General features: G+C 72.2%; 43 protein-coding genes and 3 tRNA genes (1 of these 46 running past the window's edge). 22 read left to right on the top strand and 24 right to left on the bottom strand.

Going from position 1 to position 46,098, the window contains the following annotated elements:
* Positions 1-231 precede the first annotated feature (231 nt).
* The gene (locus tag ABD241_RS06185; RefSeq protein WP_344059480.1) at positions 232-426 is read left to right on the top strand and encodes a hypothetical protein; all 195 of its coding nucleotides are present in this window, start codon (positions 232-234) and stop codon (positions 424-426) included.
* A 112-nt stretch (positions 427-538) separates the two neighbouring features.
* Here ABD241_RS06185 and ABD241_RS06180 read toward each other — a convergent pair.
* The 4 genes from ABD241_RS06180 to ABD241_RS06165 all read right to left on the bottom strand — a co-directional run bounded on the left by ABD241_RS06180 (position 539) and on the right by ABD241_RS06165 (position 2,072).
* Positions 539-613: transfer RNA gene (locus ABD241_RS06180), tRNA-Val, on the bottom strand.
* 44 nt (positions 614-657) lie between these two features.
* Positions 658-728, bottom strand: a tRNA-Cys gene (locus ABD241_RS06175).
* A gap of 28 nt (positions 729-756) precedes the next feature.
* Positions 757-829, bottom strand: a tRNA-Gly gene (locus tag ABD241_RS06170).
* Between the two features lie 103 nt (positions 830-932).
* Positions 933-2,072: a YihY/virulence factor BrkB family protein gene (locus ABD241_RS06165; protein WP_344059477.1), complete on the bottom strand. Its 1,140-nt coding sequence runs from the start codon at positions 2,070-2,072 to the stop codon at positions 933-935.
* A gap of 113 nt (positions 2,073-2,185) precedes the next feature.
* Here ABD241_RS06165 and ABD241_RS06160 point away from each other — a divergent pair, with 113 nt between their 5' ends.
* Positions 2,186-3,826 carry an acyl-CoA dehydrogenase family protein gene (locus ABD241_RS06160; protein WP_344059475.1) on the top strand — a complete coding sequence of 547 codons (1,641 nt, stop codon included), beginning with the start codon at positions 2,186-2,188 and terminating at the stop codon, positions 3,824-3,826.
* On the opposite strand, the gene ABD241_RS06155 is transcribed toward ABD241_RS06160, so the two are convergent.
* A complete protein-coding gene (locus ABD241_RS06155) occupies positions 3,819-4,805 on the bottom strand; it encodes a polyphosphate kinase 2 family protein (protein ID WP_344059473.1) in 987 nt (328 codons plus the stop codon). The two genes, ABD241_RS06160 and ABD241_RS06155, sit on opposite strands and share 8 nt — an antisense overlap.
* A 100-nt stretch (positions 4,806-4,905) precedes the next feature.
* On the opposite strand from ABD241_RS06155, the gene ABD241_RS06150 reads away from it, so the two are divergent.
* Positions 4,906-5,649 carry a dihydrofolate reductase family protein gene (locus tag ABD241_RS06150; RefSeq protein ID WP_344059471.1) on the top strand — a complete coding sequence of 248 codons (744 nt, stop codon included), beginning with the start codon at positions 4,906-4,908 and terminating at the stop codon, positions 5,647-5,649.
* A 50-nt stretch (positions 5,650-5,699) separates the two neighbouring features.
* On the opposite strand, the gene ABD241_RS06145 is transcribed toward ABD241_RS06150, so the two are convergent.
* Complete coding sequence (locus ABD241_RS06145; RefSeq protein ID WP_344059469.1) at positions 5,700-6,866, bottom strand: alpha/beta hydrolase family protein; 1,167 nt, start codon at positions 6,864-6,866, stop codon at positions 5,700-5,702.
* A gap of 98 nt (positions 6,867-6,964) precedes the next feature.
* Here ABD241_RS06145 and msrB point away from each other — a divergent pair, with 98 nt between their 5' ends.
* Both msrB and ABD241_RS06135 read left to right on the top strand, forming a co-directional pair.
* The gene (gene msrB, locus ABD241_RS06140) at positions 6,965-7,411 is read left to right on the top strand and encodes a peptide-methionine (R)-S-oxide reductase MsrB (RefSeq protein WP_344059467.1); all 447 of its coding nucleotides are present in this window, start codon (positions 6,965-6,967) and stop codon (positions 7,409-7,411) included.
* 89 nt (positions 7,412-7,500) lie between these two features.
* Complete coding sequence (locus ABD241_RS06135) at positions 7,501-7,896, top strand: DUF1707 SHOCT-like domain-containing protein (RefSeq protein ID WP_344059465.1); 396 nt, start codon at positions 7,501-7,503, stop codon at positions 7,894-7,896.
* A gap of 72 nt (positions 7,897-7,968) precedes the next feature.
* Here ABD241_RS06135 and hemQ read toward each other — a convergent pair whose 3' ends face one another.
* Entirely contained in the window at positions 7,969-8,670 is a 702-nt protein-coding gene (gene hemQ / locus ABD241_RS06130; RefSeq protein ID WP_344059463.1) for a hydrogen peroxide-dependent heme synthase, read from the bottom strand.
* 34 nt (positions 8,671-8,704) lie between these two features.
* Positions 8,705-10,084, bottom strand: a complete 1,380-nt coding sequence (hemG, locus tag ABD241_RS06125) for a protoporphyrinogen oxidase (protein WP_344059460.1) — start codon at positions 10,082-10,084, stop codon at positions 8,705-8,707.
* A gap of 250 nt (positions 10,085-10,334) precedes the next feature.
* Here hemG and ABD241_RS06120 point away from each other — a divergent pair, with 250 nt between their 5' ends.
* Entirely contained in the window at positions 10,335-11,507 is a 1,173-nt protein-coding gene (locus ABD241_RS06120) for a DUF4349 domain-containing protein (protein WP_344059458.1), read from the top strand.
* A gap of 41 nt (positions 11,508-11,548) precedes the next feature.
* Here ABD241_RS06120 and murJ read toward each other — a convergent pair whose 3' ends face one another.
* Together murJ and hemE are read right to left on the bottom strand one after the other, a co-directional pair.
* Entirely contained in the window at positions 11,549-13,237 is a 1,689-nt protein-coding gene (murJ, locus tag ABD241_RS06115) for a murein biosynthesis integral membrane protein MurJ (protein ID WP_344059544.1), read from the bottom strand.
* A 17-nt stretch (positions 13,238-13,254) separates the two neighbouring features.
* Positions 13,255-14,307 carry a uroporphyrinogen decarboxylase gene (gene hemE, locus ABD241_RS06110; protein WP_344059456.1) on the bottom strand — a complete coding sequence of 351 codons (1,053 nt, stop codon included), beginning with the start codon at positions 14,305-14,307 and terminating at the stop codon, positions 13,255-13,257.
* Between the two features lie 95 nt (positions 14,308-14,402).
* Between hemE and ABD241_RS06105 the strand changes: the two genes are divergently transcribed.
* From ABD241_RS06105 to ABD241_RS06090, 4 genes are all read left to right on the top strand, one after another.
* Entirely contained in the window at positions 14,403-14,987 is a 585-nt protein-coding gene (locus ABD241_RS06105) for a DUF3000 domain-containing protein (protein WP_344059454.1), read from the top strand.
* Entirely contained in the window at positions 14,984-16,294 is a 1,311-nt protein-coding gene (locus ABD241_RS06100) for an HRDC domain-containing protein (protein WP_344059452.1), read from the top strand. The genes ABD241_RS06105 and ABD241_RS06100 overlap by 4 nt, the downstream gene beginning before the upstream one ends.
* 169 nt (positions 16,295-16,463) lie before the next feature.
* Entirely contained in the window at positions 16,464-17,714 is a 1,251-nt protein-coding gene (locus tag ABD241_RS06095) for a thiolase family protein (RefSeq protein WP_344059450.1), read from the top strand.
* The gene (locus ABD241_RS06090) at positions 17,711-19,843 is read left to right on the top strand and encodes a 3-hydroxyacyl-CoA dehydrogenase NAD-binding domain-containing protein (RefSeq protein WP_344059448.1); all 2,133 of its coding nucleotides are present in this window, start codon (positions 17,711-17,713) and stop codon (positions 19,841-19,843) included. The genes ABD241_RS06095 and ABD241_RS06090 overlap by 4 nt, the downstream gene beginning before the upstream one ends.
* 84 nt (positions 19,844-19,927) lie before the next feature.
* Here the strand turns inward: ABD241_RS06090 and ABD241_RS06085 are convergent, their stop codons facing one another.
* Positions 19,928-20,590 (bottom strand): TetR/AcrR family transcriptional regulator, encoded by a 663-nt coding sequence (locus ABD241_RS06085; RefSeq protein WP_344059446.1) that lies wholly within the window; start codon positions 20,588-20,590, stop codon positions 19,928-19,930.
* 47 nt (positions 20,591-20,637) lie between these two features.
* On the opposite strand from ABD241_RS06085, the gene ABD241_RS06080 reads away from it, so the two are divergent.
* The 3 genes from ABD241_RS06080 (at position 20,638) to ABD241_RS06070 (ending at position 23,626) form a co-directional block, all read left to right on the top strand.
* On the top strand, positions 20,638-21,111 hold the full coding sequence (locus tag ABD241_RS06080) for a nuclear transport factor 2 family protein (RefSeq protein WP_344059444.1): 474 nt from the start codon (positions 20,638-20,640) through the stop codon (positions 21,109-21,111).
* Entirely contained in the window at positions 21,108-21,968 is an 861-nt protein-coding gene (locus ABD241_RS06075) for an SDR family oxidoreductase (RefSeq protein WP_344059442.1), read from the top strand. The genes ABD241_RS06080 and ABD241_RS06075 overlap by 4 nt, the downstream gene beginning before the upstream one ends.
* 128 nt (positions 21,969-22,096) lie before the next feature.
* Positions 22,097-23,626 carry a helix-turn-helix domain-containing protein gene (locus ABD241_RS06070; protein ID WP_344059440.1) on the top strand — a complete coding sequence of 510 codons (1,530 nt, stop codon included), beginning with the start codon at positions 22,097-22,099 and terminating at the stop codon, positions 23,624-23,626.
* A 45-nt stretch (positions 23,627-23,671) separates the two neighbouring features.
* Here ABD241_RS06070 and ABD241_RS06065 read toward each other — a convergent pair whose 3' ends face one another.
* Positions 23,672-24,154: a hypothetical protein gene (locus ABD241_RS06065; protein ID WP_344059438.1), complete on the bottom strand. Its 483-nt coding sequence runs from the start codon at positions 24,152-24,154 to the stop codon at positions 23,672-23,674.
* Between the two features lie 1,681 nt (positions 24,155-25,835).
* Between ABD241_RS06065 and ABD241_RS06060 the strand changes: the two genes are divergently transcribed.
* From ABD241_RS06060 to ABD241_RS06045, 4 genes are all read left to right on the top strand, one after another.
* Positions 25,836-27,101, top strand: a complete 1,266-nt coding sequence (locus ABD241_RS06060; protein ID WP_344059436.1) for a chaplin family protein — start codon at positions 25,836-25,838, stop codon at positions 27,099-27,101.
* Positions 27,102-27,511: 410 nt separating this feature from the next.
* A complete protein-coding gene (locus ABD241_RS06055) occupies positions 27,512-28,048 on the top strand; it encodes a GNAT family N-acetyltransferase (protein ID WP_344059434.1) in 537 nt (178 codons plus the stop codon).
* Positions 28,049-28,209: 161 nt separating this feature from the next.
* Positions 28,210-29,103 (top strand): SGNH/GDSL hydrolase family protein, encoded by an 894-nt coding sequence (locus ABD241_RS06050; protein ID WP_344059432.1) that lies wholly within the window; start codon positions 28,210-28,212, stop codon positions 29,101-29,103.
* A 285-nt stretch (positions 29,104-29,388) separates the two neighbouring features.
* Entirely contained in the window at positions 29,389-30,207 is an 819-nt protein-coding gene (locus ABD241_RS06045) for an NHL repeat-containing protein (protein ID WP_344059430.1), read from the top strand.
* Positions 30,208-30,290: 83 nt separating this feature from the next.
* On the opposite strand, the gene ABD241_RS06040 is transcribed toward ABD241_RS06045, so the two are convergent.
* From ABD241_RS06040 to ABD241_RS06030, 3 genes are read right to left on the bottom strand one after another with little or no spacing between them, the layout of a single operon-like run.
* Positions 30,291-31,259, bottom strand: a complete 969-nt coding sequence (locus tag ABD241_RS06040) for a hypothetical protein (protein ID WP_344059428.1) — start codon at positions 31,257-31,259, stop codon at positions 30,291-30,293.
* On the bottom strand, positions 31,256-32,020 hold the full coding sequence (locus tag ABD241_RS06035; RefSeq protein WP_344059426.1) for a cytochrome b N-terminal domain-containing protein: 765 nt from the start codon (positions 32,018-32,020) through the stop codon (positions 31,256-31,258). The genes ABD241_RS06040 and ABD241_RS06035 overlap by 4 nt, the downstream gene beginning before the upstream one ends.
* Positions 32,017-32,190, bottom strand: coding sequence for a hypothetical protein (locus tag ABD241_RS06030; RefSeq protein ID WP_344059424.1), 174 nt, complete (start codon positions 32,188-32,190; stop codon positions 32,017-32,019). The genes ABD241_RS06035 and ABD241_RS06030 overlap by 4 nt, the downstream gene beginning before the upstream one ends.
* Before the next feature lie 232 nt (positions 32,191-32,422).
* On the opposite strand from ABD241_RS06030, the gene ABD241_RS06025 reads away from it, so the two are divergent.
* Positions 32,423-33,253 carry a 3-hydroxybutyrate dehydrogenase gene (locus tag ABD241_RS06025; protein ID WP_344059422.1) on the top strand — a complete coding sequence of 277 codons (831 nt, stop codon included), beginning with the start codon at positions 32,423-32,425 and terminating at the stop codon, positions 33,251-33,253.
* A gap of 70 nt (positions 33,254-33,323) precedes the next feature.
* Complete coding sequence (locus ABD241_RS06020) at positions 33,324-35,246, top strand: helix-turn-helix domain-containing protein (protein ID WP_344059420.1); 1,923 nt, start codon at positions 33,324-33,326, stop codon at positions 35,244-35,246.
* Between the two features lie 25 nt (positions 35,247-35,271).
* Here the strand turns inward: ABD241_RS06020 and ABD241_RS06015 are convergent, their stop codons facing one another.
* Genes ABD241_RS06015 through ABD241_RS05990 form a run of 6 tightly spaced genes read right to left on the bottom strand, consistent with a single transcriptional unit; the run spans position 35,272 to position 40,959 of the window.
* Positions 35,272-36,201, bottom strand: coding sequence for an alpha/beta fold hydrolase (locus ABD241_RS06015; protein WP_344059418.1), 930 nt, complete (start codon positions 36,199-36,201; stop codon positions 35,272-35,274).
* A complete protein-coding gene (locus ABD241_RS06010; RefSeq protein WP_344059416.1) occupies positions 36,198-37,349 on the bottom strand; it encodes a branched-chain amino acid ABC transporter permease in 1,152 nt (383 codons plus the stop codon). The genes ABD241_RS06015 and ABD241_RS06010 overlap by 4 nt, the downstream gene beginning before the upstream one ends.
* A complete protein-coding gene (locus ABD241_RS06005) occupies positions 37,346-38,230 on the bottom strand; it encodes a branched-chain amino acid ABC transporter permease (protein ID WP_344059414.1) in 885 nt (294 codons plus the stop codon). The genes ABD241_RS06010 and ABD241_RS06005 overlap by 4 nt, the downstream gene beginning before the upstream one ends.
* On the bottom strand, positions 38,227-38,988 hold the full coding sequence (locus ABD241_RS06000; RefSeq protein ID WP_344059412.1) for an ABC transporter ATP-binding protein: 762 nt from the start codon (positions 38,986-38,988) through the stop codon (positions 38,227-38,229). Before ABD241_RS06000 ends, ABD241_RS06005 begins: the two co-directional genes overlap by 4 nt.
* Positions 38,985-39,719 carry an ABC transporter ATP-binding protein gene (locus ABD241_RS05995; protein WP_344059410.1) on the bottom strand — a complete coding sequence of 245 codons (735 nt, stop codon included), beginning with the start codon at positions 39,717-39,719 and terminating at the stop codon, positions 38,985-38,987. The genes ABD241_RS06000 and ABD241_RS05995 overlap by 4 nt, the downstream gene beginning before the upstream one ends.
* 16 nt (positions 39,720-39,735) lie before the next feature.
* Positions 39,736-40,959, bottom strand: a complete 1,224-nt coding sequence (locus ABD241_RS05990; RefSeq protein ID WP_344059408.1) for a substrate-binding domain-containing protein — start codon at positions 40,957-40,959, stop codon at positions 39,736-39,738.
* 242 nt (positions 40,960-41,201) lie between these two features.
* Between ABD241_RS05990 and ABD241_RS05985 the strand changes: the two genes are divergently transcribed.
* Positions 41,202-42,167, top strand: a complete 966-nt coding sequence (locus ABD241_RS05985) for an NAD-dependent epimerase/dehydratase family protein (RefSeq protein ID WP_344059406.1) — start codon at positions 41,202-41,204, stop codon at positions 42,165-42,167.
* Complete coding sequence (gene sigJ, locus ABD241_RS05980) at positions 42,164-43,135, top strand: RNA polymerase sigma factor SigJ (RefSeq protein ID WP_344059404.1); 972 nt, start codon at positions 42,164-42,166, stop codon at positions 43,133-43,135. The genes ABD241_RS05985 and sigJ overlap by 4 nt, the downstream gene beginning before the upstream one ends.
* 14 nt (positions 43,136-43,149) lie before the next feature.
* On the opposite strand, the gene ABD241_RS05975 is transcribed toward sigJ, so the two are convergent.
* From ABD241_RS05975 to ABD241_RS05965, 3 genes are all read right to left on the bottom strand, one after another.
* A complete protein-coding gene (locus ABD241_RS05975) occupies positions 43,150-43,467 on the bottom strand; it encodes a hypothetical protein (protein ID WP_344059402.1) in 318 nt (105 codons plus the stop codon).
* Between the two features lie 82 nt (positions 43,468-43,549).
* The gene (dxs, locus tag ABD241_RS05970; protein ID WP_344059400.1) at positions 43,550-45,415 is read right to left on the bottom strand and encodes a 1-deoxy-D-xylulose-5-phosphate synthase; all 1,866 of its coding nucleotides are present in this window, start codon (positions 45,413-45,415) and stop codon (positions 43,550-43,552) included.
* Between the two features lie 221 nt (positions 45,416-45,636).
* On the bottom strand, positions 45,637-46,020 hold the full coding sequence (locus ABD241_RS05965; RefSeq protein ID WP_344059398.1) for a hypothetical protein: 384 nt from the start codon (positions 46,018-46,020) through the stop codon (positions 45,637-45,639).
* A 31-nt stretch (positions 46,021-46,051) separates the two neighbouring features.
* Here ABD241_RS05965 and ABD241_RS05960 point away from each other — a divergent pair, with 31 nt between their 5' ends.
* Positions 46,052-46,098 carry the 5' portion of a VOC family protein gene (locus ABD241_RS05960; protein ID WP_344059396.1) on the top strand. Its footprint extends 727 nt past the window's final position, so only the first 47 of its 774 coding nucleotides appear in the window; its start codon is at positions 46,052-46,054; its stop codon lies beyond the right edge, outside the window.

Here is a 46,098-nt window from a genome sequence, read left to right as displayed (position 1 = left end):
CGAGGATCGGGTGCACGGTCCCGCTCATCAGCCCTGCCGCGTCCCCGATCTGTGCCCCGTAGAGCTCTGCGCCAGGCTCTGCGAGGAGGGCACGCAGCACGAGTTGCGTGGTCAGCGTCATTCGTGGCGCGGAGGTCATGCTTGAACTCTACCTAGCCCCTAGGTAGAGTTCAAGCATGCAGCGGGGGCTGCCTCGCTGCGGTGATGATCAGCAAGGAGGGTGAGACGCCCATGGATGAGACCACGCACCGGGAACCGGGCCAGGAGATGCGCCGCCCTGGACGATGGTGGTGCCGCCTGCACCTCTGGCACCGCTGGCGCACGCACCGCTACCCGAACAGCGCGGACTACGGGGCCCGCTACCAGGAGTGCCTCGACTGCGGCAAGCAGCGTGACGTGCCGGTCAGTGCAGGGATCATGCCCTGACCCGCGACCCGCGCACACGGTCCCCCCGGAGCCCGACGATGTGGCCCCGCGCAACACCGGGAGCGAAGCAGCCCCTGACCTGCGTTTCCGCTGGTCAGGGGCTGCTTCGTACTGGTGGGCGATACTGGGTTTGAACCAGTGACCTCTTCCGTGTCAAGGAAGCGCGCTACCGCTGCGCCAATCGCCCGTGGGTGTTGCTGGTGGTGCTGGGTCCTGCGTGGTGTCTCACCGAGGTGGAGACGGGATTTGAACCCGTGTACGCGGCTTTGCAGGCCGCTGCCTCGCCTCTCGGCCACTCCACCGTGGAAGGCAAGTGGATCTTTGCCTCCGAGCGGACGACCGGGCTCGAACCGGCGACCTCAACCTTGGCAAGGTTGCGCTCTACCAACTGAGCTACGTCCGCGGGAACACCAGCGGTGTAACTTCCCCGCTCGGTGCGTGGTAGACACTATCCGATCGCTCCACGAGATACAAAACCGGCTCCGGAGGCCCCGGCGGACCCCTTCTCAGGGCCGCTTCGCAGGCGGATTAGCGGCCTCCTCCGAGCTTGTCGGGCTCTCCCCGACGCCACGCCGGATGGCTGCGCCGAGGGGTCCGGGCTGCTTGCTGTGGAACTGCTGGTCGCGTCCGCGGTCGCCCGGGGCGGTGCCGTCCTGGACGCTCGCGGCCTCTTCCGGCTCGGCCGCGCCCGCCGCCCGTCCCAGCAGTGCGCCTGCGCCTTCCTTGGCCCAGTTCACGAGGCGCACGTCGGTGCCCTCGTGGAGGTCCACGGGCCACAGGATGCGTACGGCAGCATTCAGCCCCGCGCCGATCAGGATGGCGATGGCCAACGCGTAGAGCCACACGAGCAGGACGATGGGGGTGCTGAGCGGGCCGTAGATCGACGACCCGCCCATGGAGGCCTCGAGCGAGACGCGCACGACGTAGGAGGCGCCCATCCAGACCGCCATGGCGAGCAGGGCTCCGGGGAGGTTGCGACGCCACGGGCTCCGGTGCGGGGTGGACACGTGGTACATCGAGGCCAGCAGCACCACGCCGAAGGCGATGAGGGCCGGCCAGTAGAGCGCCCGGGTGACGGCGGCCGCGAGGTCGGGCAGCCACGAGGCGAGCAGCCCGGGACCCAGGAGCATCAGGGGTAGCACGACGACGGCCGAGACGATGCCGAAGGAGTAGAGCAGGAGGCTGAAGGCCCGCATGTGCACGATGCCGCGAGCGCCGTTCTGGCCGTACATGATCGACACCGTGTCGACGAACACGTTGAGGGCTCGCGACCCCGACCAGAGCGCGAGCAGGAAGCCGACGGAGATGATGTCGACGCGCCCGCCGCGCAGCACGTCGGTGACGGTCGGCAGGAGCAGCTCGTTGATGCTCGACTCGGAGAGGAAGCGGGAGGCGTACTGCTCGATGACGGTCACGATCCGCTGGGTGGTGTCGGGCCCGATCCAGCTGCCGACGAAGCCGAGCCCACCGAAGAGCCCGAGCACGAGCGGCGGGAGGCTGAGCAGCATGAAGAAGGCGCCCTCGGCTGCCAGCCCGGTCACGCGGTAACGCAGGCAGACCCGGATGGTCTCCCGGGTCAGCCTCCCGAGGCGGAGCCCCCACGGCACCCGCTCCAGCACTCCTCGCGTCCTCGTCCGCACGCTCATCGTGTCCGAGGCTAACCGGGTCGGGAGCGGTCGCGTCGCCGCGTGCCCACGGGTGACCGGCACGACACCCGGTGCGTCCCTCCCCGGCCGTGCCAGCGACCTACCCTCGGGACGTGAGCACACACGAGGTGACGAACCAGGTCCCACCCTTCCTCGGCAGCCACTTCCTCCTCGACGACGCGGTCCTGCGCGAGTCCGTCGAGCGTTGGGCGGGCCCGTCCACGGTGGCCGACCTGGCACCGCTCGGCGCCCTCGCCGGCACCGACGAGGCGCAGGAGCACGCCCGGCTCGCCGACACCCACCCGCCCGTCCTGCGGACGCACGACTCCCGTGGGAACCGCATCGACGAGGTCGAGTTCCACCCTTCGTGGCACTGGCTCATGACGCAGTCCGTCGGTGCCGGGCTGACGGCCGAGCCGTGGACCGCGCCGCCGGGCTCCGGTGCCCACCTGCGCCGCGCCGCCGGCTTCCTCCTGTGGTCCCGCGTCGAGGCCGGCCACGGCTGCCCCGTCTCGATGACGTATGCCGCCGGGTCGGCCCTGCGACACGACCGCACCCTGGGCGACCGCTGGCTTCCCGCCTTGGCGAGCCGCAGCTACGACTTCGGCATCCGGCCCGTCTCGCAGAAGGCCGGTGCGGTCGCCGGCATGGGCATGACCGAGAAGCAGGGCGGCTCGGACGTGCGCAGCAACACCACGCGCGCGGACGCCGCACCCGGCGGGCCGCTCCCGGGCGAGACCTACCGGCTCACCGGCCACAAGTGGTTCTGCTCGGCACCGATGAGCGACGTCTTCCTCGTCCTGGCCCAGGCGCCGGGGGGCCTGACCTGCTTCGTGGTGCCGAGGGCCCTCGACGACGGCACCCGCAACCCCTTCGCGCTGCAGCGCCTCAAGGACAAGCTCGGCAACCACTCGAACGCCTCGAGTGAGGTCGAGCTCGACGGGACGTGGGCCAGCCGCCTCGGCGAGGAGGGCCGAGGCGTCCGCACCATCATCGACATGGTCGGGGCCACCCGCCTCGACTGCGTCCTCGGCTCGAGCGCCACCATGCGCGACGCGGTGGCCCGTGCGGTGCACCACGCGCGGCACCGGTCGGCGTTCGGGGCGCGGCTCGTCGACCAGCCGCTCATGCGCAACGTCCTGGCCGACCTCGCCCTCGAGTCCGAGGCCGCGACGCTGCTCGGGCTGCGGCTCGCCCACGCCGTGGACCACGGCGAGACCGAGCTGGCGCGGATCGGGGTGGCCCTCGGGAAGTTCTGGGTGTGCAAGCGCACCGCTCCCCTGGTGGCCGAGGCGCTCGAGTGCCTCGGGGGCAACGGCTACGTCGAGGAGAACGGCCTCGCGCGGCTCTACCGGGAGGCGCCGCTCAACTCGATCTGGGAAGGCTCGGGCAACGTCAACGCCCTTGACGTGATCCGCGCCGTGACGCGCGAGCCGACCACCCTGGAGGCGCTGACCAAGGAGCTCCACGAGGTGCGCGGCCGCAGCAGCGAGCTCGACGCGTACGTGGACTCCGCTCTGGCGCAGCCTCGTTCGCTCGACCCTGCGTCGGCTGATGCCGCCTTCGGCGCGCGAGCCGTCGTGGAGCGGCTGGCGCTCGCCCTGCAGGCGGCCCTCGTGGTGCTCCACTCCCCCGGCCCGGTCGCCGACGCCTTCGTCGCGAGCCGCATCGGCGGACACCGGGGGCACACCTTCGGCTCGCTCGACGTCGACCTCGCCGGCCAGGCGGCGGCCGTCATCGAGCGCGTCAGCTGAGCGACAGCCGCTTGCGCTCGGCCTCGACGTCGAAGTCGGCCGGTGGCCACTGCAGGTTCATGCCCCGCAGCGCGTCGAGCAGCAGCTGCTGCACCGCGAGCCGGGCGTACCACTTGCGGTCGGCCGGCACGACGTGCCACGGCGCGCCCACCGTGGAGGTCTTGTCGAGCACCGCCTGGTAGGCCTGCATGTAGGCGTCCCAGCGACCGCGCTCGTCCACGTCACCCGGGTTGTACTTGTAGTACTTGTCGGGTCGGTCGAGCCGCTCCATGAGCCGGGCCTTCTGCTCCTCCTTGGAGATGTGCAGCATCACCTTGACGACGGTCGTCCCGGCGGCGACGACCTTGCGCTCGAAGGCGTTGATCTGGGCGTAGCGCTTGGACCACACCTCCTGCGGGACGAGGTCGTGGACGCGCACGACGAGCACGTCCTCGTACTGCGACCGGTCGAAGACCCCCAGCTGTCCCGGCAGGGGCAGCGCCTTCTCGATGCGCCAGAGGAAGTCGTGCGCCAGCTCCTCCTTGGTGGGCGCCTTGAAGGCGGTGGCCCTGACGCCCTCGGGGTTGACCGAGATGACGTGGCGCATGATGCCGCCCTTGCCGGAGGTGTCCATCCCCTGCACGACGAGCAGGACCGAGTGCTTGCCGCCGGCGGTCGACTCGGCGAAGAGTCGCTCCAGCTGGTCGGAGAGCTCGGCCTCGCAGGCCTTGAGGGCCGCCTTGCCGTCCACCTTGTCGCCGGTGAAGCCGGGCGTGCCGGACGTGTCGACGTCGGCGAGCACGAAGCCCTTGCCGACCCGCAGGGCGTTGGCGACGTCCTTGATCTCCTGGACTGCCTCGGCCTCGTGCTCGGCGAGCAGCTCGTCCTCCTCGGCGGCGCGCTCGACGACCGCGGCGGCGAGCTTGCCGCCCCCGCCCTTCTCGCCCTTCTTGGCTTTGCCCTTCTTGCCCTTGCCCTTGCCCTTCGCGCCCTTGCCCATGGCGACATCCTGCCTGAAGCGCGGCCCGCGTGAGGGGATGTGAGGGCGCCGACCGGCGGGGCGGCGACCGGCGCTCGCCCCGTCGCGGATACTGGCGGGCATGCGACTGCTCGTCCCCGGCCGGTCCGGCCTCCCCGCGCTCGCCGACCTCGACGCCGCGGGGCTCTTCGCCGCGTATGCCGCACCGGGTGACCCGTGGGTGCGCTGCAACATGATCGCCTCGCTGGACGGGGCGGCGACCGGTCCTGACGGCCGCTCCGGCTCGATCAACAACGCCGCCGACCACGTGGTCTTCGACGTGCTTCGAGCCATGAGCCACGTCGTCGTCGTGGGCGCGGGGACGATTCGCGCAGAGGGTTATCCGCCCCTCTCCGTTGCAGACTCGCTCCTGGGGCTGCGACGCGACCTCGGCCTGCCGGAGGTGCTGCCTCTCGTCGCGGTGAGCAACCGCGGCGAGGTGCCCTCGACCCTGCGCGGCTGCCGGGACGGGCGGGCCCTCGTCGCCGTACCGGCCGCGGCGCCCGGACTCGCAGCCGCTCGGCGAGACCTCGGCGAGGACAACGTCCTCGTGTGCGGCGAGGAGCGCGTCGACCTCGCGGCCCTGCTCATGGCGCTGCACGAGCGAGGCCTGCGGCAGGTCCTGACCGAGGGTGGCCCCACCTTGCTGGCGGCGTTCCTCGCCCAGGGACGGATCGACGAGCTGTGCTTCACCATCGCACCGCAGGTCGTCGGCGGCGACCACCCCCGTCCCGTCGCCTCGCCCGGCACGCCGGCCGAGCTCCAGCTCGAGGTGCTCGTCGAGCAGGACGACACCGTGATGGGGCGCTGGCTCGTCCGGCGGTGACCGCCGCCGCCTGCCGCCTGCCGGCTCGCCGCCTCGCCGGGCTCGCCGGGTCAGACGCTTCCGACGAACTCCCGCAGGACGCGCTCCCAGCGCTCGGGCTCGACGTTCCACTCCCGACAGTGCCCGGCAGTGGCCCACCGCTCCAGCCGGACGAGGTCGGGCCGTCGTCCGGCGAGCGCGACGGCAGGCCCGATGGGCACGAAGTCGTCGCCGTCCGAGGCGATGACGAGCATCGGGTGGTGCAGCTCGTCGGCCCTGGCCACCCAGTCCGTGCGCGCCACGTCGATGGGCTCGTGGACCCCGACCAGGCGGCGGCTGCGGCGCGATCCCATCAGGTCGGTCGCGACGCGCACGAGCGGACCCGGCACCTTGCGCAGCCGTCCGTGGTGCCGCAGCACGACCCCCCAGTCGATGACGGGCGAGTCGAAGACCACGCCGACGACGCGGTTCGAGAGCGGCGAGCGGTCGAGCGCCTGCAGCACGATGGCACCCCCCATCGACCAGCCCAGCAGGAGGATGCGTCGGGCACCCCGCGCCACGGCATACGTCATCGCCGCCTCGACGTCACGCCACTCGGACAGGCCGAGGTTGTAGCGCCCGTCGACGCCCCGCGGGGCGTCACGGTCGTTGCGGTAGGCCGTGACGAGGCTGGTCCAGCCGGCCGCGTGCAGGACCGGCACGGCCCGCAGCGTCTCCTCCTTGCGGGCCCCGCGACCGTGGACCAGCACCGCCCAGTCCGTCCCGGCCGCCCCGCCCTCCGGCGGGACGACCCACCCGGGGAGGGTGCCCACGTCTGACACGATCCCGACGTCCTCGTCGGTCAGGCCCAGGCTCACCGACGGTCGGTCCCAGAAGTAGTACTGGTTCCAGCGCGCCGGGCCGACCTCGATGCGGCCTCGGTCCACTGCGAGCAGCCGGCGCTGCACCGCTCCGGCGTCCTCACCGACGACCTCGCCGACGCGCGCGTGCCCTGCTCCCCCGTCCAGCCAGACGCCGTAGCGCCCGGGCGCGAGGGTGTCCGGCGTCGCCGTGAAGGTCACCGTCCGCCCGTCGTGGGCCAGCACTTGCACGTCGTCGGGCAGCAGCTCGTCGGGCGTCACGATCTTGCGGGCGAAGTACGCCGCCGCCGCAATGGACCCGCTCGCGGCGCCCAGCAGCGAGCCGGTGCCCGCAGCCGCCGCCACGAGCACCGGACGGGGGACGCGGCGCACCTGCACGGCCCCATCGTCGCAAAGGACGGGAACGGCACGCGGGAAGGACGGTCGGACGGGTGCGGCGCGGGCACAAACCGCGCACCCGCGGCGTTGGGAAGGACATGAGCGACCACACCACCTCCCAGAAGCCGTATGCCGTCCAGCGCACCGACGAGGAGTGGCGCGCGGCCCTCACCCCGGCCGAGTACAAGGTGCTGCGCCAGGCCGGCACCGAACCGGCCTTCCGCGGCGAGTACACCGACACCAAGACCCAGGGCGTCTACTCGTGCCGGGCCTGCGGGGCCGAGCTGTTCCGCAGCGACACCAAGTTCGAGTCGCACTGCGGCTGGCCGTCGTTCTACTCGCCTCTCGCCGGCGACTCCGTCGAGTACATCGAGGACCGCTCCTTCGGGATGAAGCGCGTCGAGGTCCGGTGCGCCACGTGCGGCTCGCACCTCGGCCACGTCTTCGAGGGCGAGGGCTACGACACCCCGACCGACCAGCGCTACTGCATCAACTCGATCTCGCTGCGGCTGCAGCCCGACGAGTCGGTCACCCCGGAGGACTGAGCCGACTGGACCACGGCAGGAACGTCGGGAAGGTCACGGGATCGCCGGGACGGCTGCCGGCCGGCGGCGTCCTCGCCTAGATTCGAAGCATGGACGACGGCGACATCCGCATCAGCAACGCCGAACGCGAGCAGGCCCTCTCGGCCCTGGCGGAGCACCACGCGGCCGGCCGGCTGGACGCCGACGAGTACGAGGACCGGCGTGGACGGGCCACCGACGCCGTCGTCCGGCGTGAGATCACCGAGCTGTTCACCGACCTCCCCGAGCCGCACCCGCAGCTCGGGGCGTCGGTGACAGCCCCCGCGCCCTCCCCCTCGGCTCCGCAGACCACAGTCCCGCCCGCCACGACCCGGTCGAAGCTCGCGCGCACCCTGGTGAGCCTGTCGCCCTTCATCGCTCTCGCCGCGTTCTTCCTCACGCGACAGTGGCTGGCGTTCCTGCTCGTGCCGATCATCGCGATCCTCGTCAAGACCTTCGACGACTGAGCGAGGTCGACGGCTGAGGCCCCGCTCCTTGGAGCGGGGCCTCAGCCGTGTTCAGCACAGGGTGGGGTCGGTTCAGCGGAGGTTGGCGACCAGCTCGGCCGGCTCGACCTTGGGGCCGGTGAAGAACGGGATCTCCTCGCGGACGTGCAGGCGCGCCCGCGACGCGCGCAGCTCGCGCATCAGGTCGACGATGCGGTGCAGCTCGTCGGCCTCGAAGGCGAGGAGCCACTCGTAGTCGCCGAGAGCGAACGAGGCGATGGTGTTCGCGCGCACGTCCGGGAAGTCCCGGGCCATCTGGCCGTGCTCGCGCAGCAGGTCGCGCCGCTCGCTGTCCTCGAGGAGGTACCACTCGTAGGAGCGCACGAACGGGTAGACGCAGAGGTACTTGCGCGACACCTCGTCGGCCATGAAGGCCGGGATGTGGCTCTTGTTGAACTCCGCCGGACGGTGCAGCGCCGCGCTGCTCCACACGGGCTCGAGGTGCTGCCCCAGCTCCGTGCGCAGCAGCCGGTGGTAGGCCGACTGCAGCCGCTCGATCGTCTCGGCGTGCCACCACACCATGAAGTCGGCGTCGCCGCGCAGGCCCGCCACGTCGTAGAGGCCCCGCACCACGACACCCTCGCCGGCGATGTCCTCGAGGAACGCCTCGAGCTCGGACACCAGCTTCTCGCGGTCGTCGCCGAGGGGGGTGACGCTGCTGAACACCGACCACATGGAGTAGCGGATGGTGTCGTTGATCTCTCGCATTCGTGCCGGGGTCAGGCGCTCGCTCATGCCCCCATCATCGCAACTTCTCCCGGCCCGGACGTCAGCGGGTCACCACCGCCCGCGCGGCCGCCCGACCAGAGGCGATGCAGGCGGGGATGCCCACCCCGTCGTATGCCGCCCCGCACAGGGCCAGCCCCGGCGGCAGCTCGCGCGTGGGGGCCAGGCGCGTACGGTGCCCGACGGCATACTGCGGCAGCCCACCGCCCCACCGTTGCACGTGGGCGGCGGCAGGGTCGGGCAGCTCCGCCCCGAGGACCGTGCGCAGGTCGTGGAGCGCGACCTCGACGAGCTCGTCGTCGGGCCGCTGCAGGGTGCTCTCCTCCCGGTGGCGCCCCACCGAGGCCCGCAGGAAGGTGCGCTGCGGGTGTGCGGCGGCCAGCCACGGCCACTTCACCGTGCTGAAGGTCGAGGCCTTGATGGTCAGCGGCTCGGTGGGCGGCACCAGGAAGCCGCTGCCGTCGAGCAGCTCCGGCGGTGGGCCCGCGAGGGCGAGCGTGACGATGGCCATCGACGCGTACTCGATGCCCGCGAGGGCGCGCGAGGCGCCCGGCGCCACCTCCCGCAGCAGCCGCGAGGCGGGAGCCGCGGGCGTCGCCAGCACCACGGCGTCGAAGCGCTCGTGCAGCACATCGGTCGTCGGGCCGCTCGAGACGACCCAGCCGTCCCCGTCGCGACGCAGCTCCCGGACGACGGTGCGGGTCCGCACCGTCACGCCCGAAGCGGTCAGGCGGCGCTCGAGGATCTCGGGCAGCGACCCGAGGCCGCCGACGAGGGAGGCGAAGACCGGCTGCCCGGCAGCGGGACCGCTGTCGGCGGCCTCCGCCGCGGCCCGGGCCACGTCGCGCAGCCGCCTGCCGTTGCGAGCAGCGGCTGCCAGCACCGGGACCGCCTGCTCGGCGGAGATCTCCCGGGCATGGCCGGCGTACACCCCCGCCAGCAGGGGCTCGACGAGCCGGTCGGTCACCGCGCTCCCGAGCCGTCGGTCGACGAGGTCGCCGACCGACACGTCGTCCGCCTCGACGCCGTCGAGGACCTCGTGGGCGAGCCGGTCGACCTCGTCGTCGCTCAGCAGGCCGCGTACCGACTCGGGGTCGGAGGGCACGCCCATCACCGTCCCACGTGGCATCGGCCACCGCCGGCCCCGCGAGACGATGGAGGCGCCCGCCGCGGACGGGTGCGTGACGCGGTCCGTGAGCCCCAGCTCGTCGAACAGGGCGAGGGCCTCCGGCCGGCGGGCGAGGACCGACTCCGCGCCGACGTCGATGCGCACGCCACCGACGTCCTCGAGGCGCAGCTTGCCGCCCACGCGGTCGGAGCCCTCGAGGAGGGTCACGTCGCAGCGCGGCTCGGAGCGGCTCAGCTCCCACGCCGCCGCCAGCCCGCTGATCCCGCCACCGATGACGGCAACCGTTCGTGCCATGGCGCCACTCTTTCACTGCGCCCCCGTGGAACTGCCTCCGGGGCCGCGGGCAGCGGTGGGTCGTCGCGGTCGGCGGTCACGAGCTGCAACGAGGTGGCTCAACGGGGCCAGGGCAAGGGGGCGGTGCAACGACGGCACCGGTCCAGGTGTCTGTCCAGGCAGGAACGTCGCCACGGATGCGTTCCGACCGCCACCGATCGCAGCACCGTCACGCGAGCGCGGCGGAGGCGACCCGTCGAAAGGCTGATCCATGACCGCCCTCTCGCCCCTGCTGCGCTCCCCCTCACCGTCCCAGTCCCCCGCGTCGGCGTCGGGGCCGCAGCCACCGTCGCGGCCGCGCCGCCGCCGCGTCCTCGGTGTCCTCGCGGTCACCGTCGCCCTGCTCGCGGTGGCCGTCCCCCTCGGCCTGCGCGGGGTGGATGCCGGCTCCTCCGCCCCGGCGGTCGGGGCCCGAGCCGGGGACGTCCGCGGCCCCGCGCAGGGCAACGGCAGCTCCTCGGCCGGTGGGGTCACCGGGGCGCCGGAAGCGCAACAGGGAGCGGGGTCCGCGACATCCTCAGCCGGCGGCAGCGGAACCAGCGAGTCGGGCGCGGTCATCGAACCCAAGATCGCGAGGACCGCGTGGCTGGGCCTGAAGGTCACCGATCTGGCCGGCGCCGCCGCCCGCGCGCGGGTCGTCGCCACGGAGGCCGGCGGCCAGGTGACCTCGGAGGACGTCGTCACCTCGGCGGACCCGACGGGTGGCCTCCTCGGCGGCTCACAGGGCGGCGCGACGACCGGCAGGCCGGACTCCTCGTCCGGCGGCGTCGCACCCGCGCCCGGCGTGCCGGCGCCGAGCCAGCCGGGGGCAGTGCTGACGCAGGTCGGCGTCGACCAGGCCAGGATGGTCCTCAACGTGCCGGCCAAGGGGCTGGACCAGGTGCTGACCCAGCTGTCGACGCTCGGCACCGTCAGCTACCGGTCCTCCCAGTCGCAGGACGTCACGGACGCGTACGTGGACACCCGGTCCCGGATCCAGCCCATGCGCGACGGGATCGAGCGCGTGCGGGCCCTGCTGGCCCGGACGACCGACCTCCAGCAGGTCATCACCCTCGAGACCGAGCTGAGCCGCCGCCAGGCCGAGCTCGACTCGCTGACCCAGCGGCTCGCGCAGCTGGACGCGATGACGACGACGAGTGACGTCACTCTGTCGATGTGGACCGACACCACCCCACCTGCCCAGACCGGCGGTGGCCTGTCCGGCGGCCTCCGCAGCGCCTGGGACAGCCTGCTCGGCTCCCTCACCGTCGTCCTGACCGGGCTCGCCGCCCTGCTCCCCTGGCTCCTGGTCCTCGTGCCGCTCGGGCTGCTGGGGCTGCGACTCTGGCGCCGCCGCACCGCGGGTGCGCCGGCGGCCTCTGGGTCCCCGGGCTCAGCCGACTGACCGGGCGCAGGACCCCGCAGCGATCCGGCGAGGACCTCGGGTCAGCGGACGAGGCGCCGGCGCACCATGTCCGAGACCTGGCGGACCTCACGGACGTGCAGCGCGTGGGCGAGTCCCAGGTAGATGACGCCGAAGACGAGGCTCGTCAGGCCGATCTCCAGGGCGCTGGCGAAGATTCGCTTGCCGACGGACGACGATCCGTCGATGGCTCCGGCGGTGATGGGGTGGACCACCACGGTGACGGCCCAGGCGACGAGCCCGGCCACGGCCGCCGCGATGCCGACACGCGACGCGGTGACGACGGAGCCCATGAGGCCGAGGCTGCCGGTGCGGCGGCGCAGCAGGTAGAGCCCGACGCCGGAGCTGACGACGTTGCCCACGGTCTGCCCCATGGCCATGATCCCGATCGCCCACACCGGGTTGACGAAGATCGTGACCAGGCCGGCGAGGGCGCTGATGCCGGTCAGCAGCGCCTGCATCACCACCGTCGGCTTGCCGTCCTCGAGGGCGAAGAACATGCGGTAGCACAGCAGGTCGAGGCCGAACGGCACGAGACCCAGGATCATGATGACCAGCACGCTCGACGCCACCTCGATCGACCGCGGGTCGGTGCCGCTGGGATACAGCAGGGCGACGATCGGGGCGGCCAGGACGACGACGAGCACCATGATCGGCACGTTGGCCACGAGCGGCATGGTCAGGCCCTGCTGGAAGTCGCGTCGCAGGGCTCTGCTGTCGCCGGAGGCCGCGGCCGCCGAGAAGCGAGGGAAGAGCGCCGTGATGATCGAGGTGGTCACGAACGCGTGCGGCAGCATGAAGAGGGTGAAGGCGACTCCGTAGGCCGCCGGGCCGCGCACCTCGCGGCCCAGGCCCATCCGAACGGCCGAGGACGTCGCGTTGTTGAGGACGCCTTGGCTGATGAAGAAGCCGAGCTGCGAGATGGCCAGGCCCGCGAAGGCCCACAGGGCGAGACGGCTGACGCCTCCGAGGCCGACACCTCGCACGCCCCAGCGGGGGCGGTAGCGGAAGCCGGTGCGGCGCAGGGCCGGGAGCAGCGACAGCGCCTGGACCACCACGGAGATCGTGGCCGAGCCGGCGAAGAGCCAGATCATCGGCGCCGTCCACTCCGACGGATAGCGCGCGCGAGCCTGGCCGGCTGCGTCGACGAGATGCGGTTTCGGGAACACGACGAGGAAGAGCAGCAGACCCGCGACGGCGACGACGTTGGCGAGGAACGGCGCCCAGGCGAACGCGCCGAACCGGCCTCTGGCGTTGAGGATCTGGCCGAGCAGCGCGAAGAGCCCGTAGAAGAAGATCTGCGGCAGGCAGATCAAGGAGAAGGACAGGGCGAGGCTCTTGAAGTCGGGTGAGCTGTTGCGCGCGAGCAGCCACACGAAGCCACCGGCACCCGCCATGACGAGCACGGTGATGCCGGCCATCCCGGCGAGGGCCACCGTGATGACCCGGTCGGTGAACTCCTGCCCCCCGTCGTGGAGCTTCATGGCCCGCGCCAGCGACGGGATCAGAACGGCGTTGAGGATGCCGCCGGCGGCCAGGACGTAGAGCACGTTGGGCAGCGTGTTCGCGAGCGAGAACGCGTCACCGGCCAGCGTCAGACCGATGATCGCGGTGATGAGGGCGTTGCGCAGGATGCCGAGCACGCGCGAGGCCACCGACCCACCGAGCATGGTGAGACTGGAGCGCGCGACCGATGGCGCTGCCGTGGTCATCTTCGGCGCCGTCGCCGTCATCCGCGGCTCGAGCAGTCGTGCACGAGTGCCGTGACGCGGGTGAGGACGTCGGGGTCGACGTTGGGCAGCACGCCGTGGCCGAGGTTGAAGATGTGCCCGGGCGCGCGCCGCCCTTCCTCGACGATCTCGCGCACGCGCCGCTCAAGGGCCTCCCACGGCGCGAAGAGCAGCGCGGGGTCGAGGTTGCCCTGGACGGCATACCCCCGGCCGAGACGCTCGACGGCGTCGGTCAGCGACACGCGGTAGTCGACGCCGACGACCTCGGCGCCGGCCTCGCCCATGAGCCTCAGCAGCTCACCGGTGCCGACGCCGAAGTGGATCCGCGGCACGCCGAGGTCCTCGACGGCAGCCAGGGCGACCGCGGAGTGCGGCATGGCGCGGGCCGCGTAGTCGGCCTTGGACAGCGCGCCCGCCCAGGAGTCGAAGAGCTGGACGGCGCTGGCACCGGCCTGCGCCTGAACCCGCAGGAACTCACCGGAGATCTGGGCGAGCCTGCCGCAGAGCGCGTCCCACAGCTCGGGGTCGCCGTGCATGAGCGCCTTGGTCTTCTCGTGGTTCTTGGACGGACCGCCCTCCACCAGGTAGGAGGCCAGGGTGAACGGCGCACCGGCGAACCCGATGAGCGGCGTCTCACCGAGCTCGCGGACCAGGGTCTGGACCGCCTCGGTGACGAACGGCACGTGGTCCGGCGTCAGCGGCACGAGCTGGTCGAGGTCGGCAGCCGTGCGCACGGGCCGGGCGACGACGGGCCCGACGCCCGGCACGATGTCGAGGTCGACCCCGATCGCCTTGAGCGGCACCACGATGTCACTGAAGAAGATGGCCGCGTCGACGCCGTGACGGCGCACCGGCTGCAGGGTGATCTCGGTGACGAGCTCGGGTCGCATGCACGACTCGAGCATCGGGACGCCCTCGCGGATCGCGCGGTACTCGGGCAGCGAGCGGCCCGCCTGGCGCATGAACCACACGGGCGTGCGGCTGACCGGCTCCCTGCGGGCAGCGCGCACGAGGTCGCTCTGGCGGGTGTCTGGTAGGGCTGCGGTCGGCACCGGTCAATCCTGCCACGGCCCCGAGGTGCCCCCGAGCCACGCACGCACGGCGTGGCCTGAGGACAGATCGCCCGCATGCGGCATACGCTCGTCTGGTGCACACGAGAACGTTGCCGGGCAGCCACGGCGCGGTCTTCGCAAGGACGCTGAGCGCCCTGCGAGACGTCCGTCTGCGCTCCGAGCTGCGCCTGACCGAGGTGCCGGCCCCCACCCGCATCGCGCCGTACGCGGCAGCGATCACCGCCGACGTCATCGACGTGACCGACCCGGAGGAGGACCTCGCGACCGGTCGGTTCGTGCTGTTGCACGACCCGGCCGCGCCCGAGACCTGGGACGGGCAGTGGCGCATCGTCACCTTCGCCCGGGCCGAGCTCGAGCCTGAGCTGGCGGGCGACCCGATGCTCGGCGCCGTGGGTTGGTCGTGGCTCAGCGACTCGCTCTCGAGCCGCGGGCTCACCTGGACGGCCGAGGCCGGCACGGTCACGCGAGTGGTCAGCGAGAGCTTTGCCGGGCTCGCCGACCGCGCGGCGAGCGTCGAGATGGAGATCCGCGCCTCGTGGACGCCGGTGCTCGGCGACGCCGCCGACCACCTGCGGGCCTGGGCCGACATGCTCTGCACCATCGCCGGCATCCCGCCGCTGCCTGACGGTGTCGTCCCGCTCCCGGGGCAACGACGGTGACGGCGGAGCCCACCGAGCCGACAGAGCCGACGACCGAGCAGGCCGCCCAGGCGACCGGCGAGCTCACTCCGGGTGAGCCGTCCGAGACGCCCGCAGCGCTCGTTCCGCTGACCCACCCGCGCGACGGGGTGCCGGACGTCGTGGTCGACGAGCGCACCCTCCTGCAGGCCGCGGAGGCCATCGCCGCCGGCACCGGGCCGGTGGGCATCGACGCCGAGCGGGCGTCCGGCTACCGCTACGGCCAGCGCGCGTACCTCGTCCAGATCCGCCGCGAGGGCTCGGGCACCTGGCTCATCGACCCCATCGCCTGCCCCGACCTGTCCCCCGTCGGCGACGCGATCGGCGACGCCGAGTGGATCCTGCACGCCGCGACGCAGGACCTACCCTGTCTCACCGAGGTCGGGCTGCGCCCGCAGTCGCTCTTCGACACCGAGCTCGGCGGCCGCCTGGCCGGCCTCCCCCGGGTGGGGCTGGGCGCCATGGTCGAGCACTACCTCGGGCTCCAGCTGGCCAAGGAGCACTCCGCGGTCGACTGGTCCGTGCGTCCGCTGCCCGAGCCGTGGCTGCGGTATGCCGCCCTCGACGTCGAGGTGCTCGTAAACCTCAGGGACGCGGTGGCCGCCGAGCTGGCGGCGCAGGGCAAGGCCGCCTGGGCGCGCGAGGAGTTCGACCACCTGCTCGACTTCACCGGTCCCGAGCCGCGGGTCGACCCGTGGCGGCGCACCTCGGGCATGCACAAGGTGCGTGGCCGGCGGGGCCTCGCGATCGTCCGGGAGCTGTGGCTGTGGCGTGACGCAACGGCCCAGCAGCGGGACACGTCGCCGGGCCGCATCCTTCCCGACGCAGCCATCAGCGAGATCGCCATCGCCAACCAGCGCGCCACCGCACCGCCGCGCACCGTCTCCTCCAGCGACCCGCGCCTCGCGCGTTCGATCCGCCGCAACCAGGAGGCCATCATCGAGGCGGTCGCGCGAGCCCTCGCCCTCTCCGAGGCCGACCTGCCGGCGCTGACGCTGCCTCCCACGGGTCCCCCGCCGCCCAAGGCCTGGGCCGACCGCGACCCGGTCGCAGCGGCTCGCCTGACCCGCTCCCGCGAGCTGCTGGGGGCCGTGTCCGAGGAGCTCGCCGTCCCGGTGGAGAACCTCCTGACCCCCGACCTGCTGCGCCGGTTCCTCTGGGAGGGGCCGGCCGCGCCGACGACCTCCGAGGTCGCGGACGCCTTGGCGGCGATGGGCGCACGCCGCTGGCAGACGACCATCGCCGCGCCGCTCGTCTCCCTCGCCTGCAGCGAGAACCCGCCCGCCTGAGCCGCGGCCGGCGCCGGGTGAGGATGCTCACGCACGGGGCCGTTGGCGGGGAAGTTACCGAGAAGTAGCATGACGCGAGGCGCGCCCCTGCGCCCCGGTCGGCTCCGAACCGGCCACCCCTCCGATCCACCCTGATCCCTGCGATCACCTTCGACCCCTGGGAGGCACTGTGCCCCGCGCACTCAATGAGGTCGTCTTCGTCGACGGCGTCCGGACGCCCTTCGGCAAGGCCGGCGAGAAGGGCATGTACGCCCAGACCCGCGCTGACGACCTCGTCATCCGGTGCATCCGCGAGCTGCTGCACCGCAACCCGAACCTGCCCAAGGACAAGGTCGAGGAGGTCGCCATCGCCGCGACCACCCAGATCGGCGACCAGGGGCTGACCCTGGGCCGCACGGCCGCCCTCCTCTCCGGCCTGCCGAACACCACCCCGGGCTACTCGGTGGACCGCATGTGTGCCGGCGCCATGACCGCCGTGACCAACACCGCGAGCTCCATCGCCTTCGGCGCCTACGACGTCGCGATCGCCGGCGGTGTCGAGCACATGGGCCGCCACCCGATGGGCGAGGGCGTCGACCCCAACCCGCGCATCGTGTCCGAGAAGATCGTCGACCCGGACGCACTGGTCATGGGCAAGACCGCCGAGAACCTCCACGACCGCTTCCCCCAGCTGACGAAGCAGCGCTCCGACGCCTTCGCGGTGGGCAGCCAGGACAAGCTCGCCAGGGCGTATGCCGACGGCAAGATCCAGCGCGACCTCGTCACCGTCGCGACCCGCCACGCCGAGCAGGGCTGGGGCCTGGCCTCCGCCGACGAGCCGCCCCGCCCCGGCACGACCGTCGAGGACCTCGGCCAGCTGAAGACCCCGTTCCGCGCGCACGGCAACGTCACCGCCGGCAACGCCGCCGGCCTCAACGACGGCGCGACCGCCTGCCTCCTCGCCTCCGAGCAGGCCGCGACCGAGCTCGGCCTGCCGGTCCGGATGCGTCTCGTGTCCTACTCCTTCGTCGGCGTCGAGCCGGAGGTCATGGGCGTCGGCCCGGTCCCGGCCACCGAGAAGGCTCTCGCCAAGGCCGGGCTCTCCATCGAGGACATCGGCCTGTTCGAGCTCAACGAGGCGTTCGCCGTGCAGGTCCTCGCGTTCCTGGACCACTTCGGCATCGCCGACGACGACCCGCGCGTCAACGAGTACGGCGGCGCCATCGCCACCGGCCACCCGCTCGCCAGCTCGGGCGTGCGCCTCATGACCCAGCTGGCGCGCCAGTTCGAGGAGCACCCCGAGTCGCGCTACGGCCTGACCGCGATGTGCATCGGCATCGGCATGGGCGGCGCCGTCATCTGGGAGAACCCGCACCACCAGGACTACGTGTCCTCCGCCACCACGAGCCACACCGCGACCGACGAGGAGATCGCCAAGTGACCGCCACGACCGCCGAGAAGGCCACGGCTGCAACGGACTTCGCCACCGAGGTCGTCACGAGGACGCCGGCCCGGGACATCGCCCTCCCGGGCGGCGTCGGCACCCTGGCCCTGGTCACGCTCGACAACGGCTTCGACCACACCAAGCCCAACACCTTCGGGCCGGAGTCGATCGCGGGCCTGACCGCCACCATCGAGCGGCTCCGCCAGCGGGCCGAGGCCGGTGAGATCGCCGCCGTCGCCGTCACCGGCAAGCCGTTCATCTTCGCCGTCGGCGCCGACCTCACCGGCGTGCCCTTCATCGGCTCCCGTGACCAGGCGCTCGAGATCGCCCGGGCCGGCCACACGGCATACGCCGCGTTCTCCGACCTGCCCGTGCCGACGTTCGCCTTCGTCAACGGCGCCGCCATGGGCGGTGGCGTGGAGCTGGCGCTGTCCGCGACCTATCGCACGATGAGCGCGGGCGTCCCCGCGGTCGCGCTGCCCGAGGTCTTCCTCGGCCTCGTGCCGGGCTGGGGCGGCTGCTGGATGCTGCCCAACCTCGTCGGCATCGAGAAGGCCATCACGGTCGTCATCGAGAACCCGCTGAGCCAGAACCGGATGCTCAAGGGGGTCGAGGCGTACCAGCTCGGCATGGCCGACGTGCTCCTCGAGCCGGCCGACTTCCTGGAGGAGTCGATCGCCTGGGCGGCCAGGGTCCTCTCCGGCGAGGTCACGGTCGAGCGCCCCGAGGTGGACCGCGACGAGACGGCGTGGGACACCGCCGTCGCCAAGGCCAGGAAGCTCGCCGACGTCAAGACCGGCCGCCAGGCCAAGAGCCCGTATGCCGCCCTCGACCTCCTCACGGCCGCGCGCACCGCGACCCGCGAGGAGGGCTTCGCGGCCGAGGACGAGACGCTGGCCGACCTGCTCATGAGCGACGAGCTGCGGGCCGGGCTCTACGCGTTCGAGCTCGTGCAGAAGCGCGCCAAGCGTCCCGCGGGCGCGCCCGACAAGAGCCTCGCGCGGACAGTGACCAAGGTCGGCATCGTCGGCGCCGGCCTCATGGCCAGCCAGCTCGCGCTGCTGTTCATCCAGCGCCTCCAGGTGCCCGTCGTGCTCACCGACATCGACGACGAGCGCGTCGCCAAGGGTGTCGGCTACGTCCACGCCGAGCTCGACAAGCTCGCCGGCAAGGGTCGCCTCAACCCGGACCGGCTCAACCGCTACAAGGCCCTCGTCACCGGGTCCACGAGCAAGGACGGCTTCGCCGACGCCGACTTCGTCATCGAGGCGGTCTTCGAGGAGATGTCGGTCAAGCAGCAGGTCTTCGCCGAGGTCGAGGCCGTCGTGTCGCCCGAGTGCGTGCTCGCCACCAACACCTCGAGCCTGTCCATCGCCGAGATGGCCTCGAAGCTCGAGCACCCGGAGCGGGTCGTCGGCTTCCACTTCTTCAACCCGGTCGCCGTCATGCCACTGCTCGAGGTCATCCCGGGCGAGGTCACCGACGACGCCACTCTCGCAACGGCATTCGCCGTCGGCAAGGCGCTCAAGAAGACGTGCATCCGGGCGGCGGACCGCCCGTCGTTCATCGTCAACCGGCTCCTCGGCCGGTTCATGGGCGAGGCGGCGAAGATCCTCGACGAGGGCACGCCCATCGAGGTCGTCGACCGCGCCTTCGCCGGTCTGGCCCCGATGCCGCCCTTCGTCCTCATCGGGCTCGTCGGGCCGGCCATCGCGCTGCACAACGGCGAGACGCTGGTCCGGGCCTTCCCCGACCGGTTCTACGCCTCCCCCACCCTCCAGCGCATCGTCGCGGCCGGCAAGCGCGGGTTCTACGACCTCAGCTCCGGCCGCCCCGTCCTCGACCCCGAGGTGCCGGAGCTGATCGAGCAGCCGGCCGAGCCGGTCGTGCTCGACCTGGCGCAGGTGCGCGAGCGCGTGCTGACCGTCCTGGCCGACGAGGCGCGACGGATGCTCGACGAGGGCGTCGCGCAGGCCCCGATGGACATCGACCTCGCGATGATCACCGGCGCCGGCTTCCAGTTCTGGAACGGCGGCATCACGCCGCTGCTCGACCGGACCGGCGTCGCCGAGGCCGTCACGGGCTCGCGGTTCCTGCCGGAGGGCGTCGCCAACGCCCGCCGCTGAGGGCGCAGGTCCCACCGCAGCAGCCGGGCTCTTCCCCGTCGCACGTGCTCGACGCGTGCGGGGGTGGGGCCCGGCTGGTCTGCGTCAGGGCAGCAGGTGCGCGGTGAGCCCGCGCTCGACGAAGTCGGTGAACTGCTCCGGCGTCCACCCGGCATCGGTGACGAGCCGCTCGTAGAACGTCGTGTAGAGCATCAGCACGTCGCGCGCCTGCGCGGGGGTCACGTCGTCACGCAGGTGTCCCCCGTCCACGAGATAGGCCACGTTGTGCTCCATTCGCGCGGCTCGCTCTCGCTCGATCTCAGCGTAGAGCTCCGCTGCCTCCCGATCGACGTGCGCCGCGCTCTCGATGAGCCGGTGGACGGGGTCTCCGACGGCACCGACCTCGGCCGCCAGGCGCGCCCAGTTCCGGATGATGGCGCGCCCGTCGGTGGCCGAGCGAGAGCCGGCGTCGCTCCGCCGCTCGGCATGGGTGGTTCCGGAGCCGGCGAGCGACCGGTCCCAGACCGCCTTGAGGAGTCCGGCCTTGCTGCCGAACCACTTGTAGACGCTCTCGACGGAGACCTCGGCGTCGGCCGCGACCTCGGCGACGGTCGTGGCGGTGAAGCCGCGGGCGAGGAAGCGGCTGCGTGCCGCGTCGACCACGGCATTGCGGCGTTCGGCTGCTTGAGCACGCCGAGCCGAGGCGTCGTAGCGGCGCCGGGTCTCTCCGGCTGTCGACCCCTTGACGGACGGTGGCACGAGGAGCACGAATTCTATTGGATACAGGCGACTGTATCGAATTGAAGGGAGACACCATGGACCCGACACGCACTCCCGCCCAGGTCCTGGACCGACTGGTGACATCCGTCAACGCGCACGACATCGACGGCCTGGTCGACTGCTTCGCGCAGGACTACTCGCTCACCGACCCCGTGCACCCGGCGCGGTCGTTCAACGGGTCCCTGCAGGTCCGGAAGAACTGGTCCACGATGTTCGACGCCCTGCCCGACGTCCGCCTGGACGTGCAGGACCACGCCGTCACCGACACGGGCTTCTGGCTCGAGGCGGCACAGACGGGCACGGGACGGGACGGCCACCGCCTCGAGATGCGCACGGTCTTCATCGCGGCTGTCGCGGACGGCCAGATCACCAGCGCCCACATGTATGCCGCACCGGTCGAGCACGGTGGCCCGGGCATCGACGCGGTCTTCGCGGCCATGGCAGGGACCGTCCCCTCGGGCTCGCACGCCGCCGACCCGACGGGCGGGCACCAGGAGACCCGGCCATGATCACCGTCGTCGGCGGCACCGGCAGGCTCGGCCGCCTCGTCACGGCCCGCCTGGTCGCCGAGGGGCAGTCTGTGAGAGTCGTGGCCAGGTCGGCGCCGGGCACACCGATGGCAGGCGCGGAGTACGTCGCCGCGGACGTGCGGCGACCCGCCTCCCTGCCTCGGGCGCTGACCGGCTCGAGCGTCGTGGTCTCGGCCATGCACGGCATGGATCCCGCCGCCGGCGAGACGCCCTCGGAGGTGGACCGTGACGGCAACCGCAACCTGATCCACGCTGCCTGTGACGTCGGCGCCGACATCGTCCTGGTGTCGATCGTCGGCGCCCGGGAGGACCATCCCATCGAGCTCTTCCGGATGAAGGCGGCCGCGGAGGCGGCGCTCCTCGACGCAGCGGACCACCGCGGAGCGCGATGGACCATCGTGCGAGCCACCGCGTTCGCGGACCTGTGGCTCGAGCTCTTCCGCAGCAACGCCGGACGGTCCGGCGTCCCCAAGGTGATGGGCCCGGGACGCAACCCCGTGAACTTCGTTGCCGTCGACGACGTCGCCGTGGCGGTGGCCCGCGCGGCCACGGACGCGTCCCTGCGCGGCCGGGCCGTCGAGGTCGCAGGAGAGGACCTCAGCGAGACCGCCCTGGCCGGCCTCGTGACTGCACCCGGAAAGCACCCGGCGCACATCCCCACGCCGGCGGTGTGGATGGTGGGGAACGTGCTGCGGCCCTTCCGGCCGAGCCTGGCTCGCGTCGCCCGGCAGACCCTCGCCATGGAACGGCTCCCGATGGGGACGGACGCAGGGCCGGGACACGCGGAGCACCCGTGGCTGCCCCGGACACCCATCTCGTCGCTGGTGCGGTCCTGAACGGGGGCGCTCTCCCCCGCAGACGGCATACTTCCTGAGCCGGGTCACCCCCAGCTCACTCGCTGCCTGCATGCCTCCTCCCGCGCGGCGGATTTGCCCTAACTCATATATGAGTTAGCCTCGTCTGCGTGTCTCAGACCTACCTGACCCGGATCGGCGGACTCATCCGCGACGCGCGACGCCACAAGGGGATGACCCAGTCTGACCTCGCGGAGCTGCTCGGCAGCTCGCAGGGAGCGGTCACCCGCATCGAACAGGGCAAGCAGAACCTCAGCCTCGAGATGCTCGCCAAGATCGGCGACGCCCTCGACTCCGAGTTCGTCTCACTCGGCCACTCCGGCCCGCAGCACCTGCGCATCGTCGGCGGCCAGAAGCTCAACGGCGCCATCGACGTCAAGACCTCCAAGAACGCCGCCGTGGCGCTGCTCTGCGCCGCGCTCCTCAACCGCGGCCGCACGACCCTGCGCAACCTCGCCCGCATCGAGGAGGTCAACCGCATCCTCGAGGTGCTGGCCTCGATCGGCGTGCGCACCCGCTGGCTGCCCGACAGCAGCGACCTCGAGATCATCCCGCCGGCCGAGCTCAACCTCGACGGCATCGACGTCGCCGCCGCCCGCCGGACCCGCACGGTGATCATGTTCCTCGGCCCGCTGCTCCACGAGCACGAGGACTTCCAGCTGCCGTATGCCGGTGGCTGCGACCTCGGCACCCGCACCGTCGAGCCCCACCTGAGCGCATTGCGCGCGTTCGGCCTCGAGGTCACGGCGACCCACGGCTTCTACGAGGCCCACTCCGACCGGTCCGTCAACCCGCAGCGCCCCATCGTGCTGACCGAGCGCGGCGACACCGTCACCGAGAACGTGCTCATGGCGGCCGCCCGCCACGACGGCACGACCGTCATCCGCAACGCCAGCCCCAACTACATGGTCCAGGACCTGTGCTTCTTCCTCGAGAAGCTCGGGGTGCGCATCGAGGGCATCGGCACGACGACCCTGACCGTGCACGGTGTCTCCGAGATCGACGTCGACGTCGAGTACTCCCCCAGCGAGGACCCGATCGAGGCGATGAGCCTCATCGCCGCCGCGGTCGTGACCGACAGCTCGATCACGATCCGTAGGGTGCCGATCGAGTTCATCGAGATCGAGCTGGCGACGCTCGAGGGGATGGGGATGAAGTACGACCTCACCCCGGAGTACACCTCCGCCAACGGCAAGACCCGACTCGTCGACCTGACGACGATCCCCGGCCCGCTGCACGCCCCCATCGACAAGATCCACCCGATGCCCTTCCCCGGGCTCAACATCGACAACCTGCCGTTCTTCGCGCTCATCGGTGCGGTCGCCGAGGGCAGCACGATGATCCACGACTGGGTCTACGAGAACCGCGCCATCTACCTCACCGAGCTCACCAAGGTCGGTGCCAAGGTGCAGCTGCTCGACCCGCACCGCGTCATCGTCGAGGGTCCGACCCGCTGGCGCGCGGCCGAGGTCATGTGCCCGCCGGCGCTGCGTCCGGGCGTCGTGGTGCTGTTGGCGATGCTCGCTGCACCGGGGACCTCGGTCCTGCGCAACGTCTACGTCATCAACCGTGGCTACGAGGACCTCGCCGAGCGCCTCAACGCCCTGGGCGCGACGATCGAGGTCTTCCGCGACATCTGACCTTCGCGGGCAGGTCGTGTCCCTCCGACGCCGCGGCTGGGGTGGTCAGGCTCCGTGGCCGTGACGGCCGGTGTGAGAGGCGTACATGCCGAACCGGGGAACCATGACGGCGACCATTGCGACACACGCCAGCCCACACACTCCCGGAGAGAGCTCACGACTCGGCACGAGGCCCGTCAGGTAGCCGAGGATCATGACGGTCCCCGCGACCACCGTCGCTGCGACCATCTCCAGGGTGGGGCGCCAGTCCATGGTCATGAACCGCATCCACACCACCATGGAGAGGCTGAGCGTTGCGGTGACGATCGCGGCCGAGAGGATGGGGGCTCCCTGTCGCGGGTCGTCGAACCCGAGGAGGCGGCTGGCCCCGGCGGTGACCAGGCCGAGCAAGGCCATGCTCACGCACATCACCACGCACATCTGCGCCAGGTGGAGCCCGAAGCGGGCGAGCTGGACGCCCATCCCGGGGCTGGGCCCGTCACGGACCGGAGTGGGGTGAACCGGCTTGGTGTCGTGGTCGTAGCGCATGTGCGGACCCTCCTCGGGTCTGGGACCCGGCAGCCCGGTGCTGCACGGCTGGAGCCGTTCGGAGGATGAAGCCTGAGAGCGACCCGAAGCGGGTCCTCAAGGGCCACGGTGAGGGCGCCCACAGAGGTTCGGTAGGGGCTAAGGGCCCTACGTTCGATGCTCGCCGCGATTTCCGACGGCTCGGTCTCCGTGTCGGCTGGTGACAGTCCGGTTCGGCCCCGAGCCGGCAGGACTCCCAGCCGGTGAGGGGCGCAAGACACCACGGGGCGCCCTCGCGCTGTACCGTTGGTGACGGTTTCTCCCCATCTTCGGGCGGGTCGAACCACATCTCGAGTTCAGGGGTTGGAGGTGAGCCACGTGCAAGAGCGCATGCCACGTCACGTCGATGCCCACCTGCGCTCCGTGCTCCTCGCGTGTGCCGTGGCGTTCGGCTGGGCCGTCCTCACGTCCGGATCGGCGCACGCCGACGACGCCTCGTCGACCGGCTCGGCGTTCCCGTCCCTGGGCGTCCCTGTCGGAAGCGCCGCCACCCACGCTGATGCGACGGGGCCGGCTCTCCGCATCATCCTTGGGAGTGCGCCTGCGCGAACGCCGGCGGGCGCACCCGTCGTGACCCGGTTGGTCGCCGAGACGGGCGCCCCCGTCGGGCGCCCGACCGGTCCTGCACCGGCTCGACCCGTCACGGTCAACACCGTGCGGTCGAGGCCGCCGGCCGTGTCCGTGTCCGTCGAACGACCCCCAGCTGCGTCCAGGGCGCAGACCACGCGACCTGACAGCCGTACCGCTCTCCCAGCGCCGCTGGTCGAGCCGTTGGTCGAGCCGCTGGTCGAGCCGTTGGTCGAGCCGCTGGTCGAGCCGCTGGTCGAGCCGTTGGTCGAGCCGCTGGTCGAGCCGCTGGTCGAGCCGTTGGTCGAGCCGTTGGTCGAGCCGCTGACCGCGGATGTCCCTCTGGTGACTCCGCTGCGGGCCGCGATCCCGGTCCCGCGGCACTTGGCTGCCGTCGTACGGACGGTGCCAGAGCTGTTGTCCGACGTGACGTCTCGCACCCGGGGCCTGTTGCTCCCCGTTCTCGTGCCCCTCCCGCACGTGGCCCCCGGGTCCGTCCCGACCCTTGTGGTCACGCCGGGAGCAACCGCCGCTCTCGGCGCCGACTCGGGCCAGGCCGGAGCGGCGACTTCATCCGGCATGACCGACCCGATCCCCCAATCGGCGCCCGAGACCCGCACCTCGCTCGCAGCCGCCGCCGGGCCTGCAGCCGGCCCCGGCTCGCCGCCATCTCCTTCGCGTACCGGCTCGGCCGCGGAGCCGGCGAGCGGCGCCTCCGCGCCGTCCCGATCCGCAGCGTCCGTGTCACCGCCTCCGACACCGCGTCCCGGCGCACCGTGGGAACCGGCCGGCCTGTCCGGCTCCTCGCCGGCGCAGGTCTCGTCGTCGTGGTCCCTCGCTGACCTTGTCGCGACCGGACACGGGGGCTGCCTCCCAACCCCGAAGGACGCCGCGGGGAGCCGGGTCGGGGCACGCGAGGCTCGCATCCCGTCGTCACCGACCTACGACCCGGGGTTCTCTCCCGACTGAGTGCGCTGTCGTCGCCGCTCCACGGCGCCCTTCTGGGCGCCCCGTACGACAGCCGCCCGCCGCCTCCGGCGCGCGACTCACCCTTTCAGCCAAGGAGAGATCAACCATGCACGCATACGTTCGAAGGGGCCTCTACGGCACCCTCACAGCCGGAGGCCTGCTGCTGCTGGGCGCAGCCGCAGCCAGCGCCGACACCACCGGCGACCACTCCATCGCCGGCGGAAGCCAGATCCTCGCCCCTGTCACCGCTCCCGCATCCGTGCACGGCAACGCCGTCTCGGTTCTGGGCCGGTCATCGACCAGCAGCGCAGCAACGGGCGGACCCGCCCAGTCGCCGACGGCAAGCAGGTCCGCCGGGGCCACCACCTCCGGGTCGCGCGGCCTCGCGTCGGGGACGCAGGTGGTCGCACCGGTCACCGTCCCCGTCAACCTCGGCGGCAACGCCATCTCGGTGCTCGGCAGCTCGTCGACGTCGAAGGCCTCGACCAACGCGGCGCGCACCTCTGGCACGGACGCGGGCGGTACGGCCGCCAGCACGAGCGGTGACGGCGGGGCCGGCTCGGGGACCCAGGTGGTCGCCCCCGTCAGCGCACCGCTCGACGTGGGAGGCAACGCCATCGCGGTACTCGGGCGGTCGTCGAGCGCCTCGGCCGGCCCCGGATCCGGTTCCGGAACTGGTGCCGGCGGCGCCGCCAGCAGTTCGGACAGCACGCCGGGCGCAACCACGTCCGGCGACCAGGGGCTCGCGTCGGGCACCCAGATCCTCATCCCCGTCTACGCCCCGGTGCCGACCGGCGGCAACGCGGTGAGCCTGCTCGGTGACGCACGTTCCGGCACCGGAACGGACGGTGCCAACCCGAGCAGCGGCCACCCGGCATACCCGCACGCTCCAGCCGGGAGCGGCCAGACGTCCACACAGGGTCACGAGCACCCCGGCGCGGGCGCCGGACCGGAACCGACGACGCCGGCCCACGAGCCTGCGCCGATGGGACTGTTCGGCCTGGGTGGCGCGGCCGGTGGCCCCGGCTCGGGCGGCCCGGTCTGCGCTGACGTCATGCCGACCGGTGCGGCCCATGCGAGAGCCGGATCAGCGGTGAACGGCGCTCACCACCAGTCCCCCGGTTCCGCGTCGGCCTCTGCCGCAGGCGCCGGTGGTAGCGGCCCCCGGGGTGCCGCCGGTCCCGTTCCCTGCACCGCGAACATCGCATTGATGAACGCCGCGCGTCAGGAGCCCCGGACCGCCGGACTCGGATCCCCTGACGTCGCCGGCACCGCGCTCTCGGCCGCCCTCCTGCTGCTGCTGGGTGCGTCCGTCGGGAGTGCCCTCCGGAAGAAGGTGCGCCGCGCTCGCGCGTATGACGTGGCCGGCTGACCGGCTCACCTGACGGGCTCAGCGCAGCTCACCGCTCGCACCATCGTGACAGGGCGGTAGGCTGCGCTGTTGGCGGAAACGCCTGTGTGCCAACGACTGTCGGCTCAGCGACGCTCGCACGCCTCCACACGAGCCCGGGTCGGCGGCAGGCACGCCCCTCGCGAGCCGGTGGCCCCCAGTGGCTCGCGTATGCCGTCACGCGCCACGCCGCTCAGCGACTGCCGCCAGGTGCCGAGATCCGTCTCCGACGTCGAACGGAAGCGATGACCGGAGCCAGACGCCAAGGAACGGGAGGCAGCCGAGGAGTATCGCGCGCCCTCCCCGGCCGACGGCCGAGCAGCTTCATACCGGTCCAGCGAATGGCCTGTGCGCTGCCTCAGCTTCTCGAACATCCGCTACGGTCCGGTCGTATGGACCTGCCCTGGCCCCTGACCGACGGGCGCGTGACCGTGAGGCCCGCCGACGACGCCGACGCGTCCGACTTCCTGCGCTACAAGCGGCGTCCGGAGTGCCAGGCCTACGTCGCCCGCACCGTCGACACCCTCGAGCAGTCCAGAGCCCTGATCGCCGACCGCCTCTCCGAGCCGGACTCCTTGCTCTGTGCGGTGATGGTCGACGGGCAGGTCGTCGGCGACATCGGCGGACGGCGCTACCGCCCGGAGTCCCTTGGGCCCGAGCCCAGCGCCTACGACTTCCACCTCGGCTACTCGATCGACCCCGAGCACTGGAACCGGGGCATCGCCAGCGCGGCGACCGCGCTGCTGGTGTCGGCCCTGCAGCACTCCGGGGTCCGGCGCGTGGTCGCCAAGGCGTTCGCCGAGAACGTCGCGTCCGTCCGTGTCCTGACCAAGAACGGGTTTCGCCTCGAGGGCACCGAACGCCACGCGGTCCTGGACAGGGACGGCCGCTGGCTCGACGACTGCACTCTGGCGCGCCTGGCCGACTAGGCGGCCGTGCGGTCGACGCTGGGCCCGGGTCGCCTGGCAGAGCGCGGCACCGTCACGACGTCTGCGGCCGGTGTTACGTTCTGCCCCGGGCGCCGACGACGCCCGCTGGCCCGGGGCGTTGCGGTCAGCTCGAGACCGTTTTCACGACAATGGAGTCCAGAATGCGTCGCACCGCCAGCGCTCTCGCTGCCACCCTCTGCGCCGTCGCCCTGGGGCTGACCACCGCCGGTCCCGCCGGCGCGAAGTCGAGCCCGCCCACGGCCGACCCGCACTCCGTCAAGACCTCCTCCTACGTGGCACTCGGCGACAGCTACTCGTCCGCCGCCGGGGTGGCGCCCTTCGTCGCGGCCGCCCCGGCCACGTGCAGCCGCTCCCTGGTCAACTACGCCCACGACGTCGCGGCCGTGACGCGGCCGTCCTCCTTCACCGACGTCACGTGCAGCGGTGCCCGCACGAGCGACTTCTTCTCCTCGCAGGCTCCCGGCGTGGCTCCGCAGCTCGACGCCGTCACGAAGGGCACCCGCCTCGTCACCATGACCATCGGCGGCAACGACGAGGGCGTCTTCGCGAACTCGTTCTTCGGGTGCGCGACCCTCTCGTCGACCGACGTCATGGGCAGCCCGTGCGAGCGCAGGTACGGCACGACCTTCACCGACCAGATCGTGAACGAGACCTACCCCCACTTGGTCGCGGCGCTGACGGCGGTCCGCAAGAAGGCCCCGGCCGCCTCCGTCGTCATCCTCGGCTACCCGCGCATCCTGCCTGCCACGGGCCAGCTGTCCTGCTACCGGTCGATGCCCATCGCCATGGGCGACGTCCCCTGGCTCAACCACGAGCAGGACGTGCTCAACGCGACGGTCCGCCGGGCCGCCCGGCAGACCGGTGCCCGGTTCGTCGACATGACGCCGAGTTCGCTGGGCCACGACGCCTGCCAGCCGGTCGGCCGGCGATGGATCGAGCCGGCCATCGCACCGGTCAACGCCTTCCCGGTGCACCCGAACGCCCTCGGCGAGGCCGCCATGGCGCGCGAGACGCTGCTCCAGCTCGGACACTGACGCGCAGCGGTCGGGCACCTGTGGGCGGGCTCACCGCCGGCCCACAGGTGCCCGACCTAGCGTCGGCGCATGAGGAGTGCCTCGTCCCTCAGTGCGACCCTTGCCCTGTGCCTATGCGTCGGGGGCTGCACGGCCGGCTCCCCCACCGCGACCTCGCCCAGCCAACAGCAGCGTGCGACCACTTCATCCAGGACGGAGACGAGCACGGGGACGAGCACGCCGGGCACCACGGCGCCCCCCGCTTCACCGTCGCGTATGCCGTCCGCGAGCCCCACGCATACGCCCGTGCCGTCCCGGCCCCCGACGTCCGCCACCCCTTCAGCTCCCACGAGCTACCGGGTCGACGTGGTCCACCGGGGCGGGGACCACCCGGACGACCTCGTGCAGGACCCCTCGGGCGCCCTGCTCTACAGCGACTACACGTTCGGCACCATCAGCCGCCTGAACGCTGATGGGTCGGCGACCGTCCTGCACCGGGGCCTGCCGGGACCCGAGGGCATGGTCTTCCTGAAGGACGGGACTCTGGTCGTCGCCGAGGAGGACGCGAACCGCCTCGTCGCGTTCGCCCCCGGACGGTCGACGCCCACCGTCCTGGCCGCTCTGCCCGGCACCTCCGTCAAGGCGACGTGCCACCAGGGGGTGGACGGGATCGCCTGGGACCCCACCACGAAGACTCTCGTGGTCCCGGACCCGGTGACGGGCACCGTCTACCGCATCTCGCCTGACGGGGCGACGCGCTCGGTCCTCGCCGGCGGTTTCGTCCACCCGGTCGGCGCCGCAGTAGGTGCCGACGGCAGCGTCTACGTCGCCGACGAGTGCGGCGGGGGTGTCTGGCGGCTCGACGCCGGAGGCTCTCGGGTCCGCGCGGCCGAGGCGGTCATGCCGGACGACCTCGCCTTCGACGCAGCCGGGAACCTGCTCGTGACCGACGTGCGCCACACCAGGCACGACGTGCGGCGCTGGCCTCGCGACGGTGGAGCCTCGACCGTCCTGGCGCGCTCCGGCCTGATCGAGCCGCAGGGCCTTCTCGTCACGGCCTCAGGCACCGTCTATGTCGCGGACGACCAGGCCCGTGTGATCCTGCGCCTGACCCCGCGGCCGTGAAAGCCGGGCGGCCGGGCGAGCGCGCCCGTCCGAGGCGCCGTCCGCCGGCGCCGTCCGCCAGCGCCGCCCGTCAGCGCCGCCCGTCAGGGCCGCCCGCCGGCACGCCAGCGCTTCTTCCAGATCAGCCGGTGCACCCCGAGGTACTTCGGCAGCGTGCGCAGGCCCGGGATCCACGGGATGCAGATGAAGCCGATGCTGAGCAGGATCATCAGCGCCCACACCTGCACGTCCGCGTTGTCCGATGTCGAGAAGGGCGAGATCTGGTACCAGAAGGTGTAGAGCCACAGCCACGGCTGACCGGGGTAGTTGCCGGTCTCGTTCATGATCCCCCACTGGTCGCCGCCGAGGTTCTGGGCACGTGCTTGGTCCTCGAGGTGCGACCCGTCCGCCAGCAGGAGCAGCGGCTTGGTGCTGTTGACACCGAAGAAGCTGGTTCGCGACGTCAGCAGCCCTTCGAGCGCGCCGCTGTCCGCGAGCGCGAGCGTGCCCAACGCGAGGATCGGCACCGGGCCGTAGCTGCCGCGCTCGACCTTGGCCGGGTCGCCGTCGGGCGCCTTGCCGAGGGCGTCCGAGTAGGCCTGCGCCCAAGCCGTCCGCTGGTCCGGGCTGGCTGCGTCCCACTGGCGCAGGGCTGCCGCGACGACGGGCTGCCCCGAGAGGGTGCGCAGCGGCGTGATCACGAAGTCGTTTGCAGGGTCGACCGGCTGGGTGACGCCCGGCAGCTTCTGCAGGGAGACGGGCCCGAGGGCCTGCCCGTCACCTGCCGTGTTGTAGGGCGGTCCGTACGTCGCCGACGTCGTCGTACCTGCCAGCTCGCCCGTGGCCGTCGCCACCACGTCGTTCGGAGCCTGACGAGCCCACTGCTGCAACGAGATCGCCGGATCGTCGGGTGACGAGAAGACGAGGGCCGCCACGACGGTGAGGACCAGGATGACGCCGAGCGCGACGACGAACTCCTTGACGAGGTCGTAGCGCCGGGTAGGGAACTCGTGCGAGTCGGGCGCCCACGTGGCGCTTCGGCGTTCGCTGCGCGGGACGCGTACGGCGGTCATGGGCGGGCCCCCGATCCGGTGGGTGCACGTTCAGGACGGCTCTCGTCGGGGACGGACGAGGGCTCGGGAGCCGATGGGCCCGGCACCCCGGGCGCCGGTCGCTCGGGCTGCGCCACGTCCGCGGGCGCCTCGGCGCCGATGGGCGGAACGACTCCCCGTCGTCGCACGAGGAGCAGGTGCAGGCCGACGATGACGCCGACGACGAGCGGCAGGAGCGACACGTGCCAGAGCACCATCTGCCCGACGTTCATGACGTTGAAGTACGCGCCGATGCCGGCGGCGTTGAGCCCGTCCTTGGCCTGGGTGCTGATCCACTGCGAGTCGAAGTTGGTCTGGATGAGGTAGCCGGTGAACGCCGTGCCCAGCGACCCGAAGAAGGCCAGCGCGCCGGTGGCCCACGTGAGCCCGCGGTGGCCGCGCCAGGCGGCCATGAAGAACTTTCCCCACAGGTGGATGACCATCGTGGCGAAGAACAGCTCGACGCTCCAGAGGTGCGTCGAGTTGACGAAACGACCGAGCGAGCTCGAGTGCCACCAGGTGAGCCCGCCGAGGGTGAGCACCAGACCTGAGGCGATGACGACGACGAGGCTTGCCAGGCAGGCCACCCCGAAGACATAGATCCACGAGGCGACGTACGCCGGTTGCCGGTCGGGCAGCCACTGCCCCTTGGGGACGAGCCCCTCGATCCACGCGCTCAGCCGGGCGGTCCACGTGCCCGGAGCCGGCGCCGTGGGCTCCGCGGACATAGGTCGCGAGCTCACTGCTCGTCCCCGTCGTGCGAACCCGGGAAGGGCAGGAGGACCGCGAGGACGAAGACGAGGATCATCACGAGGATCGTGACGAGGTTGGCGACCGTCACCGTGATGAAGCCCCACTGGACGACAGCACCTGCGGGCGTCGGCTCTGCTGCTGCGAAGAACTCGCTGGACATCCAAGACCTCCTGGACCGAAGGAACTGTGAGTTGCGCCCGTGCCAGTCGATCTACTACGTCTTGTCAGAGTAGGTCGGGCGCCTCCGGACGGCAGGCACTTGCACGGATTCACAGCGGGCTCACGGCCCGCAGTCCGAGCCCCGACGCACCACGTCCCGTCCACATGGGATCGGCCGTTTTGTGTACGGCGACCACACAGGCCCCCGCCGGGCCGCTCCCTAGTCTTCCCGCATGCCCGACGCCCGCGACGACGCACGCGACCCCGCCACCGGCCACCTGGACCGGGCGGCCCCGGCACCCAACGCACCCATCGACCTCACGGGGCGAACCGCTCTGGTCACCGGAGCCGCGAGCGGCATCGGAGCAAGCGTGGCCCGCGCCCTCGCGTCTGCGGGCGCCACGGTCCACGCGGTCGACCGCGACGAGGACGGTCTGCGTGCCCTGGCCGACGGAGCCGGCGACTCCTCCATCCGGGCCGTCACCGCGGACCTCGCCGACCTCGACGCCCTGGCCGAGCTGCCGACCGCCGTCGACATCCTCGTGAACAACGCCGGGGTGCAGCACGTGAGCCCGATCGAGGAGTTCCCGCTCGAGCGCTTCGACCTCATCCTCGACCTCATGCTCGCGTCGCCCTTCCGACTGATCCGCCAGACGCTGCCGCACATGTACGCGCAGGGCTGGGGTCGGGTCGTCAACATCTCCAGCGTCCACGGGTTGCGCGCCAGCGCCTTCAAGTCGGCGTACGTGACCGCCAAGCACGGCCTCGAGGGCCTGTCGAAGGTCGTGGCGCTCGAGGGCGGGCCTCGCGGCGTGACCTCGACGTGCGTCAACCCGGCGTACGTGCGGACTCCCCTGGTCGAGGCCCAGATCGCCGACCAGGCCCGGACCCACGGCATCCCGGAGACGGAGGTCCTCGAGAAGGTGATGCTCGACCCCGTTGCCGTCAAGCGACTCGTCGAACCGGAGGAGGTCGCCGCTCTCGTGCTCTTCCTGTGCGGACCGGCGTCCGCCTCGGTCAACGGCACCTCCTTCTCGATGGACGGCGGGTGGACCGCGCACTGAGCGCCCCACCTGTCCGATCTGCCGTGACACACACGACCACCGCTCCACTCGGCCCGCCTAGGATCTGCGCGTGACCACCGGCCCGGAGACACGCACGCACCACCAGCGGTCGCAGGCCGCCGGCGAGGTCGACCAGGTCGACCAGGTCGTGCACCTCCTCGAGCTGCTCGCTGCCGACGCCCCGGTGGCCGCCGTGGCCGCGGTGGACGCCCCTGCCGACGCCCGTGACCTCGCCCTGCGGATCGCGAGCGCCCGCGAGGTGCACCGGCAGCGGGAGGCCGGGCTGGCAGCACTGCTGGACATCGCGCGCGAGCTGGCCACCGCGAACGACCCGGGTTCGGTCCTCGACGCGATCGTGCGGCGCGCCCGCCGCCTCGTCGGCACGGACCTCGCCTACCTCACGCTCTACGACCCCGAGGCCGGCGACACCTTCATGCGGGCCACCGACGGCTCCGTCTCGGCGGTCTTCCAGTCGGTGCGCCTCGCGTTGGGCGCCGGCCTCGGTGGGCTCGTCGCATCCACCCACAAGCCGTACTGGACGGCCGACTACTGGGCGGACGAGCGCTTCCGGCACACCGGCGCCATCGACGGGGCGGTCGGCGAGGAGGGCATCATCGCGATCTGCGGCACTCCGCTCATCGTCGAGTCGCACTTCGTCGGGGTGCTCTTCGCCGCCAACCGGTCCTCGCGCCCGTTCACCCGCGAGGAGGTGGCCCTGCTCGGCAACCTCGCGACGCTGGCGGCTCTGACGCTCGTGCAGACCCGAGCGCTCGCCGACTCCGAGAGCGCGCTCGCCGCCCTGTCGGAGGCCCACGAGACGGTCCGCCGGTACGCCGACGGCGTCGAGAAGGCGGCCGCCGCCCACGACCGCTTCGCCTCCCTCGTGCTCGGCGGTGGCGGCGTCGACGACATCACGCACGCCCTCGCCGAACTGCTCGGCGGCTGGGCGGTGCTCGTCGACGAGAACGGGCAGCGCAAGAGCGCCGCCGGACCCGCCCCCGCGACAGGCCGTTCCGGCACCGACCCGCTCGCGCCCTTCGACGCGCTACCGGGTCTCGACACCGGACGGCTCGTCGAGCGCGACGGCGTCTACGCGGTGGCCGTGACGGCCGCCCGCGAGCGTCTCGGCACGATTCTGGTCGGCGGCCTGACACTGGGCGACTCCGACCAGCGGACCGTCGAGCGCGCCGGAGTCGTGACGGCTCTCGTCCTGCTCTTCGAGCGCCAGGCCGCCGACGCCCGGCAGTCGGCCCGCAACCGGCTCGTGAGCGACCTCGTCAGCGCTCGCGGCTCCCGGGAGGAGCGGCTGTCCCTGGCCCGCAACAGCGGCTTCGACCCGCAGCAGCCGTTCTGCCTGCTCGTGCTGCGTGGCGACGACCCCAACGGTCACCGCGCGCTGCTCATCTCCGCGAGCGCCGCCACGGGTGAGGCCTCGCTCGTCGGCAGCCACGACGGCGACGTCGTCGCCCTCGTCCCGGGCACCGACGCGGACGGGCTGGCGCGCACCGTGGCAGCGCGCATCGGCAAGCGCACGTGCGTCACCGTCGCCGGGGCCGGACCCGTGGGCGACGTCGACGACATCGCGAAGGCGTACGAGGAGGCCCACCGCACGGTCGCCGCCCTGATCGCCCTCGGGCACCGTGGGAAGGGCGCTGCCGCAAGGCAGCTGGGCTTCGCCGGCCTCATCGTCGGATCCGAGCCGGACGTCGGCGAGTACGTCCGCACGCTGCTCGGGCCCGTCCTGGACTACGACGAACGGCGCGGCACGGACCTCGTCGGCACGCTCGCGGCATACTTCGCGTCCGGGGGGAGCCCGCGGCACGCGGCAGTGAGCCTCCACGTCCACGTCAACACCGTCTCCCAGCGGCTCGAGCGCATCACCGCCCTGCTCGGCGAGTCCTGGCAGCAGCCCGACCACTCCCTCGAGCTGCAGCTGGCGCTGCGCCTTCGCGCCCTCCAGGCGTCGACGCGCGGCGGCAGCCCGCGCGGCTGACGCCAGCCGCCTGTCCCTGGCCCGCTCAGCCGACGAGGAGGCGGTCGAGCGCGTCGGCGACTGCGGCGCTGCCGCGCTCGGCCAGGATGACGTCGTAGTGGTTGGCGTCCACGCGAGTGGTCCGGAGGCCCGCCGGGAGGCCCAGGGCCGCCAGCCGGCCTTCGTCGTAGAGGCCCTGGGGCTCGTCCAGCAGGCCCCGCTCCGCCCACACCAGCTCGGCCTCGACGCCGCTCTCGACCGCCGTGCGCAGCGCCGCGTGCGTCTCCGGGTCGGCCAGGACGTCGGCGCCGTCGGCCCGCACCGCCTCCAGGATGCAGGTGCTGTGCCACTGCCCGTCGGCCGGGTCCTGGACGAGGTCGTGCTCGATGTAGCCGCGGGCCGCGTCGCCGGCAGGGCCCTCGAGGATCGGTCCCAGCGCGGGGTGCCCTGACCAGAACGCGAGGTATGCCGCCGGGTCGGGGAAGCGCATCGACAGCCGGTCCATCGCCGGTCCGATGACCGCCTGAAGGGTCGCGTCCACGTCCAGGCCTGCCGGCACGGGAAAGGCTGCTCCCCCGTCGACGAGCACTGCCGCGGGGAACCTCTCGGGGTGCCGGGCGGCCGCGAGCGCGGCGACGAAGGCGCCCATCGAGTGGCCGACGACGACGGGGGCCGCTCCGAACACGGTCGCGATCGAGGCGAGGTCGTCGACGTGCGCGGCCAGGCCGTAGGGTCCCGGCGCCGATCTGCTGTCACCCCGGCCGCGCAGGTCAGGGGCCAGGAAACGAATGCCGCCGGGACCGTGCCGCCGGCCGACCTCGTCGGCGACGCGTCGCCACGAGAGGCCGTTGGCGGTGATGCCGTGGACGGCCAGCACGACGGGCGCGTCGGGCGCGGGCGTCCCGAGGCTCAGGTCGTGGATGGCGAGACTGCCCTCGGGCAGCTCGATGACGAAGGCGGATGGGGTGGCGCTCATCTGGATCCGGTCCTCCTGACCAGCCGGCCGCCGATGCCGGTGAGGCCCGACGGTGCGAAGTAGACGACGACCACGAAGAAGGCGCCGAGGATGAAGAGCGGCTGCGAGAGCAGCTGGCGCACGACGTCGGGCAGGGACTGCAGGAACGGCGCGCCGCTGACCTCGACGAGCCGGGCATCGGCGAAGGTGTAGAGCACGCCCCCGAGCACGGCGCCCCAGCGGTGCCCCGCTCCCCCGAGCACGACCATCACGAGCAGCGAGAGGGTGAACTCCGAGGTGGTCAGGTGCGGGTTGGAGCCGCCGAGCACCAGGGCGTGGACGATGCCGCCGAGCGAGCCGAGGAACGACCCGAGCACGAACGCGAGGAGCCTGACCCGGTAGGTGCCGAAACCGAGGACCGCGGCCCGCTGCGCGTTCTCCCGGACGGCTGCCATCGCGTGGCCGGCGCGTGAGCGCACGACGAGGCTCACGACGACCCAGGTGACGACGACGAAGGCCAGCGCGAGCCAGTAGCGGTACGGCGCGTTGGCGACCCCGACGAGCAGGTCGGGCACGGCGTCGCGGTCCAGCGTGCGACCCTCCTCGCCGCCGGTCACTCCGCCGGGGTTGCGCAGCACGATGATCGAGGCGGCCTGCGCGAAGGCCAGGGTCACCATGGCGAAGGCGATGCCGCCGACGCGCAGCGCGACCGCACCCACGACGAGCGCCAGCGCCGTGGAGAGGGCGAGCGCCGTCACGAGCGCGAGCGGCAGCGGCAGCGACCACTCCGCGAGCGAGATGGTCAGCAGGTAGCTGCCCGCCGCCACGAACAGCGCGTGCCCGAAGCTGAGCAGTCCCGTGCGGCCGAAGAGGACGTCGTAGCTCAGGGCCACTCCGCCGATGACGAGGCAGGTGGCGAGCAGCTGCATCGACCCCGGGCCGTTGACGCGCCCCGGGAGGATGCCGGGCAGGTCGACAGCCACGTAGGGCAGGTAGGCGAGCAGCGCCACGACCACGACGGGAAGCCCGACGGCGCGCAGCCGCCCGAGGGTCCGCGCCTGCCGGCGTGAACCGGCGGGCTTGCCCTCCTCGGGTGAGGCGGACGGGGCCTGGCGCGTCGCAGGAGGGAGCGTGGGCGTGGCGCTGAGGCGGTCGGTCGGCGACGTCATGCCGTCGCTCCCTTCAGGGAGGTCGGTCGGAGCAGGAGCACGAGTGCGAGCAGGAGCACCACGGACAGGTCGCCGACACCGGTGGCCGCGTAGTAGTTGGCGAGCTGCTGGACCAGTCCCACGACCACGGCGGCGACAGCGGTCCCGGTGAGCGAGCCCATGCCGCCGATCACGACGACGATGAAGGCGAAGATCAGCAGCGACCCGCCCTGCGCCGGCGACACCGCGCCGGCGTACTGCGAGTAGAGCACCCCCGCCAGTCCGGCCGCGGCTCCCCCGATCGCGAAGACGAGGGTGAACGTGCGGTGGACGTCGATGCCCAGCGCCTCGACCATCGTGCGGTTCTCGACACCGGCGCGGATGACGAGGCCCAGACGCGTCAGGTGCAGCAGCGCGAGCAGACCCGCGAAGAGCGTGAGCGCGACGAGCAGGTAGACCAGCCGGTCGTTCGGGAGTCGGGCGCCGAGCAGCTCGGTCGTGCCGCCCATCCAGGTGGGCTTGTCCACCGGTCGCGGGTCGGCGCCCCAGATCCCCTGCGCCGCAGCGACACCGGCGAGCGACAGCCCGACGGTGACGAGCACCTGCTGGATGTGGCGACGATAGAGCGGCCGGATGAGCACGACCTCGACGACCAGTCCGACCAGGCCGCCGACCGTCACCGCGGCGGCGACGCCGACCACGAGCCGACCGGCCACCGGCCATCCGGCAGGGAGGGCACCCATGACGAGCCAGGCGGCGTACGCGCCCACCGTCATGAAGGCGCCGTGCGCGAAGTTGAGCACGCCCATCAGGCCGTAGACGAGGCTGAGGCCACTGGCTGCGATGAAGTAGAGGGCGCCCAGGCCGAGCGCCGTGACGAGGATGAGGAGCAGGTCACTCACGCCGCTCCCTCCCGTCGCATCGAGACGCCCAGCAGCTCCCGGGTGAGCCCGGCGTCGGCCACCAGCTCGGCCGCGGCACCCCGGTGCACCACCTGGCCGGCGTCGAGCACCACGACGCGGTCGGCGATCCGTCGCACGAGGGGCAGGTTCTGCTCCACGAGCAGGACCGGCGTGGTCCTGCTCACCTCGGCCAGCACGTCGGCGACCTCGGTGACCAGCTTGGGGGCCAGCCCCTTCGTCGGCTCGTCGATGAGGAGCAGAGCGTTCTCGCGAAGCAGGACCCGGGCCAGGGCCACCATCTGCTGCTGGCCGCCGGACAGCGTCCCGGCGCGCTGGGCGCGGCGACGGACGAGGTCCGGGAAGAGTCGTTCGACGACCGGCGCGTTCACGCCGCGGTCGGGGTCCACGAGACGGAGGTTCTCCTCGACGGTGAGGCCGCCGAAGACCTCGCGGTCCTCGGGCACGTAACCGATGCCGCCTCGGACGATGCGCGCAGTCGCGAGCCGCTGGATCTCCCTGCCCTGCAGGAGGACCCGGCCGGTCCGTGGTGCCAGCCCGAGCACGGCCTTGAGCGTCGTCGTCTTGCCCACGCCGTTGCGTCCCAGCAGGGCGGTCACCCCGGTCACCGGCACGTCGAAGCTCACGCCCTGCAGGATGTGGGAGCCGCCGTAGCGGACGTGCACGTCCTGGAGCTGCAGGACGGGCGGTGATCCGCCGGTCGCGTCCGCCACCTCGCGTGAGGCGTTCGTCCCTGTCACAGTGCTTCTCCCAGGTAGGCCTGCTGGACCCGCTCGTCCCCGGTGACGTCGGTCGGCGCGCCCACCGCGAGCAGCTGTCCGTGGTGCAGCACCGCGACCCGGTCGGCGAGACCGAGCACGACGTGCATGTGGTGCTCGACCATCGCGACGGCGACGCCGGAGTCACGCACTTCGCCGATGATCTCGGTGAGCCCGTCGACGTCCTCAGCCGAGACACCGGCCATCGGCTCGTCGAGGAGCAGCACGGCCGGGTCGGAGGCCAGGGCCATCGCCAGCTCGAGCTTGCGACGGTCGCCGTGCGAGAGGTCACGGGCGAGTGTTCGCGCGCGACCCGGCATACGGACTCTCGTCAGCAGGGAGTCGATCACCTCGGTCGCGGCAGAGCCGGCGCCACGGAACGGCGAGAGCACCGCTCCACCCGCGGCCTGCACCGCGAGCCGCACGTTCTCCCCCGCACTCAGGCCGTCGAAGAGCGCCGAGGTCTGGAACGACCGCGACAGTCCCATCCGGGCTCGACGCGTCGCGCTCGCTCGGGTGACTTCCCTGCCCTGCAGGACGATTCGTCCGCTGGAGGGCCTCGTCACCCCGCTCAGGATGTTGACGAACGACGACTTGCCCGCCCCGTTGGGGCCGATGATGCCGAGCAGCTCACCGGCTCCGACCGTGAGGGAGATGTCCTCGAGGATCTGTGCGCCGCCGACCCTCCATCCGACCGCCTCTGCCGTGATCACGTCGCCAGCAGGCCGGTCACTTGAAGGGCTTGACGGGAGGAGCGACGGCGGCGGGCTCCAGCGTCTTGACCAGCTGCGGGGTGACGTTCGCGCCGTCCTTCTTCAGCGTCGCCGTGAACATCGGCTGCAGGAGGGCGTGGTCCTCGGGCCTGATCTGGAGCGAGCCCTTCGGGCCCTCGAACGTCCAGCCCTCGAGCGAGGTCACCATCTTGTCGACGTCGTCACCGCCCGCCTCGAGGGCGTGAACGATCATCTGGCCGGCGACGAAGCCGTCGTTGGTGAACAGGTCGACGGTGGCGCCCTGCTTCTTCAGGCCGGCGTCGAGCGCCTGGTAGGCCGGGTTTGCCGTGGCGCCCTCGAAGAAGTGCGACAGGAAGTCGATCTTCGTCGCCACCGCTCCGAAGAGGGCGTGGGTCGCCTTGATGTCGAGCCCGGTCACGACCTTGGTCGAGTCGAAGACGCCCTGCTGGCCGAGGGTCGTCCACATGGCCGTGGCGTTGGCACCGGCCCAGGCGACGAAGAGCAGGTCGGGTGCGGCGTCCTTGACCTTGGTGGCGAAGGGCGTGAGGTCGGTGGCGGCCGCAGGCACCTCGACCGAGCTCACGGTGGCGCCCTTGGCACCGAGGACCGCCGTCACGGCGGCCACGTTGGCCTTGCCGAAGGCGCTGTCCTGCGCCAGGACGGTCACCTTCTTGCCCTTGACGTCACCGAGCATGGTGCCGGCGGTCGCGACGTCCTGGTACGTCTGGCGTCCGGACCGGAACGTGTAGCGGTTGGCGCCCGTGATGGCGTCGGCAGCAGCCGGGCCCGAGATGAAGAGGACCTTGTTGTCCTTGGCGAGCGGGGCCACCTGCAGCGCCACACCGCTCGCCGTCGAACCGGCGATGATCTTGTTGCCCTGCCCGATGAGGTCCGTCGCGGAGGCGACGGCCTTGGCGGGGTCGCCCGCGTCGTCCTGCTCCGTGATCTGGATCTGGTGGCCGGCCACGGCGCCGGTGCCCTTCGTGGCGTAGTCGATGCCGGCCGTGAGGCCCTGGCGGTACTGCTGGCCGTAGCTGGCCAGGGGGCCGGACTTCGAGTAGACGAGACCGACCTTGTAGGCACCGCCCGACGCACCGCCGCCGCCGGCAGCCGCCGTGCCGTTGTCCGCCGCCGCCCCCGGCTGGCCCGGCGAGCCGCAGGCCGCGACCGAGACCGTGATCATGGCGCTCGCGAGCGCGACACTCCACCGCTTGGACACCGATGTCCTCCACCTCTGGCGGGCGCTCGCGCCTGTGCCGCACGAGATCCGTCGACGCCCGACCGTTTCGGCGAAGGTAGATCAGCGCCGCATCCGCAGCGGTGGAGCGCAGGACCACAAAGGCGAGCACTTCATGTGCGTCGCCGCCACCCGTCATCCCAGAGGTTCTCCCCGAGTGTCACAGGACCCGCAGCTGTCTCGTCTGAGATGGCGTAGGCAGACAACGAGAGAAGGAGCTGGCGATGAGGATTCTGGTGGCAGGCGCGACCGGTGCGATGGGGCGACAGCTGGTGCCGCTCCTGGTGCGAGCCGGGCACGAGGTCCACGGGATGACCCGCAGCGAGTCGAAGCAGGCGTTCCTGCGGGGGCTCGGAGCGACTCCGGTGGTGGCCGACGCCCTCGACCCCGAGCAGGTGGCGCGCGCGGTCGCAGAGTCGCGCCCGGAGGTGGTCGTGCACCAGCTGACCGCCATCGGGCCGATGGACCTGCGTCACTTCGACCGGGCCTTCGCCCCGACCAACCGGCTGCGGACCGAAGGCACCGACCACCTGCTCTCGGCGTCGCGCGCGGCCGGGGTGAGACGGTTCGTCGCCCAGAGCTTCTTCGCCGGCTACGACCGGGTGGGCGGCGGCGTGAAGACCGAGGCCGACCCCTTCGGCACCGCACCGCCGCCCGGGATGGAGCAGACGGTGGGCGCCATCCGACACGTCGAGGACAGCGTCCTCGGTGCGTCGTGGACGCAGGGTCTCGTCCTGAGGTACGGCGGCTTCTACGGTCCGCACACCTCGCTGGGCGTGGGCGGCGAGCAGACGGACGCCGTTCGCAGGGGCAGGTTCCCCGTGGTCGGCAATGGCGGTGGGGTGTGGTCGTTCGTCCACATCGCCGACGCGGCCGAGGCGACGGTGGCGGCCATCGAGCGTGGCGCGCCGGGCGTCTACAACATCGTCGACGACGAGCCCGCACGCGTGGCGACGTGGCTGCCGGTCCTCGCGGAGTCGCTCGGGGCCAGGGCGCCCATGCGCGTGCCGCGTCTGGTCGGCAGGCTCCTGGCGGGCGAGACTGGCACGGTGATGATGACCGAGCTGCGGGGGGCCTCGAACGCCAAGGCCAAGCAGGCGCTGGGCTGGGCCCCGAGGCACGCCACGTGGCGAGACGGTTTCCGCGAGCTGGGCACCCGGGCGGCCGCCGAGAGCGGTGCCGCGGCGTGACCGACGAGACCCGCTCGCCGGCAGCTGCTCCTGACCGGGAGCAGTTGCTGGCGGACCTGAGGCCCGTGGCCTTCGGCATCGCGTACCGGATGCTCGGCAGCGTCACTGAGGCCGAGGACGTGGTGCAGGAGGCGCTGCTCAGGGTCCACCGCTCGCTCGAGGCGGGCGAGCGGATCGCCTCACCGAGGGCGTTCACGGCCACGGTGACCACCCGTCTCGCGATGGACGAGCTGCGGTCGGCGAGGGTCCGGCGTGAGCGCTACGTCGGGGACTGGCTGCCGGAGCCGATCCTCACCGACGGCCGCGGCGTCGACCTGGACCCGGCACGACAGACGGAGACCGCCGACTCGCTGTCGATGGCGCTGCTCGTGGTGCTGGAGAGCCTCTCACCCGAGCAGCGGGCGGTCCTGCTGCTGCACGACGTCTTCGGCTACGGCTACGGCGAGGTCGCGGCGATCGTCGGCAAGGGTGAGGCCAACGTGCGCCAGATCGCGACCCGCGCACGACGCCACGTCGAGGACCGTCGTCCTCGGTTCACGACGACCCCCGAGCAGCAGAGCGAGCTCGTGAGCCGCTTCTTCGCCGCCGCCCGGACCGGCGACCTCGCCGGTCTCGAGTCGCTCCTGGCCCATGACGTCGAGCTCGTCGGCGACGGCGGCGGCAAGGCACCCTCTCTCGCGCGCTCGCAACGCGGCCGCAGCAGGGTCGCGCACACCCTCACCAACTGGCTGCGTGCGCTGCGCCGCCTGCCCGACATGGAGATCCGGCCCGCCGAGGTCAACGGAGGCCCGGGCGCGACGTTCCTCGTCGAGGGGCGCCTGCTCGCTGTCTGGGCGCTCGAGATCCGGGACGGGCAGGTCGCGGGCGTCCGCGCGGTCGTCAACCCCGACAAGCTCGTCCACCTCGGGCCGGTCGGTGACGCCAACGCCCTCATCCGTCGGCTCGGCGGGACGCGGCCCGGCGACTGAGCCGTCGCGGCGACTCAGTGCCGCCGGTCGGCCACGACCCACGATGCTGCCGCGCTCACGGCAGCGACCGCCAGGACGGACGGCCAGGCGCCGATCCGCTTGGCCAGCGGGTGCGATGCGCCGAAGCCGCCGAGGTAGAGGGCCGCGAGACCGGCCGCCGCCGGGCCGCCGGCCTTGGCCACCCAGCTGCGCCCGGCATAGGCGCCGGCGAGGCCGAGGACCACGCCCCCGAGCGGGCGGATGCCGGTCTCGCGGGCGGCGACGTACCCCCCGACCAGGCCGAGGGCTGCGATGGGGGCCGTCGTCACGTCTGCTGCGTCTCGAAGCTGCATCCACCGATCGTAGGCAGCCGGCCTGTGCCGGCGCCTTCCGGGTGCCGGGCCGGCCCAACCGGTCCGGTGCTCACGGGAGGGGTCAGAGCTTGGGCTCGAGGTCGGCGACGAGCTGGTCGGCCGTGAGGCCCAGCGCCTCGAGGATCTGCCCCCGGGAGGCGTGCTCGAGGAAGCGCTTGGGTATGCCGTAGCCGTGCACGGGCACGTCGACCCCGGCCTCCCGCAGGGCGAGCGTCACCGCAGCGCCGACGCCACCGCTGACGAGGTTGTCCTCGACGACGGCCACCGCCTTCGCGCTTCGGGCGAGGGAGACGACGTCGTCGCTGACGGGCAGCACCCAGCGCGGGTCGACGACCCGGACGCTGCGGCCGTGCGCGGCGATCTTCTCGCCTGCCTCGGCGGCCAGGCCGGCGAAGGCGCCCACCCCGACGACGAGCAGGTCCACGTCCTCGCCGGCGTTCTCGAAGAGCACGTCGACGTCGCCGATGCGACGCACCGAGTCGAGCGGGTCGGACACGTCACCCTTGGGGAAGCGGATCACCGTCGGGCCGTCGGAGACGTCGACCGCCTCCCGCAGCGCCTTGCGCACCTGCTCCCCGTCCCGCGGTGCCGCGAGCCGAAGTCCGGGCACGATGGACGTGAGGGTCATGTCCCACATGCCGTTGTGCGAGGCGCCGTCGCTGCCGGTGATGCCGGCGCGGTCGAGGATGAAGGTCACGCCGGCCTTGTGCAGCGCGCAGTCCATGAGGAGCTGGTCGAACGCGCGGTTGAGGAACGTCGCGTAGACCGCGACGACGGGGTGCATCCCGGCATACGCGAGGCCGGAGGCCATCGTGACCGCGTGCTGCTCGGCGATGCCGACGTCGAAGACGCGGTCGGGGTAGGCGGCGGCGAAGCCGTCGAGCCCGACCGGGATGAGCATGGCGGCGGTGAGGGCGACGACGTCGGGACGGTCGCGACCGATCGCGACCATCTCCTCGTTGAACTCGTCGGTCCAGATCCGCCCGGACACCTCGAACGGCAGGCCGGTCTCGGGGTTGAACTTGCCCACGCCGTGGAACTGGTCGGCCTCGTCGTCGATGGCCGGCTGGTAGCCCCGGCCCTTCTGCGTGATGACGTGCACCAGGACCGGCCCACCGAAGTCCTTGGCGTTGCGCAGGGCTCGCTCCACGGCCTGCTCGTCGTGCCCGTCGACGGGCCCGAGGTACTTCAGGCCGAGGTCCTCGAACATGCCCTGGGGGGCGACGATGTCCTTGATCCCCTTCTTGACGCCGTGGAGCGTCTCGAACATGGCGCCGCCGACGACCGGAGTGCGCGCGAGGGAGCGCTTGCCCCAGTCGAGGAACCGCTCGTATCCGCGGGTGGTCCGGAGCGTGGCCAGGTGGTCGGCGAGGCCACCGATGGTGGGGGCGTAGGAGCGCTCGTTGTCGTTGACGACGATGACGAGCGGCAGGGTCTTGTCGACCGCGATGTTGTTGATCGCCTCCCAGGCCATGCCGCCGGTGAGGGCGCCGTCGCCGATGACCGCCACGGTGTGGCGGTCGGCCTCGCCGCTCAGGCGCCTACCCTTGGCGATGCCGTCGGCCCACGACAGGGCGGTCGAGGCGTGAGAGTTCTCGACGACGTCGTGCTCGGACTCGGCGCGGCTCGGGTAGCCCGAGAGGCCGCCCTGCTTCTTCAGCCTGCTGAAGTCGTGGCGGCCGGTGAGCAGCTTGTGCACGTAGGCCTGGTGACCGGTGTCGAAGACGAGCGTGTCCTTCGGCGAGTCGAAGACCCGGTGCAGCGCGATCGTGAGCTCCACGACGCCGAGGTTGGGGCCGAGGTGGCCGCCCGTCTTGGAGACCTCCGTGACGAGGAAGGTGCGGATCTCCTCGGCCAGCGCCGGCAGCTGGGCAGCCGGCAGCGCCTTGAGCGCAGCGGGGCTCGTGATCGTCTCCAACAGAGCCACGCGGCGCCGTCCTTCCGGTCCTTGTCGATCGTCCGTCCACCCTCCCGTCGAGGACAGGGCGGTCGCTCGAGTCTACGGCGAGGGCACGGCACCGGCCGAACCGTGCGTGCCGGGCCCGCACGAGTCCGTCACGGAACTCACACCCCGGACGCACACCCCGGACGCACACCCGGACGCACACCCGGCCCAGCCCCGGCGTCACAGCTCACAGCACCCCCGCCTCACAGGCGCGGCGCGAAGACCTTGCCCTGCAGCGCCTCGTGCAGCAGCCGCGCGGACCGCGACGCGGCGAGCAGCCGGATGCCCTCGGCCTCGATGTGGCCGAGGATCTCGGTCAGCGCCTCCGCGGGAACGTGGGGACCGATCGCCACGCGGGCCTCGCGCCACGCGTCCCGCATCGCCACGACCTGCCCGTCGATGTGCCGGCCGGCCAGCCAGGCGAGCGCGATCGGGTGACGCCGCCACCCGGCATACGCCCGGTAGTCGGGTGGGCACTGGTCGAGCAACCAGAGCACGGCCCGCTCCTCCCAGCCGGGGGTGTGGGCCGGTGGCACGCCCGGAGGCCACCCGGGCGGGGTGTGCCCGGAAGGAGTCGGAGTCGCCATGCTCCCAGTCTGCCTCGCCTACTCTCGGACCATGACGAGGGTCAGCTGGGTCACCGCCTTTCTCGACCTGCCGCCCGA

The sequence above is a fragment of the Terrabacter lapilli genome, from assembly GCF_039531305.1.
Taxonomy (GTDB): Bacteria; Actinomycetota; Actinomycetes; order Actinomycetales; family Dermatophilaceae; genus Terrabacter; species Terrabacter lapilli.
This window is presented reverse-complemented; position numbering and strand designations above follow the sequence as displayed.

Bases quoted from the DNA above. Each gene is read 5' to 3' on its own strand.
- ABD241_RS06185 (WP_344059480.1), top strand. From the start codon at position 232: ATGGATGAGACCACGCACCGGGAACCGGGCCAGGAGATGCGCCGCCCT.
- ABD241_RS06165 (WP_344059477.1), bottom strand. From the start codon at position 2,072: ATGAGCGTGCGGACGAGGACGCGAGGAGTGCTGGAGCGGGTGCCGTGG.
- ABD241_RS06155 (WP_344059473.1), bottom strand. From the start codon at position 4,805: ATGGGCAAGGGCGCGAAGGGCAAGGGCAAGGGCAAGAAGGGCAAAGCC.
- ABD241_RS06150 (WP_344059471.1), top strand. From the start codon at position 4,906: ATGCGACTGCTCGTCCCCGGCCGGTCCGGCCTCCCCGCGCTCGCCGAC.
- msrB (WP_344059467.1), top strand. From the start codon at position 6,965: ATGAGCGACCACACCACCTCCCAGAAGCCGTATGCCGTCCAGCGCACC.
- ABD241_RS06135 (WP_344059465.1), top strand. From the start codon at position 7,501: ATGGACGACGGCGACATCCGCATCAGCAACGCCGAACGCGAGCAGGCC.
- hemQ (WP_344059463.1), bottom strand. From the start codon at position 8,670: ATGAGCGAGCGCCTGACCCCGGCACGAATGCGAGAGATCAACGACACC.
- hemG (WP_344059460.1), bottom strand. From the start codon at position 10,084: ATGGCACGAACGGTTGCCGTCATCGGTGGCGGGATCAGCGGGCTGGCG.
- ABD241_RS06120 (WP_344059458.1), top strand. From the start codon at position 10,335: ATGACCGCCCTCTCGCCCCTGCTGCGCTCCCCCTCACCGTCCCAGTCC.
- murJ (WP_344059544.1), bottom strand. From the start codon at position 13,237: ATGACCACGGCAGCGCCATCGGTCGCGCGCTCCAGTCTCACCATGCTC.
- ABD241_RS06080 (WP_344059444.1), top strand. From the start codon at position 20,638: ATGGACCCGACACGCACTCCCGCCCAGGTCCTGGACCGACTGGTGACA.
- ABD241_RS06075 (WP_344059442.1), top strand. From the start codon at position 21,108: ATGATCACCGTCGTCGGCGGCACCGGCAGGCTCGGCCGCCTCGTCACG.
- ABD241_RS06065 (WP_344059438.1), bottom strand. From the start codon at position 24,154: ATGCGCTACGACCACGACACCAAGCCGGTTCACCCCACTCCGGTCCGT.
- ABD241_RS06060 (WP_344059436.1), top strand. From the start codon at position 25,836: ATGCACGCATACGTTCGAAGGGGCCTCTACGGCACCCTCACAGCCGGA.
- ABD241_RS06055 (WP_344059434.1), top strand. From the start codon at position 27,512: ATGGACCTGCCCTGGCCCCTGACCGACGGGCGCGTGACCGTGAGGCCC.
- ABD241_RS06050 (WP_344059432.1), top strand. From the start codon at position 28,210: ATGCGTCGCACCGCCAGCGCTCTCGCTGCCACCCTCTGCGCCGTCGCC.
- ABD241_RS06040 (WP_344059428.1), bottom strand. From the start codon at position 31,259: ATGACCGCCGTACGCGTCCCGCGCAGCGAACGCCGAAGCGCCACGTGG.
- ABD241_RS06030 (WP_344059424.1), bottom strand. From the start codon at position 32,190: ATGTCCAGCGAGTTCTTCGCAGCAGCAGAGCCGACGCCCGCAGGTGCT.
- ABD241_RS06025 (WP_344059422.1), top strand. From the start codon at position 32,423: ATGCCCGACGCCCGCGACGACGCACGCGACCCCGCCACCGGCCACCTG.
- ABD241_RS06015 (WP_344059418.1), bottom strand. From the start codon at position 36,201: ATGAGCGCCACCCCATCCGCCTTCGTCATCGAGCTGCCCGAGGGCAGT.
- ABD241_RS06010 (WP_344059416.1), bottom strand. From the start codon at position 37,349: ATGACGTCGCCGACCGACCGCCTCAGCGCCACGCCCACGCTCCCTCCT.
- ABD241_RS05985 (WP_344059406.1), top strand. From the start codon at position 41,202: ATGAGGATTCTGGTGGCAGGCGCGACCGGTGCGATGGGGCGACAGCTG.
- ABD241_RS05975 (WP_344059402.1), bottom strand. From the start codon at position 43,467: ATGCAGCTTCGAGACGCAGCAGACGTGACGACGGCCCCCATCGCAGCC.
- ABD241_RS05965 (WP_344059398.1), bottom strand. From the start codon at position 46,020: ATGGCGACTCCGACTCCTTCCGGGCACACCCCGCCCGGGTGGCCTCCG.